A 57,381-nucleotide genomic window follows, 5' to 3' on the forward strand; every position below is an offset into this window, starting at 1 on the left:
GAATCGACCAATCCAGCCCATTTTGATGTGTCAGCTATGTCTCCGAACACCCGTCAGTGATCTGTCCGGGCTAAACAGAAGGCGGGCGATCCAGTACTCCGAGCGGCTGTGACTGAATCGAGAAGCCGCGGCCTACTAGATGCCCCGCCTCCGCGGGGCATGACACCGTCATCGAGGCGAGCGCACCGAAACCGACACGCAGCCGGGAGTGAAGCGACTAACCCCCGCCCGGATAGTTCGGGCTCTCGCGCGTGATCGTGACGTCGTGGACGTGGCTTTCGCGCAGGCCCGCACCGGTGATGCGGACGAACTGGGCCTTCTCGTGCAGCTCCTTCATATCGCGCGCGCCGACGTAACCCATCGCGGCGCGCAGGCCGCCGGCGAGCTGGTGCATGACGTTGCCGACCGGGCCCTTGTAGGGCACCTGGCCTTCGATGCCTTCCGGCACCAGCTTGAGCGTGTCCTTGATGTCCTGCTGGAAGTAGCGGTCGGCAGATCCCCGCGCCATCGCGCCGACCGAGCCCATGCCGCGATAGGCCTTGTAGGAACGGCCCTGCCACAGGAAGACTTCGCCGGGCGTCTCGTCGGTGCCGGCGAGCAGCGAGCCCACCATGGCGATGTCGGCACCGGCCGCGAGCGCCTTGGCAAGGTCGCCGGAAAACTTGATGCCGCCGTCGGCGATGACGGGGATGTCGGCCTTCTTCGCCGCCTCCACCGCGTCCATGATCGCGGTGAGCTGGGGAACGCCGACGCCGGCGACGATGCGCGTGGTGCAGATCGAGCCCGGGCCGATGCCGACCTTGATGCAATCCGCGCCCGCATCGATCAGCGCCTGGGTGCCCTCGGTGGTGGCGACGTTGCCGGCGACGACCTGCACCGAGTTGGACAGACGCTTGATGCGGTTCACCGCCTGCAGCACGTGACGGGAATGGCCGTGCGCGGTGTCGACGACGATGAGGTCGACACCGGCATCGATCAGCCGCTCGGTACGCTCGAAGCCGGTGTCGCCGACGGTGGTGGCGGCGGCAACGCGCAGGCGACCCTGCGCATCCTTGCAGGCGAGCGGATGGGCAACCGCCTTCTCCATGTCCTTCACGGTGATCAGGCCGACGCAGCGATATTGCTCGTCGACCACGAGCAGCTTCTCGATGCGATGCTGATGCAGCATCCGCCGCGCTTCCTCCTGGCTGACATTCTCGCGCACCGTGACGAGACCTTCATGCGTCATCAGCTCGGAGACTTTTTGCCGGCGGTCGGTGGCAAAGCGGACGTCGCGGTTGGTGAGGATGCCGACCAGCTTGCCGGGCGTGTTCTTGGCGGCGCCGGTGACCACGGGAATGCCGGAGATGCCGTGGTCGCTCATCAGCTTGAGCGCGTCGTCGAGCGAGGCCTCGGGGCTGATGGTGAGCGGGTTCACCACCATGCCCGACTCGTAGCGCTTGACCTGCCGCACCTGGACGGCCTGCCCCTCGGGATCGAAATTGCGGTGGATGACGCCGAGGCCGCCGGCCTGCGCCATCGCGATCGCCATTCGCGCCTCGGTGACGGTATCCATGGCCGAGGCCATGATCGGGATGTTGAGCGGAATGGCGCGGGTGACGCGGGAGCGGATGTCGACCTCGCCCGGCATGACGTCCGACAGGCCCGGCTTCAGCAGCACGTCGTCGAACGTAAAGGCTTCGCGGATGCCCTGAAGTTGCACCGTGGCCATTTGCCAACTCCTTCCTGCGGCCTTGCCGCAAATGCTAATGGATGAGCGCCGCCCTCGGCGTACCTTGCGGCATCGCCTTGAGAATCGGAGCCCATCGGTGGGGTTGACGCGGGTCGATAGCACGGCCGGGCGACGAATCAAAGCAATTCGGACCGCCGGCCAGCCATGCACAGGCTTTTTAAGCAATTTTCAGCGGGGATAGGCTCGGTACGCCCTCCCCCCGCCGTCATTCCGGGGCGCGACAAAGTCGCGAACCCGGAATGACGGTGATAGTCACACCGAGGTCACGCAGGAGTTAGGTGCCATGCGTCGATCCGCAATGGTCGCAGGGGGGCGGCGGTGATAAGCCGCGAGCAGCCCTTCCTCCCTATTTCATTACCAATCCGTCATGGTCGACAAGCAACGCGTCATTCCGCTGATCGTCGCCACTGCTCTCTTCATGGAGAACATGGATTCGACGGTCATCGCCACCTCGCTGCCGGCGATCGCGGCCGACCTCGGCACCAGTCCGCTGACGCTCAAGCTCGCGATCACCTCCTATCTGCTGTCGCTCGCGGTGTTCATTCCGGCGAGCGGCTGGACCGCCGACCGGTTCGGTGCGCGGATGGTGTTCGCGATCGCCGTCGGGGTGTTCATGGTCGGCTCGGTCGGCTGCGCGCTCTCGACCTCCGTCACCGATTTCGTGTTCGCGCGCATCCTGCAAGGCATGGGCGGCGCGATGATGACGCCGGTCGGGCGCCTCGTGCTGCTGCGCTCGGTCGACAAGAGCGCATTGGTCAACGCCATGGCCTGGGTGACGGTCCCTGCCCTCATCGGTCCCGTGATCGGCCCGCCGCTCGGCGGTTTCATCACGACCTACGCGTCCTGGCACTGGATCTTCCTGATCAACATCCCGATCGGGCTGCTCGGCATCTTCATGGCGCTGCGCTTCATCGATCCCATCAAGAGCGAGACCCGGGAGCCGTTCGATCTCTATGGCATGGTGCTCGCGGGAATCGGGCTTGCCGGCATCGCGTTCGGGCTCTCGGTGGCCGGGCTCAACCTCCTGCCCTGGAGCACGGTGGCCGCGCTGGTCGTGGGCGGTACGATCTCGATGACGCTGTATGTCCTGCACGCCCGGCGCACGGGGTCGCCGGTGCTGGACTTCTCGCTGCTGAGGCTGCCGACCCTGCGCGCGGCCGTGTTCGGCGGCTTCCTGTTCCGGCTCGGCATCGGCGCGCTGCCGTTCCTGCTGCCGCTCCTGATGCAGATCGGCTTCGGGCTGACGCCGTTCCATTCCGGCCTCGTCACCTTCGCCTCCTCGCTCGGGGCCATGGGCATGAAGACGCTGGCCGCGCGCATCATCCGCACCTTCGGCTTCCGCAATCTGATGACGGTGAACGCCATCGTCAGCGCCTTCTTCCTCGGCGTCTGCGCGCTGTTCACGGTGTCGACGCCGCTGCTCATCATCATGGTCATCCTGGTGGTCGGCGGCTTCTTCCGCTCGCTGGAGTTCACCGCGATCAACACGGTCGCCTATGCCGACGTCGAGACCGCGCAGATGAGCCGCGCCACTACGCTGGTCAGCGTCAACCAGCAGCTGGCGATCTCGGCCGGCGTCGCCGTCGGCGCGGCTTGCGTCGAGACCACGATGTGGTTCAGCCATGTCAGCGAGATTAACGCCACCGTCTTTGCGCCGGCCTTCGTCGTGGTCGCGCTCACCTCGGCGGCGTCGAGCTGGTTCTTCTGGCAGATGCCGGCGGATGCCGGCCACGAGATCTCCGGCCGCAAGGCCGTGGAGATCGCGAGCCGCAAGGGCGCCGGCAAGGGCGCGGAGAAGGCGGCCGTCAAGGCGGCGAGCGAAGACACGCAGGACGTGCGGGATCAGCGGCTGGGGTAGTTTCTCGCTCGTCATTGCGAGCGCAGCGAAGCAATCCAGAATGCCTCCGCGGCAACAGCCTGGATTGCTTCGTCGCTACGCTCCTCGCAATGACGGATGATGTGGCTACTGCTGTGTCCCGCCGCGAAACCCCGTGGCCAGTACGTAGCGCTCCGAGGAATCCTGCCGGCTCGCGGCCGGCTTGACGTGGCGCACGGTGGCAAAGTCGCGCTTGAGCTGGGCGAGCAGGTCGGCGTCGGCCCCGCTCTGGAACGTTTTGGCCAGGAACGTGCCGCCAGGCTTGAGCACGTCGCAGGCAAACGCCGCCGCGGTCTCGACCAGGCCGACGATGCGGAGCTGGTCGGTCTTGCGGTGGCCGGTGGTGTTGGCGGCCATGTCGGACATCACGACATCGGCGCCGCCGCCCAGCATCGCGGTGAGCTTTTCGGGCGCGTCGTTGTCCATGAAGTCCAGCTGCGCGAAATCGACACCGGGAATCTCGGGCATCTCAAGCAGGTCGATCGCGACGACCTTGCCCTTGCCTTCCGTGGAGCCGACGCGCTTGGCTGCGATCTGGCTCCAGCCGCCGGGTGCCGCGCCGAGATCGACCACGGCCAGGCCGGGCTTCAAGAACCGGAACTTGTCGTCCATCTCCAGGAGCTTGAACGCGGCGCGCGAACGATAGCCCGCTGCCTTGGCCTTGGCGACATAGGGATCGTTGAGCTGCCGCTCCAGCCACAGCTTCGACGACAATTTGCGCTTGCCGCCGGTCTTGACCTGGACGTGCAAGCGGCCGGTGGTGTCCTTGGCCATCTCACCAGCTCCTGAGCGCGCCGTCCTCGCGCATCATCTCGACCAGCATGCCCTCGCGCAGGCCCCGGTCGGCGACGCGCAGGCGCGGCAGCGGGAAGGCGCGCCTGATCGCATCGAGGATGGCGCAGCCGGCGAGCACGAGATCGGCGCGCTCGACGCTGATGCAGCTGTTGGACGCGCGCTCCTCGTAGCTCATGCCGAGCAGCTTGTTGATGGTCGCGGTGATGTCGGAATCGTTCATCCAGATGCTGTCGATGCGGCGGCGGTCGTAGCGGGCGAGGTTGAGATGGATACCGGCGAGCGTCGTCACCGTGCCCGACGTGCCGAGCAGGTGCATGTCGGCGAGATCGCCGCCGTGCTCCTCCGCGAACGGCGCGACATGGTTCGCGACCTCCTCCTCCATCGCAGCGTAGATTTCCGGCGTCACGTCGCGTCCGCCGAACTGCTCGGCGAGCGTGACCACACCATAGGGAATCGACATCCAGGCCTTGATGCGCGGCTCCGGATTTTCCGCGTCGCGCTCGATCCGCACCAGTTCGGTCGAGCCGCCGCCGATGTCGAACAGGATCGCGCCGCGCCCCCTCGGGTCGACCAGCGGCGAGCAACCGAGCACCGCGAGCGCGGCCTCGGTCTCGCGGTCGATCACCTCCAGCTCGATGCCGGTCTCGGCCGCCACGCGGCTGCGGAACCCCTCGGCATTCGAGGCCGCGCGGCAGGCCTCGGTTGCGATCAGTCGCAGCCGGCGCGCTTTCCGCAAGTTGATCTTGTCACGGCAGATGCTGAGCGCGGCGATGGCGCGCTCGATCGCGGCCTCGCTGATGCAACCGGTCGCCGAGACCCCCTCCCCGAGCCGGATGATGCGCGAGAAGGAATCGACGACACGAAAGCCGTCCTGGGTCGGACAGGCGATCAGCAGCCTGCAATTGTTGGTGCCGAGGTCCAGCGCCGCATAGACGCCGGTTCCCGACGTGCCAACGGCCGGTTCGGTGGCCAACGCCACCGTCGCCATCGACCGCTCCAGCTCACCGTGCGGCGCATGGCCGTCGCGGAGCCGCGTGTGGTCATTCATACAAACTGTCTTTCCGCGGCCGGTCGGGCCGGTCTGGAATTGCTTTTTCGCCTGAAACATTAGCAGCGCGGCGGGTATGCGCAACAACGCATCACATGGGACCATGCCCATTCGTGCGTTGTCGTGAACAGGGGCGTGGGTTATCTCAGAGGAGTCCGGTGCCCCGCTGCCGCGAAAATGCGCAAATGCCGGCTTTTCAGGTCAATTCCATGCAAGAACACACCAAATCGTCCACGCTCGAAAACGCTATTGCACTGCAAAAATATGGCGTCGGGCAGCCGGTCCGCCGCAAGGAGGACGACACGCTGGTGCGCGGCAAGGGCCGCTACACCGACGATTTCAACCTGCCCGGGCAGGCCTATGCCGTGGTCGTCCGTTCCACCCACGCTCATGGCATCATCCGAGGCATCGGTATCGATGCCGCCAAGGTAATGCCGGGCGTGCTGGGCGTGTGGACCGGCAAGGATCTCGACGCCGCCGGTTACGGCCCGTTCACCTGCGGCCTGCCGCTGAAGAGCCGCGACGGTTCGCCCCTGCTGCAGACCAACCGCCAGCCGCTCGCGACCGACAAGGTCCGCTTCGTCGGCGATCCCGTCGCCTTCGTGGTGGCGGAGACGCTGGCGCAGGCCCGCGATGCGGCCGAGGCGGTCGAGCTCGACGTCGAGCCGCTGCCGGCGGTGACCGACCCCGAGGAAGCCGCCAAGCAGGGCGCGCCGCAGCTCTATGAGCACATCCCGAACAACGTGGCGCTCGACTATCATTATGGCGACATGGACAAGGTGAACGCGGCGTTCGCCAGCGCCGCCCATGTCACCAGGATCGATATCGAGAACACCCGTGTCGCCGTGGTCTCGATGGAGCCGCGCGTCGGTCTTGCCTCCTACGACAAGCAGACCGAGCGCTACACGCTGCAGGTACCGACGCAAGGCGTCGCCGGCAACCGCGCCAACCTCGCCAAGAACCTGAAAGTGCCGAACGAGAAGGTGCGCATCCTCACCGCCAATGTCGGCGGCTCCTTCGGCATGAAGAACATCAACTATCCCGAATACATGTGCATCCTGTATGCGGCGAAGGCGCTGGGCCGCCCGGTGAAATGGCTCGACGAGCGCTCGACCGCCTTCCTCTCCGACAGCCACGGCCGCGCGCAGAAGATCCACGCCGAGCTCGCGCTCGACGCCGAGGGGCATTTCCTCGCGGCCAAGCTCGAAGGCTACGGCAATGTCGGCGCCTACATCACCGGCGTCGCGCCCGGGCCGCTCTCGCTCAATACCGGCAAGAATTTCTCCAGCGTCTACCGCACGCCGCTGATGGCGGTCGACATCAAGGTGGTGCTGACCAACACCACCTTGATGGGCGCCTATCGCGGCGCCGGCCGGCCCGAGGCCAATTACTACATGGAGCGGCTGATCGACCGCGCCGCCGACGAGATGGGCATCAACCGGCTGACCTTGCGCAAGCGCAACTTCATCAAGCCGAACCAGATCCCGTTCGCGGCCTCCTCCGGCGTCACCTACGACAGCGGCGACTTCCAGGCCGTGTTCAACAAGGCGCTCGAAATCTCCGACCACGAGAATTTCGCCAAGCGCAAGAAGGAGAGCAAAAAGGCCGGCAAGCTGCGCGGCATTGCGGTCGGCTCCTATCTCGAGGTCACCGCGCCGCCGAGCCCCGAGCTCGGCAAGATCGTGTTCGATGCCGACGGTACGGTGCAGCTCATCACCGGCACGCTCGATTACGGCCAGGGCCATGCCACCCCGTTCGCGCAGGTGCTGACCGCGCAGCTTGGGGTTCCCTTCGAGAGCATCAAGCTGGTGCAGGGCGACAGCGACATCGTCCACACCGGCAACGGCACCGGCGGCTCGCGCTCGATCACCGCGAGCGGCCAGGCCATCGTGGGCGCTGCCAAGCTCGTCATCGAGAAAGGCAAGCGCGCGGCGGCGTATATGCTCGAAGCGTCGGAGGCCGACATCGAATTCGAAGGCGGCAGGTTTACGATCGCCGGCACCGATCGCAGCATCGACATCATGGAGCTCGCCAAGCGCTTGCATGACGGCAAGGTGCCGGAGGGCGTGCCTGACAGCCTCGACGTCGACCACACCAGCGAACCGATCGCCTCGGCGTTCCCGAACGGCTGTCACGTCGCCGAGGTCGAGATCGACCCGGAGACCGGCGTGGTGCAGATCGTGCGCTACAGCGCTGTCAACGATTTCGGCACGGTGATCAACCCGATGCTGGTCGCAGGCCAGCTCCATGGCGGCGTCGTGCAGGGCATCGGCCAGGCGCTGATGGAGCAGATCCGCTACGACGAGAGCGGCCAGCCGATCACGGGCTCGCTGATGGACTACGCCCTGCCCCGCGCCGAGGACGTTCCCAACATGACGATCGGCGATCATCCGGTGCCCGCCACCACCAACCCGCTCGGCAGCAAGGGCTGCGGCGAAGCCGGCTGCGCCGGCAGCCTGTCGACGGTGGTGAACGCCGTGCTCGATGCGCTCTCGGATTACGGCATCAAGCACATCGACATGCCGCTGACCCCGGAGCGGGTGTGGCGCGCGATCCAGGAGGCGAAGGCCAAGGCGGCGTAGGGCGTAGGACCTCTCTCCGCCGTCATGGCCGGGCTTGACCCGGCCATCCACGCCTTGACGCACAAAGAACGTGGATGCCCGGGACAAGCCCGGGCATGACGATGTGGTGACGGCGTGCCCCTTCCCTCCTACGCCGCCGCCTGCTCGCGCGGCTGGTAGATCGCGGTGTGCTGGCAATGCGCCAGCGGCGTGGTGCCGTTGGCGACGACCAGCGCGTCGAGCTCGACGAAGCGGTGGCCCTTCTTCTCGTAGTTCGCGGTGACCTTGGCCCGCGCGGTGATCTCGTCGCCGGCGCGCGCGGCGGAGAGCAATTGCATCCGGCTACCGACGTGGATCCAGGGGCCCAGAATGGTGTTGTCGACCAGCACGCGGTTCATGACCCGCTGGATCAGGCCGGGATGGCCAAGCCGCTCGCGCGCGAAGATCGGATCCTTTTCCCTGACATCGGCGAGATAGTCCGCTGCGTCCTGCCCGGCCCAGCGGCGCGGCGCCGTGCCGAGCCATTTGCCCGTCTCGAACGTCGCCGGGCTGACCGGCTTGCGCTCGGCCACCACGGGCACCGCGACATAGTCGTCCAGCGACACCGCCGGCGCGGACACCGGGAGCGAGGCCGTCCCGGTCGCGCAGAGCTCGGTGCGGCTGAACACCTCGATCGTCAGTAATTCGTTGTGCTCGGTGGCGTCGACATCGGCGGTCTCGCCGTCATAGACCGGCTTGATGAAGCGCGCCTCGACCAGCCCGCGCGCCAGGAAATCGCGCCCCCAGCGGGCGATCGGCACGTGCATCATGTAGGCGAAGACGTCGACGCCCGGCACCAGCCCGCCGGAAAAGCCGAAGCGCCGCGCCACCTTGTCGTCGTGCATCTTGTTTTCGGATTGTCTGGCGGTGTTGTAGGCCTCGACGCGGTAGGTTTCGAGCCGGTTCAGCATGGCTGGCGTTCCCCATATTCTTATTGCTTCGGGGCCGATCGTAGGCCCCGGGGAACAGTGGTCAATCCCCTCGCCTTTGCGGCCCGAATGGGGTACCACGCCGCGAATGACTGACACTCCCACCCGCATCTATGTCGATGCCGACGCCTGCCCGGTGAAGGACGAGATCTACCGCGTGGCGCTCAGGCACGGCGTGCCCGTCAGCGTGGTCGCCGGCAATTTCATCCGCGTGCCGCAGGACCCGCTGATCGGGCGCATTGCCGCAGGGAGCGGCATGGACGCGGCCGACGACTGGATCGCGGAGCGCGTCAAGCCGGGCGACGTCGTGGTGACCTCGGACATCCCGCTGGCCAGCCGCTGCGTCAAGGCCGGTGCCGACGTGATCGCGCCGAACGGCAAGCCGTTCACGGAGGAATCGATCGGCATGACGCTGGCGGTGCGCAATCTGATGACGGATCTGCGCTCGGCGGGCGAAGTGACCGGCGGCCCGCGCTCGTTCGCGGCTCGCGACCGCTCCGCCTTCCTCTCGGCGCTTGACCAGACGCTGCGCCGGATCCAGCGCCGCCGTGCGGGCCAAGCCGCAACATCTCAAGGCTGACGATGGCGCCGCCGCTGATCCAACTCAAAGACATCAGGCTGACCTTCGGCGGCACGCCGCTGCTGTCAGGCGTCGAGCTCAACGTCGCGCCATCCGAGCGCGTCTGCCTGATCGGCCGCAACGGCTCGGGCAAATCGACGCTGCTGAAGATCGCGGCCGGCCTCGTCGAGCCCGACGGCGGCACGCGCTTCGTGCAGCCCGGCGCCACCGTGCGCTATCTGCCGCAGGAGCCTGATTTCGGCGCGCACAAGACCACGCTTGCTTACGTCGAGTCCGGGCTCGCCCCCGGCGACGACCAGCACCAGGCGCGCTATCTCCTGGAGCAGCTCGGCCTCACCGGCGAGGAGAACCCGCACGACCTCTCCGGCGGCGAGGCCCGTCGCGCGGCGCTGGCCTATGTGCTGGCGCCCTCGCCGGACATCCTGCTGCTGGACGAGCCGACCAACCATCTCGATCTCGCCACCATCGAATGGCTGGAACAGGAGCTCGACAGCCGCCGCAGCGCGCTGGTGATCATCAGCCACGACCGCCGCTTCCTCACCAACCTGTCGCGCTCGACCGCGTGGCTCGACCGCGGCAGGATCAAGCAGATCGACCGCGGCTTTGCCTCGTTCGAGAGCTGGCGCGACGAGGTGCTGGCGGAAGAAGAGCGCGACCAGCACAAGCTCGACCGCAAGATCGTCGACGAGGAGCACTGGCTGCGTCACGGCGTTTCCGGCCGGCGCAAGCGCAACGTCAAGCGCCTCGCCAATCTGCATGCGCTGCGCGACCAGCGGCGCAATTATCGCGGCACGGCCGGCACCGCCAGTCTCGCAGCGAGCGAAGCCGAGCAATCCGGCAAGCTGGTGATCGAGGCCAAGGGCATCACCAAGGCCTATGGCGAGCGCAAGATCGTCGAGAATTTCTCGACCCGCATCCAGCGCGGCGACCGGCTCGGCATCATCGGGCCGAACGGCGCCGGCAAAACCACGCTGGTCAATCTGCTCACCGGCGGCATGCAGCCGGATTCCGGCACCGTGCGGCTGGGCGCCAATCTGGAGATGGCGACGCTCGACCAGCATCGCGAAAGCCTCGATCCCAAGTCGACACTGGCGGAAGCGCTGACCGGCGGCCGCGGCGACCAGATCATGGTCGGCGGCAAGCCGAAGCACGTCGTCGGCTACATGAAGGACTTCCTGTTCGCGCAGGAGCAGCGCGGCACGCCGCTCGAAGTGCTTTCCGGCGGCGAGCGCGGCCGCTTGATGCTGGCGCGCGCGCTGGCAAAGCCCTCGAACCTCCTGGTGCTGGACGAGCCGACCAACGATCTCGATCTGGAAACGCTCGACGTGCTCGAGGAGATGCTCGGCGATTATGAGGGCACCGTGATCCTGATCAGCCACGACCGCGATTTCCTCGACCGCGTGGTCACCTCGGTGATCGCGCCCGAGGGCAACGGCAAGTGGATCGAATATGCCGGCGGCTACAGCGACATGCTGAGCCAGCGCGGCGCCGACCTCAAGCGCGAGACGGCGAAAGCGCAACCGGTTGCGGAAAAGAAGGAGGAGCGCTCCCCTGCCCCCGCCTCCGCGTCCAAGCGGAAGCTCAGCTTCAACGAGAAGCACGCGCTGGAGACGCTGCCGAAGAAGATGGAGACGCTGCAGGCCGATATCGCCAGGCTGCAGCGCGTGCTCGACGATCCCAATCTCTACGCCAGGGATCGCAAGACATTCGACGATACCTCAGCCGCCATCGCCAAGGCGCATGACGAACTGTCTGCCGCCGAAGAGCGCTGGCTCGAACTGGAAATGCTCCGCGAAGAAATTGAACAGGCTTGAACCGTAGGATGGGTAGAGCGCAGCGAAACCCATCGAAACCTGCCCGGTTGCGGCAAATGATGGGTTTCGCTGCGCTCTACCCATCCTACAGGACCGAACATAGAGACATCCCATGACCACATCCCTCGCCGCCAAGATCGCCCGCGAATACGGCACGCCCTGCGCCGTCATCGACATGGACCGGGTCGAGCGCAACATCGCGCGGATCCAGAAGGCCTGCGACGACGCCGGCATCGCCAATCGCCCGCACATCAAGACGCACAAGAACCCGACCATTGCGAAGATGCAGATCGCGGCCGGCGCCAAGGGCATCACCTGCCAGAAGCTGGGCGAGGCCGAGATCATGGCCAATGCCGGCATCGACGACATCCTGATCAGCTACAACCTGATCGGCGACGAGAAGATGGCGCGCCTCGGGGCGCTGCAGACCAAGGCCAACATGACGGTGGCCGCCGACAACTCGACCGTCGTCGCCGGCCTGCCGAAGGCGGCTGCGGCGTCGGGCCGTCCGCTCTCGGTCGTGGTCGAATGCGACACCGGCCGCAAGCGCGCAGGCGTCGAGACCCCGGCTGAAGCGATTGCGCTGGCGCGCGAGATCGCGGCGTCCAAGGGGCTCGAATTCGCCGGCTTCATGCTGTACCCGACCGAGACCGGCTGGGCGGACGCGCAAAAGTTCTACGACGAGGCGCTGGCCGGCGTGCGCGCGCACGGGCTGGACGCGAAGATCGTCTCGACCGGCGGCACGCCGAACCTCGTCAACATCGGCAAGCTCAAGGGCGGCACCGAGCACCGCTTCGGCACCTATATCTACAACGACCGCATGCAGGTCGCGGCCGGCGTCGCCGGCTGGGACGACTGCGCGTTGCACATCTATTCCACGGTGGTGAGCCGCGCCGCGCCCGAGCGCGGCATCCTTGATGCCGGCTCGAAGACGCTGACGTCAGATACCGGCGGCCTCGACGGCCACGGCCTGATCCTGGAGCACCCCGAGGCCAAGATCGCCAAGTTCGCCGAAGAGCACGGCTTCCTCGACCTCTCCCGCAGCAACACGCGGCCGAATGTCGGCGATGTCGTCCGGATCGTGCCGAACCACGTCTGCGTCGTCGTCAACATGATGGACGAGGTGGTGATGGTCCGCGGCGAGGAGATCATCGGCACGCTGCCGGTGGCGGCGCGGGGGAAGCTGCGGTAGGGCCTGCGTCGCTGGCATCGGAACGCCCGCGCATCCTTCGAGGCTCCCGGCGCGCTGCTTTGCATCGCGCCACTCGCACCTCAGGATGACGCTCTCTCTAAGCCAGCGCAAGCTAATGCTCTTTCGTAGCCGTCACCCTGAGGTGGCCGCTTCTTCAGCGGCCCTCGAAGGGCGGCGGCGTTCTACGAACGCTTCAGCCATTCCAGCACGCCCCTGCCCGCCGCAGCCCCGGTCGCGAACGAGGCCTGCAGCAGGTAGCCGCCGGTCGGCGCTTCCCAGTCCAGCATCTCGCCGGCGGCGAACACGCCGGGCAGCTTGCGCAGCATGAAGCGGTCGTCGAACTCGTCGAAGGTGATCCCGCCCGCGGTCGAGATCGCGCGCTCGATCGGGGCGACGCCTGTGAGCCGCACCGGAATGGCATTGATCAGCTGCGCAAGCTCCGCCGGCGCGAACGAGGCCAGCGATCGGCCGGACGCAATGGCGGCCTCCTGCATCAGGCCGATGCCGACGGGCGACAATTGTGCGGCCTTGCGCAAGAAATTCGCCAGGGATTGCTTGCCGCGCGTGCCCGATAGCCGCGTCGTCAACGCGCCGGTATCGAGGTCGGGCCGCAACGCGATCATCAACGTCGCCTGGCCAAGACCCAGCACCGCCTCCCGCAACTCCGCCGACAGCGCGTAGACCGCGCCGCCTTCGATACCGCTGCGGGTGATCATGGCCTCGCCACGCACCGTGTGTGCACCGACCGTCAGCGCCACGCCCTTGAGCGGCTGTCCCTCGAAGCGATCGCGGAACACGTTTGACCAGGCGACCGTGAAGCCGGAATTGGCGGGCCTCAGTCTGGAAATGGCAACGCCCTTGGCAGCGAGGAGCCCGACCCAGCCGCCATCCGAGCCGAGCCGCGGCCAGCTCGCGCCGCCGAGCGCGAGGACCGTGGCGTCGGCAACGACCGCCGCCTCGCCATCGGGCGTTCGAAGCCGCAGCCGCCCCTCGGCGTCCCAGCCGGTCCAGCGATGCCGGAAGGCAAACCGCACGCCGCTGGCATCGAGGCGCCGCAGCCAGGCGCGCAGCAGGGGCGAGGCCTTGAACGCCTTCGGAAACACCCGGCCGCTGCTGCCGACGAAGGTCGGCTCGCCCAATGCTTCGCTCCACGCCCGCAACGCCTCGGGAGAAAACGCCGCGATCGCCGCTTGCAGCCTCGGCGCCGCCTCGCGATAGCGTGCCATGAACTGCGGCAGCGGCTCGCTGTGGGTGAGATTGAGCCCACCCCGGCCCGCCATCAGGAATTTTCGACCGGCGGACGGCATCGCGTCATACACGGTGACGCGGCCGCCGCCCTGCGCCAGCACTTCCGCCGCCATCAGCCCGGCGGGACCGGCGCCGATGACGGCGATGTCGTTATGGGTTGAGGTCATGGCGGGAGTTTAAAGCAAGCTGAACGCCAAAGAACAGGTCGTCATGCCCGGGCTTGTCCCGGGCATCCACGCGAGCCACGCGGGCGGTGCCAAGAACGTGGATGGCCGGGACAAGCCCGGCCATGACGAACAGAGTGGTTCCGAATTCAAGCCGCGTGCGCCCCGGAATGACGGTGGGGTTAGAGCTTGATCCCCGCCCGCGCCGCGGCCTGCGCCACGTATTTCTGCGTCTGCTCGAACGCGCCGGTCAGCGCCTTGGCATTCGACATGTCGCTGATCTCGGCGAAATGCGCGGCGATGGCGTCGGGCGTCCATTCGGACTCCGGCAGGTTGATGCCTTCGCTCTCCAGGATCTTGATCACGGCGAAGGAGCCGGCGCCGGCCCCCATGATGGTGCGGGTCGGGGCGTCCTCGCTCAGCATGTACTCGACCGCCGGCGTGATCGCATTCGGCTTCATCAGTTGCAGCGCCTGCGGCGGCAGCAGCTCTTCCGTCATACGGGTCGCCGCCGTCGGCGAGATGATGTTGACGCGGATGTCGTTCTTGCGGCCCTCTTCCGCGAGCACGTTCATCAGGCCGACCATGCCCGACTTCGCCGCGCCGTAATTGGCCTGGCCGAAATTGCCGTAGAGGCCGGAGGACGAGGTCGTCAGCACGATGCGGCCATAGTTGCGGTCGCGCATGCCGGCCCAAGCCGCCTTGCAGCAATAGAAGGTGCCGACGAGGTGCACGTCCAGCACCTTCTGGAAATCGGCGGGCTCCATCTTGCCGAACGACTTGTCGCGCAAGATGCCGGCATTGGCGCACAAGAGGTCGACGCTGCCCCATTCCTTGGTGGCGCGCTCGACCATGGCGGTGACCTGCTCGAAGTTCGAGACGTCAGCGCCGTCGGCCATCGCCGTGCCGCCAGCCTTGCGAATTTCCTCGACCACGGCTTCGGCCGGCGACAGCGAACCACCGGTGCCGTCGCGCGCGCCGCCGAAATCGTTGACCACGACTTTCGCGCCACGGCTGGCCAGCCCCAGCGCATGCGCCTTACCAAGACCATTGCCCGCGCCGGTGACGATGGCGACGCGTCCGTCGAACCTGATTGCCATGAGTGCAGTTCCTGCTTCCTTGTGCTTCTCCCCTTGTGGGAGAAGGTGGGATAGGCGGCCTCCGGCCGCCGTTCTTGAGAACGCCGACGCGTAGCGTCGGCTACGGCGCCGGATGAGGGGTTTGCTTCTACAAGCGAGTCCGCGGAGAGAGACCCCTCACCCGGCTTCGCATTCGCGAAGCCACCCTCTCCCACAAGGGGAGAGGGTGACACCGTGCTTTGGGTCGCTTTTTGAGCAGCGATAAATGTCCGGGTCAAGCCCGACCATGACGGGCGCAGTTACTCGAAATAGATCAGACCCAGCCACTCCGCGACCAGCGCGGGCTTGTCCTCGCCTTCGATCTCGACCGTGACGTTGGTGCGGGACTGCAACTCGTTCGGCTTGCGCAGCTTGGCCTCCGCCAGCACGAAGCGGCCGCGGACGCGCTTGCCCGAGCGGACCGGTGAGATGAAGCGCAGTCGGTCGAAGCCGTAATTCACCCCCATCGTGGTACCTGCGATGACGGGCATCACCTCGTAGGACATGATCGACAGCAGCGACATCGTCAGGAAACCGTGCGCGATGGTGCTGCCGAAAGCGGTTTCCTTCTTGGCTCTTTCAGGGTCAACGTGGATGAACTGGTGATCCTCGATCACGTCGGCATAGGTGTCGATGCGCGGCTGGTCGATCAGGTGCCAGGACGACACGCCGATCTCCTTGCCGACCAGGGCCTGATAGGCCTCGAGCGCGATCGGCGGCTTCTTCCAGATTTGGTTCATTGATGACTCCAACCACCGTCATTCCGGGGCGCGCGAAGCGCGAACCCGGAATCCATTTGACAGCAAACTCTGCCGCAAAATGGATTCCGGGTTCGATGCTGCGCATCGCCCCGGAATGACAAGCTCCACTAAGTTTCGCCCCTTGCCTTCGACAAGTCCGGAAAATCCTCCTCGCGGAATTCCCGGCCGCGCAGGGGATCGTCGCGATCGTCGTCGCGTTCGAGCCGTCGTAGCTGCACGCGACGGATTTTGCCAGAGATGGTCTTCGGCAGCTCGGTGACGATTTCGAGGCGGCGGACGCGCTTGAACGGGGCCAGCCGCGTATGCAGATGCCTGAAGATGGAGAGCGCCGTTTCCGGCGTCCGCTCCGTGCCCGAGGTCAGCAGCACGAAGGCTTTGGGAACGGCAAGGCGGATCGGGTCCGGGCTCGGCACCACCGCAGCTTCCGCGACGAGCTCGTGCTCGAGCAGCACGCTCTCGAGCTCGAACGGGCTGATGCGGTAATCGGATGACTTGAACACGTCGTCGGAGCGGCCGACGAAGGTGAGATAGCCCTCGTCGTCCTCGAACACGACGTCGCCGCTGCGATAGAGCTCACCCTCGGCGCCGGACAACTGGCCGTCGGCGCCCTGGTAACCCTGCATCAGGCCGGCGGGCCGCTCGGTGCCCAGCACCAGCGTGACCTCGCCTTCCTTGGCCGGGTTCCCGTCGGCGTCGCTGATCTGCACGCGATAGCCCGGCAACGGCCGGCCCATCGAGCCGATCTTGATCTTCTGGCCTGGCGAGTTGCCGGCCAGCGCGGTGGTCTCGGTCTGGCCGTAGCCGTCGCGGATGGTGAGGCCCCAGGCCGCCCGCACCTGGTCGATCACTTCAGGATTGAGCGGCTCGCCGGCGCCGCAGACCTCGCGCAAGCTCACCTTGAACGCAGCCAGGTTCTCCTGGATGAACAGCCGCCACACCGTCGGCGGCGCACAGAGCGTGGTGACGCCGCAGCGGCCGATGGTGGCGAGCAGGCCTTTTGCATCGAAGCGCGGCTGGTTGACCACGAACACGGTCGCGCCCGCATTCCACGGCGCGAAGAAGCAGCTCCAGGCGTGCTTGGCCCAGCCGGGCGAGGAAATGTTGAGATGGACGTCGCCGGGCTTCAGCCCGATCCAGTACATGGTCGAGAGATGGCCGACAGGATAGCTGCGCTGGCTGTGCCGGACGAGTTTTGGTTTTGCCGTCGTGCCCGAGGTGAAATAGAGCAGCATCGGATCGTCGGCGTTGGTCGGACCATCAGCTGCAAAACTCTCGGAAGCCCTTGCCGCATCATCATATGACAACCATCCGTCGGAGGCGGCGCCGACCACGATGCGAACGATGTTTTCCGCACCAAGGCTCGCAAACTTCGCGACCTGATCCTGGGCGGCAATTACTGCCTTGGCCTTGCCGCGATCGAGCCGGTCGCGCAGCTCATCCGCGGTGAGCAGCGTGGTCGCGGGAATCACGACGACGCCGAGCTTCATCGCCGCGAGCATGGTCTCCCACAGCGGAACCACATTGCCGAGCAGCAACAGCAGATGGTCGCCGCGCTGCAGGCCTTGCGCGCGGAGAAAATTCGCGACCTGGTTGGAGCGCTGCGAGAGCGCCGCAAAGGACAGCTTTGTCTGGCGATCCTGTGCGGCATCGACGATCCAGAGCGCGGGACGATCCCTGCTCTCCGCATGGGTTGCCAGCTCGGCGTCGAACCAGTCGAGCGCCCAGTTGAAGGCGCCCGGATCCGGCCAACGGAAGCCTTTGACCGCCGTCTCGTAATCCGTGCGATGTTGCAGAAGGAACGCGCGCGCTTCCTGGAATGTCGTCATCAAGCTTTCCCGGCTAGACTCCTAACGTGCTTGATAATTCCGGAAAAATCCACCCCACCCTGGCCGGCTGCGTCGAAAGACTGATAGATCTCCTGCGCATGCTTGCCGAGCGGCGTGGCCGCGCCGGCAGCCTTGGCGGCATCCTGCGCCAGCGTCAAATCCTTCACCATCAGCGCCGAAGCAAAGCCCGGCTTGTAGTCGTTGTTCGCGGGCGAGGTCGGCACCGGACCCGGAACCGGGCAATAGGTCGTCAGCGACCAGCACTGGCCCGAGGAGGTCGAGGCGACGTCGAACAGCGCCTGATGCGAAAGGCCGAGCTTCTCGCCGAGCGCAAAGGCCTCGCTGACCGCGATCATGGAGATGCCGAGGATCATGTTGTTGCAAATCTTTGCCGCCTGGCCGGCGCCGGCACCGCCGCAGTGGACGATCTTCTTGCCCATGTTCTCCAGCACCGGCTTGGCCGCGGCGAACGCCTTCTCCTCGCCGCCGCACATGAAGGTGAGCGTCGCGCCCTTGGCGCCGCCGGTGCCGCCGGAGACCGGCGCATCGACCGAGAGCACGCCGTTCTTGGCGGCCAGTGCATGCACGGCCCTCGCGCTCTCGACGTCGATGGTGGAGCTGTCGATGATCAGCGCGCCCTTGGTCATGGCGGGCACGACCTCGTTCCAGACGCCGAGCACGTGCTTGCCCGCGGGGAGCATGGTGACGACGACATCGGCGCCCCTCACCGCGGCGGACGCGCTGTCGGCAATGCCGGCGCCATCGGCCTTCGCCTGATTTCGCGAGGCTTCGACGAGGTCGAATGCCACCACCTTATGGCCGGCCTTGACGAGGTTAGCCGCCATCGGGCCGCCCATGTTGCCGAGACCGATGAATGCGATCGTGGCCATTGTCGTTTCCTCCGCTGTCGCGTTGTTAGTTGAACTTCAGCTCATCAGTGCCGATCTCGGCGAGATACGGCGCCAGCATTTCCGGCGTCACATCCTCGATTCTTCGCGGCGACCAGGTCGGGTTGCGGTCCTTGTCGATCACGGCGGCGCGCACGCCCTCGCGAAAATCGTCGCTGCGGTAAACTTCCAGCGCGGCGCGGTATTCGCGCACCAGACACTCCTCCAGGCTCGATGAAGCGCGCGCGAGCCGCAACAGCTTCAGCGTCACCACCATGCCGCGCGGCGATTTTTCGTTGAGCGTCTTCAGCGTGGCCAGCGCAAATTCGGAGCCGTCGCGCTCGAGCGCCGCAACGATGTCCTCCATGCGGTCGAAGCCGAACAGCGCGTCGATGATGGGCCCTTTTGCGGCCACCGGCCCCGCGGCCTCGCCGGTCGCAAAGCCGCCGATCAGCTTGCTGACGTCGGCGGCGGTCGCGCCGGAACGCAGCTTGGTCAGGGCCTCGCGCAGCTCCGGCAACTTCGCCGCCGGCACGACCCAGTCGGCGAACTTGGCATGGATCGCATCCGGCCCGTTCATGGTCTGGCCGGTCAGCCCGAAATAGGTTCCGATCTCGCCCGGCGAATGCGACAACAGATAGGTGCCGCCGACATCGGGGAAGAAGCCGAGGCCGACTTCGGGCATCGCCAGCTTGGTGCGATCCGTAACGACGCGATGGCTGGCATGGGCAGACAGGCCGACGCCCCCGCCCATCACGATGCCGTCCATGAAGGCGACATACGGCTTCGGGAATTTCTTGATCCGGGCGTTGAGGATGTATTCCTCGCGCCACAGGATCTTGCCGAGGTCGCCGTTCACCTTCGAGCTCTCCCAGAGTGCGCGGATGTCGCCGCCGGCGCAGAGGCCGCGCTCGCCGGCACCTTCCAGCACGATCACGGCGACGGCCGGATCGGTCTCGAAGCGATCGAGTGCCTTCTCGATGTCGCGAAACATCTCCAGCGTCACGGCATTGATCGCCTTGGGACGGTTGAGCCTGATGATGCCGGCCGCACCCTCGACGCGGGCGATGAGATCGCCCTCTTCCACTCCGCTCATCGCGCGCCCTCGATCAGTTTGCGCGCCACGATGAGCCGCATGATTTCGTTGGTGCCTTCGAGGATCTGGTGCACGCGTAGGTCGCGCACGATCTTCTCGATGCCGTACTCGCTGAGGTAGCCGTAGCCACCGTGAAGCTGCAGCGCGTGGTTGGCAACCTCGAAGCCGACATCGGTGCCGAAGCGCTTGGCCATCGCGCACAGCATGGTGGCATCGGGATCCTTGCGATCGAGCGCCGCCGCAGCCCGCCACAAAAAGGTGCGCGCCGCCTCGAGCTCGATCGCCATGTCGGCAAGTCGGAATTGCAGCGCCTGGAATTCGTCGAGGCGCTTGCCGAACGCCTTACGCTCCTTCATGTAGGCGCGCGCCTTGTCGAGCGCGGTCTGGGCGCCGCCGAGCGAGCACGCCGTGATATTGAGGCGGCCGCCGTCGAGGCCCGCCATCGCGATCTTGAAGCCGACGCCCTCCTCGCTCAGGCGATTGGCAACAGGCACGCGGGCGTTCTCGAACATCACCGCACGGGTCGGCTGTGCGTTCCAACCCATCTTGCGCTCGTTGGCGCCGAAGGAGACGCCCGGCGTCTTGCCGTCGATGACGAGGGTCGAGATGCCGCCCGGACCGTCACCGCCGGTCCGCACCATCGCCACCAGCAGATCGGTGCCGCCGGCGCCGGAGATGAACTGCTTCTGGCCGTTGAGGACGTAATGGTCGCCGTCGCGCACCGCGCGGGTGCGCAACGCTGCCGCGTCCGAGCCCGCGCCCGGCTCGGTCAGGCAGTAGCTTGCGATCAGCTCCATGGTGCAGAGTCTTGGCAGCCATTGGTGGCGCTGGGTGTCGCTGCCGTAGGCGTCGATCATCCAGGACGCCATGTTGTGGATGGAGATGAAGGCCGAGGTGGTCGGGCAGCCCGTCGCCAGCGCCTCGAAGATCAGCGCCGCGTCGAACCGCGTCATCGCGGATCCCCCGACATCGTCGCGGATATAAATGCCGCCCACGCCGAGCGTCGCGGCCTCGCGCATGACGTCGACGGGGAAATGCTTCTCCTCGTCCCAGCGCAGCGCATGCGGCGCGATCTTCTCCGCCGCAAACGCCAGCGCCATGTCGCGAACCGCGATCTGATCCTCGTTCAGAGCGAACTGCATGCTGCCGCTTACCCTTTCACTCCACCGTCATTGCGGCGCAGCGAAGCAATCCAGGCTGCCTCCGCGGAAAGACGCTGGATTGCTTCGTCGCTACGCTCCTCGCAATGACGGGCTGGGCTACAGCCTTACTTCATCAGCGGGATCGAGAATTCCGCGCCTTCCTTGACGCCGGACGGCCAGCGCGAGGTCACGGTCTTGGTCTTGGTGTAGAAACGGACCGAGTCCGGACCGTGCTGGTTAAGATCGCCGAAGCCCGACTTCTTCCAGCCGCCGAAGGTGTAATAGGCGATCGGCACCGGGATCGGCACGTTGATGCCGACCATGCCGACATTGACCCTGGCCGCGAAGTCGCGCGCGGCATCGCCGTCGCGGGTGAAGATGGCAACGCCGTTGCCGTAGTCGTGCTCCGACGGCAGCGCGAGCGCTTCCTTGTAATCATGTGCGCGCACGACCGAGAGCACCGGGCCGAAGATCTCTTCCTTGTAGATCCGCATGTCCTTGGTGACGTTGTCGAACAGCGAGCCACCGAGATAAAAGCCCTTCTCGTAACCCTGCATCTTGAAGCCGCGGCCGTCGACCGCGAGGGTTGCGCCTTCCTTGATGCCGATGTCGATATAGCTCTTGACCTTCTCGACCGCCTCGCGCGTGACCAGCGGGCCGTAATCGGCGGACGGATCGATCGAGGTGCCGATCTTGAGGCTCTCGACGCGCGGGATCAGCTTTTCCATCAGCCGGTCGGCCGTGGACTTGCCGACGGGGACCGCGACCGAGACGGCCATGCAGCGTTCGCCGGCGGAGCCGTAGCCGGCACCGATCAGCGCGTCGACGGCCTGGTCCATGTCGGCGTCGGGCATGATGATGGCGTGGTTCTTGGCGCCACCGAAACACTGGCAGCGCTTGCCGGTTTGCGCGGCGCGCTCATAGATGTACTGCGCGATCGGGGTGGAGCCGACGAAGCCGATGGCCTTGATGTCGGGGTCGTCGAGGATGGCGTCAACCGCTTCCTTGTCGCCGTTGACGACGTTGAGGATGCCGGCCGGCAGGCCTGCTTCCATCATGAGTTCAGCGAGCAGCATCGGCACGCCGGGATCGCGCTCCGACGGCTTGAGGATGAAGGCGTTGCCGCAGGCGATCGCGGGCGCGAACTTCCACATCGGGATCATCGCCGGGAAGTTGAACGGCGTGATGCCGGCGACGACGCCGAGCGGCTGGCGCATCGAATAGATATCGATCCCGGGACCTGCGCCCTCGGTGTATTCGCCCTTCATCAGATGCGGGATGCCGCAGGCGAACTCGGCGACCTCGAGGCCGCGCTGGATGTCGCCTTTGGCGTCCGGCACGGTCTTGCCGTGCTCGCGGGCGAGCAGCTCGGCGAGCTTGTCGTAGTCGCGCTGCACCAGCTCGACGAACTTCATCATGACGCGGGCGCGGCGCTGCGGGTTGGTGGCGGCCCATTCGGGCTGTGCGGCGCGCGCGTTCTCGACGGCGGCGCGGACCTCGGCCTTGGACGCCAGGGCCACCTTGGCCTGGACGTCACCGGTCATCGGCTCGAAAACGTCGGCGGTGCGGCCAGAGGTGCCCTTGACCTCCTTGCCACCGATGAAATGTCCGATTGAACGCATGGAATGATCTCCTGAGGTCCGAGCTTGAACGCTTTGACAAATCCTATCGACCTGCATTTTATAGGATTCAAGTCTGAGATATTGCACCATAGATGTGCGAAAATGCTGGATCAAGGCGCTATCGATTGGGACGACTTTCGCTTCGTGCTGGCCATCGTGCGGGGCGGCTCGGTCTCGGCTGCGGCAAAACAGCTGGGCGTCGACCATGCCACGGTGATCCGTCGGGTCGACCGGCTGGAAAGGCACCTCTCGGCGAAACTGTTTGACCGGCGCAAGACCGGCTACCTCCTCACCGAAGCCGGCCAGCGCGTCGCCGACAGCGCCGAAGCCATGGAATCGACCATCGTCGCCAACCAGGAGCAGGTCGGAGGCTCGGTGGCGCGGCTGACCGGCACGGTCCGGATCGGGGCGCCTGATGGCTTCGGTACCGCCTTCCTGGCGCCGCGGCTGGCGCCCTTCGCCGACCGGTATCCCGATCTCGATCTGCAACTGGTGGCGACCGCGCGGCTGTTCAGTCTCTCCAAGCGCGAGGCCGACATCGCCATCAGCCTGACCATGCCGAAGGAAGGCCGCATCGTCGGCCGCAAGCTGCTCGACTACCGCCTCGGTCTCTATGCCGCGCCCGCCTATCTCGACCGCTTCCCGAAAATCACCTCGCGCGAGGTGCTGCCGCAGCACCGCTTCGTCGGTTACATCGAGGAGCTCTTGTTCACGCCGGAGCTCGATTATCTGCCGCAGGTGTCGCCGCGGATCTCCGCGCGCTTTCGCAGCGCCAATCTGATCGCCCAGCTCAACGCCACGCTCTCCGGTTTCGGCATCGCGGTGCTGCCCCACTTCATGGCGAACGACTATCCGCAACTCGTTCCGGTGCTGCCCGACGAGATCTCGATCACGCGCACGTTCTGGATGCTGATGCACGCCGACAGCAAGGATCTGGCGCGCATACGCGCGGTGGCGGACTACATCGGCGAGATCGTGGAGCGCGAGCGGGCGCTGTTCGCGGGGAGGTGAGCGACGATCTCCTAGTCTCGTAGGGTGGGCAAAGCGAAGCGTGCCCACGTCACCCCTGACACACGTCAACCCTGGCAATGGAGGGATCGTGGGCACGGCGCTGACGCGCCTTTGCCCACCCTACGGCATCGCCGGAGACCTCGGCTAGCTCTTCGCCCTCTTCGCCACCGCAGCCTTCGGCTCGCGCCTTGCGCCCTCCAGGGCAATGTCCCTGCCCGCCTTCAACACCTCGTCGGACATCTCGCTCGACCCCGCGATGCGCGCGAGCAGCATGGTGCCGGCCATCGTCGCCAGCGTCGCGATCGCCTGCTTGCGTGCGGCCTTGCGCGGCTGGTTCGGGATGTAGTCCGCCAGCTGCTCGATCATCTCGTCGAGCTTGCCGGCAAAGGCCTTGCGCGCCTTCGGGCTCTCGCGGGCGATCTCAGCGCCGAGGGCAGGAATCGAGCAGCCATGGCCGGGATTGTCGCGATGCAGCGCCGAGAGATAGGCCTCCGCGACCAACGCCAGCCGCTTTTCCGGCGAAACCTCGTCGGTGATCTTGTGCCAGTGCTCCATCGAGCGGTCCATCGCATAACCGAACGCCTCGATCACCAGCGCCTCGCGGGAATCGAAATGAGCGTAGAAGCCGCCATGGGTCAGGCCGGCCTCCTTCATGAGATCGGCGACGCCGATGCCGTGGGCGCCTTTCTCGCGCAGCCGCACGGAAGCCTTCTTGACGATGCGGTCGTGGGTTTCCTGCTTGTGTTCCCGGGAATAGCGCATGCTGGTCTCATTGGATGTCGGAAATCATCTCATAACACGCGGAGGCCGAAATGGGTGCATTAATTCATGTTAAGTTGCTCCCGATCATCGAAAAGGTTGCGGTTGCATGCACCGCGAGAGCGCCCTTACCGTCCCGGACGAAGCCTTCGGTGTAGCTGGTCTGCCGCCCCAGCTTGATCACCCTACCTTCGGCCGAGATCAGCCCGGAACGGACCGAGAGCGGACGCAGGAACGCCAGCTTCAGCTCCAGAGTCACCGAGCCCTGGCCGGCCTCGAGCCGGGTCGAAATGGCGCAGCCCATGGCGGTATCGAGCAGCGCTGCGGCGGTCGCGCCGTGAATGAGGCCAATGGTGTTTTCGAGATCCTCACGCGGCTCCAGTTCCATGACGATCCGACCCGGCTCGACCACGGCCACGATGAAGCCGATCAGTTTCGCGAAAGGCGGCGGCGGCAGCCGGCCGTCGCGAATGCCCAGCATGGCGTCCATGCCGGACAGCCCCATGGCCGCTCTCGCCACCGGCGCGGGCGCCTGCCAGTCCACCACGCGCTGACGCCGCTGCGCCGGCGAAAACAGGTCGAGTTGATCGATGTCAGTCATAGCCGCCTCTTTGTATTATGCATGTCATACTATGTCGCGGGACTTCGCCCTGGCAACTGCCGGCTTGACAAGCCGGGGATTTCGGCCCGGAAGTGACATCGCCCCCTGCGCCTCGTGCGCACCCACCAAGCCGATCGAGATCTCACGATGGAAATGCTCAACACCCATTGCGGCGTGACGCGCGATGCGCGCGGCGTCGTCCATGTCGCGATCTGCAACGCCGGCCCGCTCAACATTCTCGGCTCGAAGGTCACCGACGCCGTGCGCGAGGGCTTGCAGCAGCTCAGTTCCGACCGCAGCATCCGCGTCGCGGTGCTGCGCGGCCAGAGCGAGAGGAGCATGATCGGCGGCGCCGACATCAAGGAGATGGCCAAGCTCGACCAGGCATCGGCCGAGGCCTTCATCAGCCGCCTGCGCGATCTCTGCGAGGCCGTGCGCGCCTTTCCCGCCCCGGTCATCGCTCGGATGCCCGGCTGGTGCCTCGGCGGCGGGCTGGAAGTAGCGGCGGCTTGCGACTTCCGGATCGCGGCGCATGACGCACATTTCGGTATGCCGGAGGTGCGGGTCGGTATCCCCTCGGTGATCCACGCCGCGCTGCTGCCGCGCCTGATCGGGTGGGCTCGCGCGCGCTGGCTGGTGATGACGGCGGAGAATATCGACGCAGCCACCGCGCTGGCCTGGGGACTGGTCGACAAGGTCGCGCCGGAGGGCGGGCTCGATGCCGAGGTCGAGCAACTCGTGAAGGCGTTGCTCGCATGCGGCCCCGAAGCGCTGCGCTCGCAGAAGGCGCTGCTGCGGCAATGGGAGGAGCTGCCGCTGACGGAATCGGTGAATCTGAGCGTGAAGGTGTTCGGAGAGTCGTTCCTGACCGACGAGCCGACGCGGCTGATGGGCGCCTTCGTGAACCGGAAGCGGTAGGAGCGCCAAAGACGGTGTCATGCCCCGCGAAGGCGGGGCATCCAGTACGCTGCGGCGCAGGTTGCAAGGGCGAGTTCGCCTAACGCAGGCCTCTGGGATACTGGATCGCCCGCCTTCGCGGGCGATGACAGCGAGGGGCTGAACGACCAAATCTCATCCTCATCACGACATTTTCTCATCCCGGCCGCGGTTGCATTTCCTGCGTTGCATCATATGATGCTTATCATCTTTCCAATTATCGCCAGGGAGTTCCGTCATGGCCGAAGCTGCCGATCCCGTCGTCATTGTCTCCGCCGCCCGCACCCCGCTCGGCCGCTTCATGGGCGAATTGTCGCCGCTTGCCGCGCACAAGCTCGGCTCGCACGTGATCGGGGCCGCACTCGAGCGCGCCAGGCTCGCGCCGGAGAAGGTCGACGAGGTCTTCATGGGCTGCGTGCTGCCGGCCGGACAAGGCCAGGCGCCGGCACGGCAGGCGGCACGCAGCGCCGGTTTGCCCGACGCCACCGGCGCCACCACCGTCAACAAGGTCTGCGGCTCCGGCATGAAGGCGACCATGCTGGCGCACGACATCATCCGCGCCGGTTCGGCCGAGATCGTCGTCTCCGGCGGCATGGAGAGCATGAGCAACGCGCCGTATCTGCTGGCCAAGGCGCGCGGCGGCTATCGCGTCGGCCATGACCGCATCATCGACCACATGATGATGGACGGGCTGGAGGATGCCTATGAGAGCGGCCGCTCGATGGGCGATTTCGGCGAGGCGACGGCAGAGGCCTACCAGTTCACCCGCAAGGACCAGGACGCCTATGCGATGGAGACGCTCACCCGCGCCCGCAAGGCGGTCGAGGGCGGCGCGTTCAAGGCCGAGATCGCGCCGATCACGCTGACCGAGAAGGCGGGTCCCCGCGTGATCGCCAATGACGAGCATCCGTTGAAGGTCGACCCCGCCAAGATCCCGGGCCTCAAGCCGGCATTCCGTGCCAACGGCACCATCACGCCGGCGGCCTCCTCCGCCAATGCCGATGGCGCGGCGGCGCTGGTGCTGACGAAGCGCTCGCTCGCCGATCGGAACGGCCTGCCGGTTCTCGCCGAGATCAAGGGCCATGCCACCCACAGCCAGGAGCCGCAATGGTTCACCACGGCGCCGATCCCGGCGATCCGCAAGCTGCTGGACAAGGTCGGCTGGGCTGCCTCCGATGTCGACCTGTTCGAGATCAACGAGGCCTTCGCCGTGGTGGCGATGGCGGCGCAGCGCGATCTCGGCATTCCCCGCGACAAGCTGAACGTCAACGGCGGCGCCTGCGCGCTCGGCCACCCCATCGGCGCCACCGGCGCGCGGTTGATCGTGACGCTGCTGCATGCGCTCGAGGCGCAGAACCTCAAGCGCGGTGTCGCCGCGCTGTGCATCGGCGGCGGTGAAGCCACGGCAATCGCCGTCGAGCGGCTGGCCCACTGACGTCTCAATGTCCGAAATTGAGGGAAGTATGACATTTTAGACTTCCCTCGTCTGTGCCATAGATTACAACGAGATGCGGGTCCTTCTGGGGCTCGACAACCATGATTGAGGCCTGATGATCTCGAACTGGCTCGCGGCGGCACTGTCCCGCCGCGACATCCATTACGGTTGGGTGATGGTCGGCGTGACCTTCCTTGCCGCGCTGATCAGCGCCGGCACGGTCGGCGCGCCCGGCGTGTTCATCGTGCCGCTGCAGAAGGAATTCGGCTGGAGCACGGCGGAAATCTCCTCGGCGCTGTCGATCCGCTTCATCCTGTTCGGACTGATGGCGCCGTTCGCGGCCGCCCTGCTCAACCGCTATGGCCTGCGCAACGTCACGCTGGCCGCGCAGCTGATCGTGGTCTCGGCGCTCGTAGCCTCGCTCGGCATGACCGAGGTCTGGCAGCTCATCGCGCTGTGGGGCGTCGTGATCGGCATCGGCACCGGCATGACCGCCCTGGTGCTGGGCGCGACGATCGCGACGCGCTGGTTCGCGGCAAGGCGCGGCCTCGTGGTCGGCATCATGACCGCGAGCGTCGCCACCGGCCAGCTCGTGTTCCTGCCGCTGCTTGCAAGCCTCACCGAACGTTACGGCTGGCGGCTCGCGCTCGGCTTCGTCTGCATCATGCTCGGCGTCTCCGCACTGGCCGTCTTGCTCGCAATGCGCGACCGGCCGAGCGATGTCGGCCTGCGCCCGTTCGGCGACGAAGGCACCGACCCCCTGCCCGCGCCGCCCGTCAGCCACGGCTCGATCACGGCGGTGGCGCTCGGCACGCTGGCCGACGCCTCGAAGTCGACCGCGTTCTGGATCCTGTTTGGGACCTTCTTCGTCTGCGGTGCCTCGACCAACGGTCTCGTCCAGGTGCACCTGATTCCGATGTGCCTCGATTTCGGCATCCCGCAGGTGCAGGCGGCGAGCCTGCTCGCCGCGATGGGCATCTTCGACTTCTTCGGCACCATCATGTCGGGCTGGCTGTCGGACCGCTACGACAACCGCTATCTGCTGTTCTGGTATTACGGCCTGCGCGGGCTCTCGCTGATCTTCCTGCCCTTCAGCGATTTCTCGTTCTATGGCCTCTCCGTCTTCGCGATGTTCTACGGGCTCGACTGGATCGCGACCGTGCCGCCCACGGTGCGGCTCACCGCGCAGAAATTCGGGCCCGAGCGCGCCAATCTGGTGTTCGGCTGGATCTTCGCCGGCCATCAGCTCGGCGCCGGCGCCGCGGCGTTCGGGGCAGGTTTCTCGCGAACGGTCTATCAGAGCTACCTGCCCGCCTTCTTCATCGCCGGCGCGCTCTGCGTGTTCGCCGCGCTGATCGTGCTGGCGCTGTCGCGGCAACCGAAGCCGCAGGCGGCGATGGCGTAAGGCGCACAAGGATGCCTCCCCGGTGCGACGTGCACCGGCAGGACAGAGGGCTCGCAACTCTCTCCTCCTGACCATTGCGAGCGCAGCGAAGCAATCCAGGACTGGTACCGCGGAGAGATTCTGGATTGCTTCGCTGCGCTCGCAATGACGGAGCAAGTTGCATTGTCTCAGAACCTGATGAGCACTGCTCTTGCAGACGCGGCTCTTGCAGGCACGCTTTCGCGTTCTCGCGGCTCATTTCGCCCGAGCTTCAGGCGGGCTCCTCAGGATGAGGATCGCCTGCGCGACTACAGTTTCAACGAGCGCCGATGCCGATTAGCCTCGTCCTGAGGAGGCGCGGAAGCGCCGTCTCGAAGGACGGGGCGTGCGCGCAGGCTGCCGCAGCGGGCCATGAGCTCTTCCCTACGCCGGACCCGGCATGTTGCCTGCGAACTGCGGATAGCACTCGCGCAGCTCCTCGCGGATCCGGCCCCGGATCAAGGCCAGTGTCGCCTCGTCCGGCGACGGCGTCGTGACCTCACATTGCTCGTTGTCGTACGCAAAGCCCGTCGTGCCGCGAATGTCGCGCCAATCATACCCTGGATGCGTGCTCTCGAGGCGAAAGCGTCCCGCCTCGCGCTTGAAGGAAAACAACGCCGCATTGGTCAGCAGCGCATGCGGGCCGCCGCGCCGATAGACCGTCTCGTCGGTGACGCCAGGCGCAGACACGAAGTCGACGCGCTCGACCAGGGAGCGCAGGCTGTGCTCTTCCCGGAACAGGATGACTCGCGGAACGAGGAAATAAAGGTAGGCGGAGCCGAAAGAGCCGGGCCATCTGACCGGATTGTTCGGATAGTCGCCGGTGCCGACCAGATTGACGTTGCCCTGGCCGTCGATCTGGCCGCCGCCGAGAAAGAAGGCGTCCAAACGTCCCTGCGCCGCGCAATCGAACAGCTCCTCGGCACCGCCGGTGAACGAATTATGCTTGACCGACCCGAGGATCGAGACCTGCACGCGCTCCAGTCCGTCACGCTCGTTGAGCGCGCGCAACAGCATCGCTCCCGCCGCCGGCATCGGCGAGGATTGACCGACCGCAACATGCCGCACGCCCTTCAGCAGCCGCGAGATCGTGTAGATCATCAACTCACGGCTGGTGCACGGCTCGCTCATGCCGCGCTCCTCGAACCCCGGATGTAGGCCTGGAAGCCTTCCGGCGAGCGCGCCGCGCGCGCGTATTTCTCGACCTCCTGCCCGTCCCTGGGATATTCGGCGTAGAGCCCGGTGGGCCACCCGCCGTTCTTCAGCTGCGCCACCGCGCTCACGTAGATCGCGGGCAGGACGCCGGCGGCCATGCTCTCGTCTTCGAGCAGCGAGACCTCGGAAATGCGCTCGACGGTCACGAAGGCCTGCTTCGACGCGTGCGCCAGCAACATCACCTCGCGCCGGCGCCCCAGCCCAACGTTGCCGAACCGGTCCGCTTCAGGCGCATGAAACAAGGCGATGTCGGGCTGGATCGCCGAGACCACCACGATCTTCTCACCGTCGTCGAACGGATTGGACATCACCTTCCAGTCGTCCCGTTTCTTCAGGACGTCACTGCCGATGATGCCGCGGATCGGCATGAACGGAACGCCCTTCTCGGCGGCCGTGAGCCCAGCGAACACCGCCGGACAGGTCGCGTCGCGAAGGCGAATGGATCCGTCGCGGACAGCCCGGCTGAAACACGGCGCGCCGCCCGCCTCGCCGAGACTGACGGCGCTGGTCTCCAGCGTCGCCACGGCACCGGCGCCGATGAGCATATCGACCTGCATGCCGCCAATCGGCGCACAGACCACGTGCAGATCGCGAATGCCGCGATCGATCAGCAACCGAACCAGTCCCGGGGCCGCAGCATAGTCGTCCGGTGCGAGACCAAGCTTGCACCCCGACGGTATCATCTCCGCCATCTTCTGCGGCGTTACAAAGTCCGTCATCTCTTCACACCTCCCATCGATTTCCAATCATGCCGACGACCGAACGGGGTCGATTTCGCGATCGGTCCGCAGCATCGGATCCTGTGCCCCCCGATCGCGACCATACGGCCCCAGTCAGCCGCGCCCCATGCTGTAAAATTCCGCGTTCGGACGCATGCTGGTGACGTTGGCAAGCCGGTTGGAGAGGCCGAAGAAGGCCGTGATCGCGGCAATGTCCCAGACGTCCTCTTCCGTAAACCCGTGCGATTTCAGCGTGGCGAAATCGGATTCGGAAACCTTGTAGGCCTCCGTCGAGACGCGGACGGCGAAGTCGAGCATCGCCTTCTGCCGATCCGTGATATCGGCCTTGCGGTAATTGACCGCGACCTGATCGGCGATCAACGGATCCTTGGCGCGGATGCGCAGGATCGCGCCGTGCGCGATGACGCAATATTGGCATTGATTGAGATTGCTGGTCGCAACCACGATCATTTCCCGCTCGGCCTTGGTGAGGTTGCCCGGCTTGTCCATGAGCGCATCGTGGTAGGCGAAGAACGCGCGAAACTCGTCCGGCCGGTGCGCGAGCACGAGGAAGACGTTCGGAATGAAGCCGGACTTCTCCTGGACGGCCAGGATACGGGCGCGAATGTCGTCTGGCAGGTCGGCGAGATCAGGGACAGGAAAGCGACTGATGGCAGGTGCCTGGGTCATGGCCTGAATATCCTTGGGGCTTCCTTGGGGCTATTCTACGGGACTCCCCCTCGCCTTCTTCATGTCCTTGGGCCCGGGTCATTGCAAGAAATCCACGGGGTGAATGCGTCGAGCGCGTCGGGGCGTCGTTCCCCGCAATCAATGCCCGCTTCGATGCCGTAAGGCAATGCGGGTTGCTGTAGACCAGCCCCGCGCGCAGGTGACGGTCCGCTCAGGATGAGGCGACGCAGCATCCGGGTTCGTCGAGACCTGTGCCGCGCACCCGGTTCTCATCCTCAGGGCCCGCCGGCGGCCGGCGTCTCGAAGGATGGGCGCAGGCAAGACCCGCTCCAATATGCAATAGCCCTGTCCGCTCGCGCGAGACTAACAGGTCTTCTGCTGCAAATGCTGGACGCAGGTGCAGGTGGTCACCCCCGCTCCATATTTCACGTCGTAATAGGGAAAGCTAGAGGAGCCGCCCGGGCCGTTGGTCGAGCAGCGCGGGAACAGGTAATAGCTGTCGGACAGCTTGACGGTGCCCGCGATGGTGAAGCCGAGATTGGGCGTGTAGTCGTAGGACACCTCGCTCAGGATGAGGGAGATGTTGGCATTGGTGGTGCCGCCTGGCGCGGTGAAGGACGACAAGGTCATGGAGGAGCCCTTCGTTCTCGCGGCCGACGCGTTGGTCGACCTGCTCCATTGCACCGTCGCATTGCCGCTGCTGTCGGTCGAGACTTCCGAGACGGTGATCGTCATCAAGGACGTGCCGCCGTTCGTGATGGGATATGGCGCCATGATGGCACTCGCAGCCGCGAGAATGCCGTCCATTTGGGTCGTGCTGACGGCCGTGTTCTGCGTGATCATGTCGGCAACACTGTGCGCGGTCGCGCTGACCTTGACGTTCATGGAGAGCGCGTTGCCGAGCTCGACGCCGCCGACATAGAGCAACAGCATGAACGGCGTCACGATGGCGAACTCGGTCGCTGCAACGGCGCGGACATCGGTCAACAGGTGACGGGCGCGAGACGACAGGGCGGAGATCATCAGGTGGCTCATGGCTCGTTCTGGAACGCGGCGGACGACATGATCAGCCGGTTGCCGTTGCTGAGGTTCGAGAGGTTGAAACCGAGCGGACCGAGGACGACCGGCCACTCGTACATGATGCGGAGCACGACGATATCGCCGGGCTGGCCGGGGTTGTATTGCCAGACATTGGAGACCTTGCCCGAGCCGTCATAGGTCAGGGTCGGCATCCCCGTGTTCGCGGACGTCCACGAGGTCGCCACCTGCAGGTCGACCATCAGGCCGCTGCAGTTGAACAGGATCAAGATCTGGTCGCAGACCTTCTGCTTGAAGACGGCCTGGGTCATATTCGCTGACTGGACCTGTCCGGTCATGACGAGGCGCGCCGACTGGCGCACGATGGATTCGAGCGTCTGCTGGGCGAAGAAGACCAGAAAGGTCTGGATCAGCGCAATGACGAGGGCGAGGAACGGCGCAGCGACGAGCGCGAACTCGACCGCCGTGGCGCCCCTGCTATCCCGCGCGAAAGCGGCGCAGCGATCGCGGCGTCTCCTCATTGTGGCGGCGGATCCGGACATGGCCTCTTCCTACTGCACGAGGCTTGCCGTGCTGGACGCAACCTTGATGAACAGGTCCGTCAGCGCCTGGTTGATGTCGCCGCCATTCTGAACGTTCGCGTACAGGCCTGGAGACGCACAGGACTTCAGCCGTTGTGCGATCGTGCCCGTCGACGAGGTCGGGTTGTTGAACTGCGCGATCCGGCTGTTGTACCAGCCGTCGCTCGGCAGTTGCAGATACTCGGTGTAGAGGATCGCGATACGGATGTTCCGCTTCTTGATGGTATCGCATATTGCCGTGTTGAGCGGCTGCTGGCATCGCAAAGTCGTCGAGTTGGCCTGCGGAAGCGGGTAGGTCGCATTGGGATCGCAGCTGCCCCCCGTCTTCGGAATCAGCTTGTCCTCGACGCCGTCGGTGACAAGGAAGACCACTTCCTGGGGCGTCCCGGCCGCGGTACCGTCGCCGGGATTGGGCATAATCGCATTGAGGTCCGTCAGCCCCTTCGAGATGTCGGTGCCGTAGTCGGTCGTGTAGATGCAGGCGCCCTTGCTGTCGACAACGGGGCAGTTCTGATGGTCGACCTTCAGGAGCTGAATGTTGCCGATCTTCGTGCCAGCGGTGGTCGGGGTGGTCAGCGTCTGGATCGTGTTCAGGGCGTAGTCGAAAGTGTAGATGGCAGCCTGATAGGTCGTGTTGTTGATCGCCGACATGCACTGCATGACGCCGCCCGAGGTGCCCGATTGCGGGCAGGACCACGGCCCGACCATCAATTGCTTGACGGCATTGGTCACGAGATCGATCCGCAGCGTGATGTTGTTCGCACGCGCGACCGTGAGATTGTCCTTGTTCGTCGCGCTGGGGCTTGCGTTGTTGGGGCGCGCCTCGTGGCAGGCGAATGCGCAATTCCTCGCGTAAGAGGGCTGGCTCTTCGTGGCGAGAACCATGTTGTCGATGTCTTTCTGGGTGGCCGCCAGCGCCATCGACGGGGAATCATCCAGCAACAGGTAGAAATTCATGTTCGGGGCGCTGGACGCCTTCGCCGTCGCCGAACCCGCCACCTTCCAGGTCTGCTTGCCGAGAACGCCGGGGAAATTGTTGACGGACTCCGCAGCGTAGGACACCGTGATGGTCCGCGACAAACCGACATCCGTGACCGTGACCGTCGGCGTCGGCACGGCGGCGAGCCCAGGAAGATTGGCCTTCGCAGCAAAGACGGCAGCCGCCGTGTTCTCGATGGTGGTCTTGTTGGTCTGCGTCAGCATCGCGGGCCGCACGGCTGCGATCGCGGCCGCATCGGCGGCTGCGTTCAATTGCTCGCGCTTGCGCAAGGCCAGCGTGTAGTCGAGCGTCATGCCCAGGAGAAAGATGATAGGAACCATCGTCAGCGCGAAGATGATGGCGACGTTGGCCTTCCGGTCTGTCGCGAAACAGAGCATTGCGCGGCGGAGCATGTCGTTCATCCTGGCCGCCGTCGTTGCGGCAGCGGTCCTTTCCCTGAGATCGACGGAAGAGGCCGCCGGGTTTGGATCCCGGCGCTCGCCCATCACGGGCGGAATATGGCGATGGCTCTCTTAATCAACGCTTACGGGGAATCCGCAAACAGCGGCCGAAGCGGTTCGAGATGTCTCAGATCGAGATGGCATCATTAACGTCGCTTGAATCCGATCGCAGAGATTGGCGGTAATCCCAAAGCATCCCAGTAAAAATACCGGAGGAGACGTGACATGCGCGGGCCGACGGAGCGCGTCGGTCGCTGGAAATCCGAAGGCCAATCCCATGCCCCCGGCCGGCGCAAGCCTGCCCGCCTGGACATCCGGGTGAGAGGCATATTTTGCCGTTAGACTCCACGGCGCAAACGTGGACAATGCTCCGAAGCACGCCACGTGCGCAGTGCACATCAAGATGCGCCAGGGGAAACAAATGCCGGTTGCCGGTCCGTCGTCCGAACCCATCATTCCAACCGTTCCGCTCACCGCCCAGATGCGCGATTCGCTGCGCGCGATCGTGGGCGAGAAGGGCCTTATCGAGGACGAGCACGGCAAGCAGCCCTTCGTGACGGATTGGCGCGGATTGCTGGTTGGAGGTGCCGGCGCCGTGGTTCGTCCCGGCAGCACCGAGGAAGTGGCGCAGGTGGTCAGGCTCTGCCATCAGCACGGGATCGCGATCGTGCCGCAGGGCGGAAACACCGGCCTGATGGGCGGCGCCACGCCCTGGCCCGCGCACACGGGAATCGTGCTGTCGCTTGGCCGCATGAACCGCGTGCTGGACATCGATGCCACGGGATACACGATGACGGTCGAGGCCGGCTGCGTGCTGCAGACCCTGCAGGAGACGGCGGCAAGGCACGACAGGTTCCTGCCCCTCAGCCTCGGCGCCCAGGGCTCGTGCATGATCGGCGGCAATCTGTCGACCAACGCCGGCGGCGTGCAGGTGCTCCGCTACGGCAATGCCCGCAATCTCGTGCTCGGACTCGAGGTCGTGCTGGCGAGCGGCGAGGTCTGGGACGGCTTGCGCGCGCTCAAGAAGGACAATACGGGCTACGACCTCAAGCACCTCTTCATGGGCGCCGAAGGAACGCTCGGCATCATCACCAAGGCCGTGCTCAAGCTGTGGCCAGCGCCCAAGGACGTCTGCACGGCGTGGCTGGCGATCCGGGATCCGCGCGCGGCGCTGGAGATCCTGTCGGAAGCCCACAGCGCGTCCGAGGACAATGTCGGCTCCTGCGAGCTGATGAGCCGCGCCGCGGTCGACATGGTGCTCCGCCACATTCCCGGCACGCAGGATCCGCTCAGAGCGGACACGCCATGGTACCTGCTGCTGGAATGGTCGTCGGCGCGGGCACGGCAGGACGGGACCGCGGGCATCGCCGAGAAGATGGAGCAGTTTCTCGCCGATCAACTCGAGGCCGGACGCGTGCTCGACGCGGTCATCGCCCAGACCGGGCATCAATCGCACAACATGTGGCGCATTCGGGAGAGCGTCGCAGAGGCCTCGCGCGCCGAGGGGCCGGGGCTCAGCTACGACGTCTCGGTGGCGATCTCGAGGATTCCGGAGTTCATCGATCTCGGGCTCGAGGCCGTGCTCGACATTCTCCCGACCATCCGGCCCTATCCTTTGGGTCACATCGGCGACGGCAATCTGCACTTCTCGTTCATGGCGCCGCTGGGCATGGACCAGCAGACGCTGACGCAATACAAGGCCGCCATCACGCGGGCCGTGAACGACCTCGTCACCTCCATGGACGGCTCGATCTCGGCCGAGCACGGCATCGGCATCGACAAGCTGGACGAGCTCAGCCACTACCGCTCGAAGACCGAGCTCGACATCATGCGCACCATCAAGCGCGCGCTCGATCCGCAGAACATCATGAATCCCGGCAAGGTGCTGCGGCTTTGACCCGAGAGGGCGTAGGATGGGTAGAGCGCTTGCGAAGCCCATCACAGCTTTTCGGCCGGAGAGATCGCGATGGGTTTCGCTGCGCTCTACCCATCCTACAGCCTCTGCCGGTGAGAGGCGCTACTGCAGGATCGCAGCCGCGATCTTCTCCGCCGACATCAACACCGGAAAATTGGTGTTGGCGCACGGTACCACCGGGAAGATCGAGGCGTCGACGACGCGCAGGCCCTGGATGCCCTTGACGCGGCCCTGGTTGTCGACCACCGCCATCGGATCATCAGTGCGGCCCATGCGGCATGAACAGGAGGCGTGCCACACGCCGATGGTGGCCTTGCGCACGAAGGCCTCCAGCGCCTCGTCGTCGTTCATGACCTGATCGAAGGTGAAGCCTTCGACCACGAAATTGTCGATCATGTAATGGCGCAGCGCTGCCGGTCCGTCCATCAGGGCCGCGGCGATCCTGGTCAGAATCCTGTTCCTGGTATTGACCACGCCGATCTTGCGCACCTTGTCGGTGTAGGCGGCCGGAAACGGCTTGTCCGTCACCTTCCTGACGATGTCGCTCATCTGAATGGCCGCCATCTTCCGGAAGCCGCTCATCAGGCGATCGAGATCGCGCCGGTCGGACAGCAGATTGAACTCGACGATCGGCTCCGCGGAGGGATCGCGCGAGGCAAGCCTGACCTGTCCGGTCTCCGAATAGGTCTTGTTGACGAAGGTCAGGAGCGAGCCGATCTGCTCGCCGACCGCGTGCCAGGCCGACTTCGAGAGCAGGACGACGAACATGTCGCCCTTCGGCACGCCTGCAAGGCCCGAGGAATAGCGCAGGCCCAGCTGCATGTGGCGCCTTGTATGCTCGTTCATGCGCGCGCCGCGGCGAACGAAGGACGACAGCGAGATCGAGGGATGATCCATTAGGCGCTGGCCGACGCCCGGCAGTCCCATCAGCACGGGAATGCCGATATCCTTGAGGTGGCCGACCGGCCCGATGCCGGCGCGCAGGAGATGCGCCGGCGAATGGATGGCGCCGCTGGAGAGGATGATCTCGCGTCCCCGGAATTCCTGCTCGCGTCCGTCGACGACGGCCTTCACGCCAACGCATTGCGTGCCTTCGAACAGCAGCTCGCGCACCTGAGTATTGGTGGAGATGGTGAGATTGGCGCGCTTGCGGGTGTCGCGATCGAGATAACCCATGGCGGCCGAGACGCGCTGCTCGCCCTGGTTGGAATGCGTCACCGGGAAAAAGCCGTCGACGAACTCGCCGTTCTGGTCCGCCAGGAACTGATGGCCGGCCTGCTGGAAGGCTTCGGCAAACGCCTGGGAATGCTTGGTCCAGTGCTCCCTGGGGATGCGGCGAACCGGGATCTTGCCGTCCTTGCCGTGGTAGGGACCGTCGAAATCGAGGTCGCGCTCGACCTTCTTGAAGAAGGGCAGCACCTCGTTCCACGTCCACCCTTCGGCGCCGCGCGCGTCCCATTCGTCGTAATCGGTCGGTGCGCCGCGATTGGCCATCTGGCCGTTGATCGAGGAACCGCCGCCGAGCACGCGCGCCTGCTCGTATTTGCGCAAGGGAGGCCGCGCCTCGTTCGGATTGTTGTGGCTGACGACCTGGGTCGTGACCTTGAGCTCGGTCCAGTGGAAGCGCGGATCGAAATAGGCGGTGCCCGGATAGCTGTCGCGAATTTCAGCCGGCTCGTTGCCGGGCGGTGTGTCCTGTCCGGCCTCGCACAGCAGGACCCTGTTGGCGCTTCTGGCCGAGAGCCGGTGCGCCAGCACGGACCCCGCCGAGCCGCCGCCGACGATAATGAAGTCGTACACGATTGGCGTTTCCTGCTGTTTTTGTTGGAGGAGCTTAGCGCGGGACTACGACGCGATGGAAGCTTGATTGCATCGCCATCAACCCGTCATCCTGAGGCGCTCGCGCAGCGAGCCTCGAAGGATGCACGGCCCCGATGCAGCCGGGCCGTCGTCCTTCGAGGCTCGTCCTGCGTTGCAGGACGAGCGCCTCAGGATGACGGTGATGGAGTTGTGCTTCAGCCGCGTCTAAGGCCTGATCGAAAAGTTCTCCGGCGGCCCCGGCTTGCGCAGCGGCTCCGCGAGGCGCGCGAACTCGCACAGCAGCGAGCGCGTCTTGCGGGGATCGATGATCTCCTCGACCCAGAATTTCTCGGCCGAGCGGAACGGCGAGCGCAGCTTGTTGAGACGCTGCTGGATCTCCTCCAGCTTCGCCGCCTTGTCCTCAGCCGCATCGATGTCGGCGCGATAAGCGGCCTCGATGCCCCCTTCTAGCGGCAACGAGCCCCAATAGGCCGACGGCCAGGCGTAGCGGATCGAGAAGCGGTCGGCCGGCTGATGCACGACCCCCGCAACGCCGAACGCGTTGCGCAGGATCACGGTGCACCAGGGCACGGTGGTCTGGTTCACCGCGGCCATGGCGCGGACGCCGTGGCGGATGGTCGCCGCCTTCTCGGCATCGAGCCCGATCATGAAGCCGGGGCAGTCCATGAGGTAGACGATCGGCAGGTGGAAGGTCTCGGCGAAGTCGACCCAGCGCACCACCTTCTGGCAGGCGTCCGCCGTCCAGGAGCCGCCATAGTGGAAGCTGTCGCTGGCCAGCACCATGACCGCCCTGCCCTCGAGCCGGGCCAGGCCGACGATGATGGGCTTGCCGAAATTCCTGGCAACCTCGAAGAACGAGCCCTTGTCCACGACGGACTCGATGATCGGCCGTATCTTGTAGACCTGCTTGCGGTTGCGCGGCACCGCGTTCATCAGCGCTTCGTCGCCGCGCTCCGGATTGTCGGTGCAGGGCAAGGTCGGCGGCAGCTCGTAGACCGATGACGGCAGGTAGGACAGGAAACGCCGCGCGCAGGCGAACGCCTCTTCCTCGGTATCGACGGCATGGTCGATTGCGCCGGCGCGGGTCTGGATGTCGGCGCCGCCGAGCTCCTCCTTCGAGAGGTCCTGCCCCAGCGCCTTCACCACCGGCGGCCCCGCGACGAACATCGCGGACTTCCTGGTCATGATGGAATAGTGGCTGGCGGCAAGGCGCGCGGCTCCCAGGCCAGCCACCGAGCCGAGGCCGAGCGCGACCACCGGCACGTACGACAGGTTCTCCGTCGTGAAGCGGTACCAGCGCGTGCCGCCGATGCCGCCCGGCAGGTTGGCCGCGCCTTTGGTCTCGATGGTCTTGACCGAGCCGCCGCCGCCCGAGCCCTCGATGATGCGGACGATCGGCAGGCGCAAGTCGTGCGCCATCTCCTCGGCCATCAACGGCTTTGCTGAAATGGACGCATCAGCCGAACCGCCGCGGACCGTGAAATCGTCGCCGACCACGACCAATGTACGCCCGTCGACGCGGGCGCGGCCGAACACGCAGTTCGCCGGCGTCAATTTCTGCAATTCGCCGCTGGCATCGTACTCGCCGATGCCGGAGACGGCGCCGATCTCGTGAAAGCTGCCCTTGTCGGTCAGCTTGTCGATGCGCTCCCGAACAGTCAGCCGGCCCTGGTCATGCTGTCGCTTGACCTTGTCAACGCCGCCCATCTCCCGCGCGAAGGCTTCGCGCCGGGCGAGCTCGTCGAGTTCCGGCTTCCAGTTCATTCACTCCCTCCGAACGGATCGGCTTGTTATTGTTGTGCACGGCCATCGCGACCGGTTTACGCGCGATGCGGTTGTTGAAGACGTCACCCTCCGCTCCCTCGAGCAGGCCGCCGAGCGAACGCCCGAGCTCGAGCATCAATGGCGCGACTTCGGCATGCAGCCGCTCCTCGTCATACATCGCCGAGAGCAGGCCGATCGTGATGACCACGAAGGTCTGGTATTGCGGCGACCATATCGGCAGCGCGAGACCATTGATGTGCGGGCTCCACAGGCCGCAGGCCACGACATAGCCGCGCTCGCGCAGCATCTGCCGGTTGGCTTCGATGCGCGGCTTCAGGATCTTCGCCGCCTCGGGAGCTTCCCGCTCCATCTCCGCAATGAAGGCATCGCCGACCTCCGGCGCCAGCGCCGCGGTGTAGGCCGCGCCCGCGGCGGTGGAGGCCATCGCGATGCGGCTGCCGGTGCCCTCGTGCAGGCCGAGTGCGGTCGCCGAGCGCGCGAACAGGAGATAGACGAGATGGAATCGATCCGGAACGACGAAGCCGACCGTTCCCGGCAATTGCTCGGCGACGTCCTGCAGCCGCTGGCGAATCATAGTGCGCAGCTGCGCGCCCTTCATCATCGTGGCGCTCATCGCGACCGCGCTCGGGCCGATGCGATATTTCTGATCGCGCGGCAGATAGACCAGTTGTCCCATCCGCGTCAGCGTGTGCGTGAGCCGCGACACCGTCGAGCGCGGCAGGCCGCAGCGATTTGAAATCTCGAGATTGCCGAGCCTGGCCTCGTGGCCCTCGAAGCATCGCAACACGTCGAACGCGCGCGAGACCACCTGGATGACATCTCCCTCACCGGCATCGCCAGCGTGCACACCTTGCCTACTCAACCGCTCCGATCGTCGTCCCATGTTCCCTACCGTATGTTCCGCTGTGCGGAATTAAATTCCGCTTGCAGACGACGCTACCTCAGGCATTTTGCGGCGACAACAAAAAGGCGATGGCATGCCAGAAATTAAGATCGTCACCGAAATCGCGGGACGCATCTGCGCAACTCCCGTGCAAGTTGGAGGAACCGTCGCGGATGGCGATGACGTTGTGGTGGTCGAAGCCATGAAGATGGAGATACCGGTGTCCTCGCCCGCAAGCGGCACGATCACGTCTCTGCTGGTGAAACTCGACGACGTCGTCGCGGAGGGTCAGGCGATCGCGATCGTCGCGTGCTGAGTGTTCTGTCCGGAGTTTGCGCGACAATCTGTCAGCCTCATTCCCGCATGCGCGGTACGGCGTTGCCATCGCTCGATCGCGGTGACATGATCTGTTGCAACAAAACGTTGTTTCAAACAAAGAACGAAAATCTTCGCGGCAAAGCGAGGATCATGGGAGGGAAACATGCTTCGTGGGCTGCTCGTGCTCGCGCCTGCCTTGGTGGCAGGCATTTCTTTTGCGTCTACACGCTACTCGTTCGCCGAAGACATCAAGCTGCCGGCGACGCTGGCCTTCACCGCCTATGACACCGGCACCGCCGGCTTCAACATCGCGGTCGGCGTCGGCAAGATGATGAAGGACAAGTACGGCACCGACGTGCGCGTGCTCCCCGCCGGCAACGACGTCGCCCGCCTTGCGCCGCTGCGCGCCAAGCGCGCGGTGTCCTCGGCGATGGGGTCTGGCACCTATTTCGCGCAGGAAGGCGTGTTCGAGTTCGGCGCCAAGGAATGGGGCCCGCAACCGCTTCAGACCCTGCTCTCGACCGTCGACTGCAATTGCGCCTCGCTTGCGGTGGCCGCCGACACCGGCGTGAAGGAGCTGAAGGACCTCAAGGGCAAGCGCGTCGGCTTCGTTGTCGGCTCGCCCGCGCTGAACCAGAACTCGCTGGCGGTGCTCGCCTTCGCCGGGCTGACCAAGAACGACGTCAAGGCCGTCGAATTCGCCAGCTACGGGGCGATGTGGAAGGGCCTGATCAACAACGACGTCGATGCCGCCTTCGGCACCACCATCACCGGCCCCGCCAAGGAAGCCGAGACCTCGCCGCGCGGCCTGATCTGGCCGCCGCTGCCCGCCAAGGACAAGGAAGGCTGGGCGCGGATGCAGAAGGTCGGCTCGTTCTTCTTCCCGCAGGTCGCAACTTGCGGCGCCGGCATCTCGCCGGAGAAACCGGTCGAGCTCGGCAATTACCCCTACCCGATCTTCGTCGCCTACGCCTCGCAGCCGGCCGATCAGGTCTATGCGATGACCAAGGCCATGATCGTGAATTACGACGCCTACAAGGATTCCGCGCCCGGCGCCGGCGGCCTCGCCGCCGATCGCCAGACCAAGAACTGGGTGGTGCCGGTACATCCCGGCGCGGTGAAGGCGCTGAAGGAGGCCGGGCAATGGAGCGATGTGCAGGAGGCGCACAACAACAAGCTGATCAAGCGGCAAGAGGTGCTCGGCGCGGCGTGGACGGATTACGGCAAGTCCAATCCGCCGGCGGACGACAAGGCGTTTCTCGAGGGCTGGATGAAGGCCCGCGCGGCGGCGCTTGCGAAAGCCGGCATGCCGAACGGGTTCGAGGAATAGAGCGAATGGACCCACGCTTGGCGCCAAGAGGGAAGTGCGCTCCCTCCCCCGCTTGCGGGGGAGGGTTGGGGAGAGGGTGTTTCCATGGTGGGACTCCCCAAGAGGCGAAAGCCCTCACCCGGCGCTGCGCGCCGACCTCTCCCGCAAGCGGGAGAGGTTGAGCCCGTGGCGCGGGCGATTCAAACAACTGTCATTCGATTAATCTGCTTTCAGTAGCCCACGCGCAGGGTCCACCTCATGTCCTCCTCCACCACCACCGCCCCGCAAGACGAGGCCAAGCGGGTCGTGTTCGACGATCCGCATGGCGCCGCCGCCAACATGCAGGAAGCGGAGGTCACGCGTGTGCGTACGCTGCGCGGCGCCTGGCGCTGGCTGCTGGTGGCCGCGACCGCGGCGACCATCCTGCTGTGCATCAACCAGCAATTCTCGCTGCGATTCTTCGTCGGCTATACCCAGCTCAACACGGAATATTTCTACCTCCTGATCGCGTTGATGCTGCCGTTCACCTTCCTGATCTTCCCGGGCACCGAGCGCGCGCCGCTCGACCGGATTCCCTGGTATGACCTTGTCCTGTTCGTCGCGACCTTCGCCGCCGCGCTGCTGCTGATGTCGAACGTCCGCAAGGCGGCGGAGGCCGGCTGGGAATTCGGCGGCGCGCCGAACAACGTGATCGCCGCGGGCCTCGTGATGTGGGTGATGCTGATGGAGGCGCTGCGCCGCACCGGGGGCTGGAGCCTGCTGCTGAGCGTGCTGCCCTTCACCGTCTATCCGCTGTTCGCCGAGGCCGGCTGGCTCGGACCGTTCCGCGGCACGCAATCGACGATCGAACAGGCGACCGCCTATCACGTGCTGTCGGGCGAGAGCCTGCTTGGCATCCCGATCCAGGCCTTTGCCGACACCGTGATCGGCTTTTTGGTGTTCGGCACCGCGCTGATGATGACCGGTGCCGGAAAGTTCTTCATCAACCTCTCTTTCGCGCTGTGCGGCACCTTCCGCGGCGGTGCGGCCAAGGTCTGCATCTTCGCCAGCGGCCTGCTCGGCATGATGTCGGGCTCGATCATCTCCAACGTGCTCACCGCCGGCACCATGACCATCCCGGTGATGAAGAAGAGCGGCTTCCGCGCCTCCTATGCGGCAGCTATCGAGGCCTGTGCCTCGACCGGCGCGGTGCTGGCACCGCCGGTGATGGGCGCCACCGCGTTCGTGATCGCGCAGTTCCTCAACGTCAGCTACGCCGATGTCGCCCTCGCCGCGATCATTCCGGCCGTGCTCTATTACGCCGGCCTGTTCATGCAGGTCGACGCCTACGCCGCGCGCCACAAGCTGAAGGGCATTCCGCGCGCCGAGCTGCCGCGCGTCATGGATACGATCAAGGACGGCTGGTACTACGTCTTCGTCATCGCGCTCTTGATCGTGATGCTGCTCTACTTCAAGCGCGAGAGCCATGCGCCGTTCTACGCCACCGCGCTGCTGCTCGTGCTCAACCAGTTCTTCTCCAAGGACACGCGCTGGACGCTTGCGACCATCGGCAAATTCCTCGAGGTCAACGGCCGCACCTTCGTCGAGCTCGTCGGCATCCTCGCCGGCTGCGGCCTGCTGATCGGCGCCTTCTCGATGACCGGCGTGGTGTCGAGCCTCGCCAACGACCTCTTGCATATCGCCGGCGACAATCCCTTCCTGCTGCTGGCGATGTGCGCCCTCACCAGCCTTATCCTCGGCCTCGGGCTGACGACGACGGCCTGCTACATCTTCCTCGCCATCCTGGTCGCGCCCGCGCTGGAGAAGCTCGGGCTCAACCGCATGGCGGTGCACATGTTCATCTTCTATTGGGGCATGCTGTCGTCGATCACCCCGCCGGTCGCGATCGCGTCCTTCGCCGCCGCCGGCATTGCCGGCTCGCCGGCGATGAAGACCGGCTGGGAATCGATGTGGGTCGGCAGCATCATCTATTTCCTGCCGTTCTTCTTCGTGCTCAATCCGGCGCTGGTGCTGCAGGGGCCGAGCCCGTATCTCGCCGGCTTCGGCCTGATGGGGCTCGCGGCGTTCGGTACGCTGTTCATCTGCGGCGGCATTCAGGGCTACCAGCCTTTCGTCGGGGACTTGCGCGGCGCCGGCGTGCTGGAATGGCCGCTCCGCGTGCTGCTGGTGATCGGCGGCTTCGTGGTGGCCACGCCCGGCGGCGGCATCATGCCGCTGTCGCAGCTGCAGGTGACGCTGCTCGGCCTTGGGATCCTCCTGCCGACGATCTTGATCGCGCTTCTGCTGAGCCGACGCCCGCCCGCGATGCCGGACGGGTTGCGCGTCCCCTGATTGCGTTGCACAAGTGAGGCGATGACACCGCTCACGCCTCTCGCAGCCGCCTGGACCCGCTCGAAACCGCCTTTGCTGCGGTTTCTGGACAGTTGCCTCAACGAATTCTCTGCCGAAACTTCAGGCAGCGTTGCCGACTACATTCCCGAGCTGAGCAAGGCCGACCCTGCCTGTTTCGGCATCAGCCTCGCCACCCTGGATGGCCACGTCTACGAGGTCGGCGACTCCAGGGTGCCCTTCACCATCCAGTCGATGTCGAAACCGTTCGTGTTCGCGCTGGCGCTGGACCTGCTCGGCGCCGGCAGGGTCGAGCGCGCGATCGGCGTCGAGCCCTCGGGCGATCCCTTCAACTCGATCCGCCTCAACTCCGAGAACCACCCGTTCAACCCGATGGTCAATGCCGGCGCCATCGCCTGCACCGGGCTGATCCACGACAGCAAGGGCGCAGAAGCCTTCGAGCAGATCCGTCTCGCACTCGGTCGCTTTGCGGGCCGCGAGCTCGCCGTGGACGAGGCCGTCTATGCTTCCGAAAGCCAGACCGGCGACCGCAACCGCGCCATCGCCTATCTCCTGAAGACCAACGCGGTGATCTCGGACGACGTCGCCGCCGTGCTCGACGTCTATTTCCGGCAATGCGCGGTGCTGGTCACCGCGCGCGACATCGCGGTGATGGCGGCAACGCTGGCCAATCGCGGCGTCAATCCGGTCACAGGCGAGCAGGTGCTGACGCCTTACGCGATCTCTCGCACCCTCTCCGTGATGACCTCGTCGGGCATGTACGACTATGCCGGCGAATGGATCTACCGCATCGGCATTCCCGCCAAGAGCGGCGTCGGCGGCGGCATTCTGGCGGCGCTCCCTGCCCGCCTCGGGCTCGGCAGCTATTCACCGCGCCTCGACAAGCACGGCAACAGCGTGCGCGGCATCAAGGTTTGCGAGGCGCTGTCCTCGCATTACGACCTGCACATGCTCAACCGCAGCGACGATGCCCGCAACGCCGTCATCGCCGATTACGATATCGGCAAGAGCCCGTCGCGCCGCGTGCGCCGGCCACAGGAGCGCGAGATCCTGGCCGCGCACGAGCAGGAGGTACGGGTCATCGAGCTGGTCGGCACGCTGTCGCTGTCGGCCGTCGACTACGTCTCGCGCCGGCTGGCCGGACGACCGCGGCCGCAAATCGTCGTGTTCGACCTGCACCGTGTCACGTCCACCACCCGCGCAGGCGCGCGGCTGATTGCCGAAGCCTTCGAGGAGCTCGCGGCCCTGAACGTCACTGTGGTGCTGTCCGGCGTCAGGCGCGCCTCCAGGGAATGGGAGTCTTTGCGGGAATGGACCGCCGAGCTGAAGAACGTCCGCGACTTCTACCTGCTCGACACCGCGGTCGAATGGGCCGAAGACCAGATCGTCTACCGCTATGGCGGCTCGATCGACTTTCACGAGACCACCGAGCTTGCCGAGCAGCCGCTGCTATCAGGCATGAGCGAGGAAGAGCTGACGGATCTCGCCTCGATCTGCACGATCCGAACGTTTCAGGCCGGCGCGAAGATCATCACCACGGGAGATCCCGCAGAGTCCCTGTTCTTCCTGCGCAGCGGCGCGGTGCATGTCACGCTGCCCGACGGCGTGCGGCTGGCGACGCTGACCGCCGGCATGGCGTTCGGCGAGATGGCGCTGCTGGAGCCGACGCGTTCGGCCGACGTGTTCGCCGACATGGCGGCGACCGCGTTCGAAGTGCCGCTGAAGGAGTTCGAACGCTTCCGCAAGCAGCACCCGCGCGCCAGCGAGCGCGTCATGCGCAACCTCGCGCAGCTGCTCGCCGACCGCCTGATCGTCGCGAATGCGAAGGTGGATATTCTGACGTCGACGTGAGTGATCCAAGGCATGATGAAATGAGCCGCGCCTGCCGCCCCAATGGAGGTGCGTTCCCTCCCCCCTTGTGGGGGAGGGTTAGGGAGAGGGGTGGCCCAGCAAAAGGTGCGGCTCGTGACGATAAGTATAGGAGCACGAACGAGAGAGTCCCTTCGTGGCACCCCCTCCCTGCCCCTCCCCCACAAGGGGGGAGGGAACGGAGAGAGCTTTGCTGTGGCCGAGCCTCAACCTCAGTCGGTGGCGCTCTAACGGCTCGCCGCCTCGCTCAGCCGTCGCTTGATCTTCTTTGCGCTCGCTTCGAGCAACTCTGACGGCTGCTGGCCGGTCGCGGCGCAAAGGCAGGCCCAGTAGTAGATGACATCGCCGAGCTCATCGACCAGACCCGCCTTGTCGAGCCAGTCGTCGCGCAGCAGCTTCTTGATGTGATCGGCGACCTCGCCGGCTTCACCGGCAAGACCGAGGCCGAGATAGGACAGCCGCTCGTTGGACGGATGCTCACCGACCTTGGCAATGGTCGCGGCCCAGGCCGCATATTCGTCGATCGTCATCGGCATCTCTCGCCGCGTTCTTGGGTCAGCCTACCACTTCGGTGACGGGTTGGAGATCGATTTCGAAGGTCTCCAGAAATTTCGAGGTCATGATGTAGAAACCGACCGAGAGCTGCAGCTCGACCAGCGCGGCCGGCGTCAGCTTCGACGCGATCGCCTTGAAGGTCGCATCGGTCGGCTTCCTCAGCTTGACGATCTCGTCGGTGAAGGCGAGCGCGGCGCGCTGCACCTCGTTGAAGCAGGTCGCCGCCTGCCAGTTCTCGAGCGCCTCGTTCTGCGCGTCGGTGACGCCGACATTCTTGCCGATCCGCTTGTGCGCAACGATCTCGTACGGCGCCTCACACAGGATCCCGGTGCGGGTGATCGCGAGCTCGCGCACGATCGGATCGAGCTCGCCCTTGTGGCGGATCGCGCCCCCGAGCCGGCAGTACTGCTCGAAATAGCTCGGCGAGTGCGCCATCATGCGGAAGATGTTGGCGTTGCGGTTCTTGTCGAGGATCTCGCGGGTGCGGTCGGATGCCTTGGACGGGTCGCTGTACTGAATGCGGGCCATGATTTTCCTGAAGTTTTCCCGGAGCTCTTGATTCTTTTTGTAATCGCCGGCGAGAGTTCCTCGAAACTCTAGTCTTGCACCGACGCGGGAGCAACATCATCGAGTCAAAATGCCGCCGCATTGCTGATCGACCTTGAGAGAGTCGATATTCGTCGCGTGGGGACACATTGCGGCGAGTACTCGAGAAGTGGGGTGTTCCGAGTAAAACAATTGGCCGTCGGGTGCGCTAGCCGCACAACGATGAGTCACGCCCAAGTCTAGGGAGAAAACGGCATGAAGGAAGCCACCAAGGGGGCGGCCTCGGGAGCGCTCGCGCATATGCTGGCGGTGACGGCGATGCTCGTCATCGCCAGCATCTTGTTCTACGGGCGTTAGAGTCCTTGTTTGCGCATGATCCTTCCGGAAAACCGCTTCACGCTTTTCCGGATCATGCGCGAAGCGTTTTCGTCATTCCGGGGTGGCTCTCGCACAGGCCAGGCCCAGAATACCCGTTCCAGGCTCGGTCCTCCGGACCGCCCCCGAATGACGAATCCCGCTCCGTACCCCACTATTTCTTCCTGGCAAAGAACGGCACAAGCTTGCCGGCAAAGGGCCTGAAGCTCGCGATGACCGAATCGCCGATCGCAAGGTCATTCTCACCGTGCGCCATCATGCGAAAACCTTCGGCGCAATCGACCAGCAGGATGTTGTAGGGCACGTGCGCCCGCGTCTCGGGCGTGGCGGCACGGCAGATCAGGGAGGCCGCATAGACCCTGCCCTTGCCGCTGGCGCGCAGCACGCGGGAATCCGATTCTCCGCACGCCGCGCAGAAGGCCCGGTGAAAATACTGCACGTGCCCGCATGAGGTGCAGGCCTGGTAAGTGATGGCCTCTTCGCCTTTGGTCCAGTCCGCCGGAGGCTCACTCATCGCACCCGCTCCAGGAACATGCTCACGTGCGACGACAGGACGCCGCCGTCGCCATGCAGCAGCGCGATCGAGGCATCGCGCACCTGGCGGGCAGCCGCCCGCCCCGTCATCTGCAAATGCGCCTCGACCAGATGCGCCATGGCGCCGCCGACGCCGCAATGGCCGAAGCTGAGCAGGCCGCCATGGGTGTTCAGCGGCATCGCGCCGTCGCGGCCGAAATGACCTGAGCGCACGCGGGCCGCGGCTTCGCCGCGACCGGCAAGGCCAAGGTCTTCCAGCAGCATGGCGAGCGTGATCGTGAAACTGTCGTAGATCGCGGCGTAGCGCACGTCGGAGATCGCAAGGCCGCAAGCCTCCCTGGCGCGCGCGATGGAGATCTCGGCGCCGAGTTCGTGAAGCGCGGGCGCGGCCGTGACATGCTGATGGGTATGCGCCTGGGCGCAGCCGCGGATGCGCACGCCCGCTTCTCCGATCCGCTCGCGGCTGATGACGAAGGCCGCGCCGCCGTCGGACACCGGGCAGCAGTCGAGCAGCTTGAGCGGCATCGCCACCGGCTTCGAGGCCATGACGTCGGCGACCGTGATGGGATCGCGGAATTGCGCGCCGGGATGGGTGCAGGCGTGGCTGCGCATCAGCACCGCGAACTCGGCGAGATCCTGTTCGGTCACGCCGTATTCGTGCATGTATCTGCTGGCGACGAGGCCGTAATAGGCGGGAATGGTCGGTCCTAACGGCACCTCGTAGTCGGGATGGCCGACCTGTGCCAGCGCCTGGATCGAGGCATCGCGGCTCTGCCCGGTGAGGCGGTTCTCGCCGGCGACGACGAGCACGTGGCGCGCCACGCCTGACGTGACGAGGTGATGCGCCAGCATCGTCATCGCGAGCCCCGTGGCGCCGCCGACCTGCACGGCGTGAGCGTAGGCAGGGCGGATGCCGAAATGCTCGGCGAACACGGTCGCAAGCATGATGTGGGGCGAGACGGTGGAATAGCCGCAAAGAATGCCGTCGATGTCCAAACGCTTCAGCCCGGCATCGTCGAGCGCGGCTTGCGCCGCTTTGCTCATCAGGTCCAGCGAGGTCGAGCCCTCGTGCTTGCCGAACGACGTGAGGCCAACGCCGGTGACGAAGCTCATGCTCTCTCTCCGCTGTCATTCCGGGGCGGCCCGAAGGACCGAGCCCGGAATCTCGAGATTCCGGGTTCGATGCTGACGCATCGCCCCGGAATGACGGATGAGGGAGTCGCTGTCATATCGTCATTCCCTACTCCGGCGCCGACCGCGTCACACCATCGCGGACCATGGCGGCGATCTCGTCAGCGGAATAGCCGAGCTCGCGCAAAATCTCCGCGCCGTGCTCGTTCAGCCGCGGCGCCAGCCGCACCGGCTCGGCGTCGGTCTCCGACCAAGTCGCCGTCACCTTCATGCTGCGGATCGGACCTTCCGTCGGATGGGTTACGACCGGAAAGAAATTCGTCGCCTCCAGATGCGGATCGTGCAGGATCGAGGCAAGATCATGCATCGGCATCACGGGCACGTCGGCCTTCGTCAGCAGCTCGATCCATTCGGCCGTGCTGCGCGTCTCGAAGATGCGCGCGAGCTCGGCATAGACGACGTCGATGTTGGCGGCACGTCCCGCGAAGGTCGCGAATTTGGGATCGGCGCGCAGGTCGTCGCGCGCCGTCGCCTTGAAGAAGTTCTCCCACTGCTTGTCGTTGTAGACGATGACGCTGAGATAGCCGTCCGAGGTCTTGTAGGGCCTGCGGTCGCGCGAGAGGTGGCGGGCATAGCCGCCCTTGTCGAGCGGCGGCTCGTAAGTGAGGCCGCCCATATGGTCGCCCATGACGAAGCCGGCCATGGTCTCGAACATCGGGACGTCGACGCGCTGGCCGCGGCCGGTGCGGTCGCGGTGCACCAGGCTGGCGCAGATCGCACCGACGGCGGTGAGACCGACGATGCGGTCGACCAGCGCGTTCGGCACGTAGCGCGGCACGCCGTCGCCGGTCTGCGCCATCAGCGCCGGCAGGGCCGTGGCGCCCTGGATCAGGTCGTCATAGGCGGGCTTTGCGGCATAGGGTCCGTCCTGGCCGAAGCCGAACACGCCGGCATAGACGAGGCGCGGATTGATGGCGGACACGACATCGTAGCCGAGCTGAAGCCGCGCCATTGCCTGCGGACGGACGTTGTAGACGAGGACGTCGGCGTCCTTGAGCAGCCGCAGCACTGCCTCGCGGCCGGCAGGCTTCTTCAGATCGAGGCAGATCGAGCGCTTGCTGCGGTTGGTGTTGAGGAATACCGGGCCCATGCCGGCGTGGCGCATCGGGCCGATCAGGCGGGTGACGTCGCCGTCGAGCGATTCCACCTTGATGACGTCAGCCCCGTAGTCCCCGAGCATCTGGGTCGCATAGGGCCCCATCAGCACGGTCGTCATGTCGATGACCTTGATGCCCTTCAGCGGCCCCATCGTTCGCTCCCGATTGCGCAGGGCTCAAGGCGCGGCCCCGCGATTTCGGTCCAGCTAAAGGCAGCGAGGCCGCACGTGCAAGGGCGGCCGGCGTATGGCCGCATGCGCCGCGCGGCGATACCGGCCGCTATTTCTTCTGGCGGGATTCGCGGATCTTGAGCAGCCGGTCGAGTTCGTCGTTCTGCTGGTTGATCCGGTCGGCGATGCGCGACTCGCTCTGCTCGCCCGAGGCGGCCGCGGCCTGCTCGATCAGCTGGCGGATATTGTCCTCGAGGATCGCGATGCGATCGTTGAGTGCGTCCATCGACAGCGAGTCTTCGTACTCAGTGCTCATGATGCGTTCCCTGCTAGTCAATCAGGAGCTTTAAGGGCCCCCTTTGGGCCCACCATGATCTAGCGCAAGAAAGAAGTCGTAGGGTGGATTAGCCGCAGGCGTAATCCACCAACTCTGTCTCCGCGGAGACAAAAGAGGTGGGTTACGCCAGCACCTGCGCTTCGCGCAGCCGCAGGCTAACCCACCCTACAAGCCTACTTCAGCGGCTCCAGGATGGAGACGTAGTTGGCGACCGCGGCCCCGCCCATGTTGAAGATGCCGCCGAGCTTGGCATTGTTGAGCTGCATGCCCTCGGGCGCCTGGCCTGCGAGCTGCATCGCGGTCATCACGTGCATGGAGACGCCGGTGGCGCCGATCGGATGGCCCTTGGCCTTCAGACCGCCGGACGGGTTGACCGGCAGCTTGCCGTCCTTGAGCGTCCAGCCTTCCTTGATGGCGCGGGCGCCCTGCCCCTTCGGTGTCAGGCCCATCGCTTCGTACTCGATCAGCTCGGCGACGGTGAAGCAGTCGTGGGTTTCGACGAAGGAGAGATCGGACAGCGTCACCCCCGCCTTCTCCAGAGCGCGCTGCCAGGCGACGGTGCAGCCCTCGAACTGGAGGATGTCGCGCTTGCTCATCGGCAGGAAGTCCTGGGCGTGCGCGGTGGCGCGGAAGCCGATCGACTTGGCCATGCCCTTGGCGGTCTCGGCATCGGCCAAGACCAGCGCCGCGGCGCCGTCGGACACCAGCGAGCAGTCGGTGCGCTTCAGGGGGCCGGCGACGTAGGGGTTCTTGTCGCTCTCGGCGCGGCAGAAGTCGAAGCCGAAATCCTTGCGCATCTGGGCGAAGGGATTGGCGACGCCGTTCTTGTGGTTCTTGGCCGCGATCAGCGCCAGCGCATCGGACTGGTCGCCGTATTTCTGGAAGTAGGAGCTGGCGATCTTGCCGAACACGCCGGCAAAGCCGCCGACAGTGTCACCGTCCTCGGGCAGATAGGAGGCCTTGAGCAGGTTCTTGCCGATCTCCGCGCTGGGGGTGCGGGTCATCTGCTCGACGCCGACGACGAGCACGATCTTGGCGGCGCCTGCGGCAATCGCGCGCAGGCCCTGATGCACCGCGGCAGATCCCGTGGCACAGGCGTTCTCGACGCGGGTCGCCGGCTTGAAGCGCAGCTTCGGATCGGCCTGGAGCACCAGCGAGGCGGTAAAATCCTGCGGCGAGAAGCCGGCGTTGAAATGGCCGAGCACGATCTCGTCGACATCGCCGGCCGAAATGCCGGCATCCGCCATCGCCTCATTGGCAACGCGGGTGACGAGGCTTTCGACGGTTTCGGTGTCGAACTTGCCGAACGGCGTATGCGCCCATCCGACGATGCTGGCGGTCATGATGTTCTCTCCCTGGGGATCTTGTCCTGAGCTAAGTCTTAGCCCAGGGATGGCAAGACTTCACGCGGCTTTCAGGGCTTTCAGGGTGCGCTGGCAGATGGCTGTTATGCCGGCCCAGTTCCCGGCCCTGATCTCCGCCGTTGGGCAAAGCCAGGAACCGCCAACCGCGACCACGTTGGGCTCGGCGAGCCAGCTCGCCGCATTGGCCTCGCCGATGCCACCGGTCGGGCAGAACCGGACGTTCGGGAACGGCCCGCCGAGCGAGCGCAGGCCCTTGATGCCGCCGGCCTGCTCGGCCGGGAAGAATTTTGCCACGTCGAAGCCGTGCGCCAGCGCCATCATCAGCTCGGACGCCGTGGCGATGCCCGGCGCGAACGGCAGGGAGCTATGGGTGGCGGCCTTGAGAAGGTCGGGGGTCAGGCCCGGGCTGATGCCGAACGCGACGCCGAGCTTCTCGACACGGGTGAAGTCGGCCGGATTGAGGATCGTGCCGATGCCGACGACCGCCTCGGGCACTTCGGCCATCATCGCCCGCGCCGCCTCGATCGCGACTGGCGTGCGCAGGGTCACCTCCAGCGTGCGGACGCCGCCGGCGACCAGCGCGCGCGCCAGCGGCACGGCGTCCTGGATACGCTCGATGGTGAGGACGGGAATGACGGTCGCGTCCCTGAACAGCGCGACGAGGTGGTTCTGTTGGGCAGTGGTAGGCATGGGATCTCGATTCACTTGGTCGCTTGACGCGGGGCCGTCGGCCGGTGCCGCTTCTTCGGCGGCATGGCATAGCCCGGAATGATGGCGCCGGGATAGCAGATCACGAGGCTGGCGAGGCGATGCCCGGCCTGGGCAGCCTCGACCGGATCGGAACCCGCGAGCCGGGCGGCAATGTAGGCGGCAGCAAAGCTGTCGCCGGCCGCCGTGGTGTCGACAACCGGCTTGGACATCGGTTCGGCGCGGACCTCGCTCGTGCCGCCGGGGAAGCGCAGCAGGCTGACCGGCTCGGCGAGGCGGAATACCAGCTCGGAGGCCGGGATGCGCGCCATCAGCTGGTCGTTGCTCTCGCCGGGATAGAGCGCGAGCAGGTCCTCGGTCGAGGTCAGCACGATGTCGGCGGTCGCGAAGGCTGCGGCAAAGACCTCCCGCGCGACGTCGCGGTCCGGCCATCCCCGCGCGCGGAAATTGGTGTCGAACACGAAGCGGGTGCCGAGCAGGCGGGCGCGCTTGATCGCCGCGAACAGGCGCTCGCGCCCCGGCGCATCGTAGATCGAGAGCGTGATCGCGGAGAGATAGACGATGTCGTAGCTCATCAGCGAATTGAGCAGCTCGTCGGTCTCCGGCAGATTCATCAGCTGGCGCGCCGCCGCGCTGTCGCGCCAGTGAAAGAACTGGCGCTCGCCCTTCGCATCCGTCTGGATCATGTAGAGGCCGGGCAGCTTGCCCGCCAGCCGAACGACACGCCGCGTGCCGACGCCCTCCGTCGTCCAGGCCGCGATCATCTCGTCGCTGAGGGCATCGTCGCCGAGCGCGGTGAGATAGTCGACCTTGATTTCGAGCCGCGCCAGATAGACTGCGGTGTTGAGGGTGTCACCGCCGAAGCCGCGTGAATAAAGCCCGCCGCCCTGCCCGGCAGACGCCCCGCCCTGGGCCTGCCGGAGCTCGACCATGCATTCGCCGATGCAAGCAACGCTCGCCATCACCAGGACCCGCTCAGTCAGCGATCAGGCGACGAAATTGCCGCCGAGCTCGTCTTCGATGTGAATTCGGATGATGTCGTCGAAGGTCTTCTCGGCGGTGGTGAAGCCGAGCTCGAGCGCCCGCTTTGGGTTGAAATTGCGCGGCCAGCCGCCGACGATACCGACGATGAAGGGATCGGGCTCGCGCTTGATGCGGGCAGCGACCTTCTCACCGGCAACGCGCTTCAGGGCCGCGATCTGCTCGCCGACCGTGGCCGAAAGTCCCGGCATGGTCAGGTTGCGGCGCGGGCCGACCGCGGCGAGATCCATGGTGCCGGCATGGAGCAGGAAGCCGACGGCCGAGCGCGGCGTGGCGTGCCAGTGGCGGACGTCCTCGGAAACCGGGAGCACCGCTTCCTTGCCGGCCAGCGGCTCGCGCAGGATGTTGGAGAAGAAGCCGGAGGCCGCCTTGTTGGGCAGGCCGGGCCGGATGCAGATGGTCGGCAGGCGGATGCCGATGCCGTCGAGGAAGCCGCGGCGCGAATAATCGGCCAGCAGGAGTTCGCCGATCGCCTTCTGGGTGCCGTAGCTGAGCAGCGGGGTGTGGAAGAACTCGTCGCCGATCGCATCCGGAAACGGCGCGCCGAACACCGCGATCGAGGACGTGAAGACCACGCGTGGCTTGTAGCCGCCGCCAACCAGCCTGACGGCATCGAGCAGCATCCGCGTGCCGTCCAGATTGATGCGGTAGCCCTTGTCGAAATCGAGCTCGGCCTCGCCCGAAACGATCGCAGCCAGATGGAAGATCACGTCGGGACGGCCGGCGATCAGCTTTTCGGCCGCGCCCGGCACGGCGAAATCGCCCGACACGGTCTCGACGGGGAAACCGGCCTTCTCCGGCTTCTTCGGCTCGACCACGTCATGCATGGTCAGTTTGGTGATGTCGCTCTTGCCGAGCCGACCGTCGCCGAGCAGCCGTTCACAGAGTTTGCGGCCGACCATGCCGGCGGCGCCCAGAACCAGAATGTGCAAGAGCTCAACTCCTTGTCATTGGCCGGAGCGCGCCGCTCCTGGCGCGCTCTTAAGCAGCCCGGCGGTCATTCCTTCACAGCGCCGGTCATCGCGGACACATAATGCTCCACGAAGAAGGCGTAAAGGATGACGAGCGGCAGCGAGCCGGCCAGGGCTCCCGCCATCAGCGAGCCCCAGCGGTAGATGTCGCCGTCCACGAACTCGTTGACGATCGCGACCGGCACCGTCTTGTTGCTGGTCGATTGCAGGAACGTCAACGCGTAAATGAACTCGTTCCAGCACAGTGTGAAGCAGAAGATGAAGGCCGAGATCAGGCCGGGAATGGCGAGCGGCAGCACGATCTTGATCAGGATCTGCCAGCGGCTCGCCCCGTCGATCAGCGCACATTCCTCGAGCTCGAACGGGATGGTCTTGAAATAGCCCATCAAGAGCCAGGTCGAGAACGGGATCAGGATGGTCGGATAGGTCAGGATCAGCGCCAGCGGCGAGTCGAACAGGCCGTACTGAAACACGACGGTGGCGAGCGGGATGAACAGGATCGAGGGCGGCACCAGATAGGCGAGGAAGATCAGTCCGCCGACGAGATTGGCGCCCTTGTAACGCAACCGTACGATGGCGTAGGCCGCAAACACCGATGCGACGATCGAGAGAATGGTGGCGCAGATCGCCACGTACATCGTGTTCCAGAGCCAGTACGGATAATAGCTCTCGAACAGCAGCTTGTGGAAGTGCTTGAAGGTCGGATTCCAGGTCCAGAACGGGTTGTACCTGTCGAGGTCGAGCAGCTGCTCGTCCGGCTTCACCGAGGTCAGCGCCATCCAGTAGAACGGAAACAGGAGGACCACGACGATGATCGCGAGCGGCAGGTACAGCGTCACGAGCCGGCGCGGCACCGACTGCAGATAGCTCATGCCCTCGCTGTTATCGACGCGCGCGGACGCCGACAGCACCGACTTGAGATCGACCTTGGAGGCAGGAAGATCAGTCATTGTTCTCTCCCTGTTGCCACTTGCGGCGCTGCAGGCCGAACCAGGACACCATGATCGCAGCGAGCAGGAACGGAATCATGGCGCTGGAGATCGCCGCGCCCTCGCCGAGCTGCCCGGCGATGATCGCGCGCTGATAGGACAGCGTCGCCATCAGATGGGTGGCGTTGACCGGGCCGCCGCGAGTCATCGCCCAGATCAGCTGGAAGTCGGTGAAGGTGAACAGCACCGAGAAGGTCATCACGACGGCGATGATCGGGGTCAGCAGCGGATAGGTGATGTAGCGGAAATTCTGCCAGCGCGTGGCGCCGTCGAGCGTCGCGGCTTCGTAGAGCGACGGCGACACCGTCTGCAGGCCGGCGAGCAGCGTGATCGCCACGAACGGCACGCCGCGCCAGATATTGGCGAAGATCACGCAAATGCGTGCCCAGGTCGTGTCGCCGAGGAAGTTGATGTTCTGGTCGATCACACCGAGATGCTTCAGCGACCAGGAGATGATGGAGAATTGAGAGTCGAATATCCACCAGAACGCCAATGCGGAGAGCACCGTCGGCACGATGAAGGGGATCAGGACCATCGCGCGCAGCATCGCCTTGAACGGCATGTTCTCGTTCAGCAGCAGCGCGAGATAGAGCCCGATCGCGAATTTGAGGGCACTGGCGACGAAGGTGTAGAGCAGCGTGTTGAACACCGACAGCCAGAAGATGGAATCGTCCCACAGCCACTCATAGTTCTCGGTGCCGACGAATTGCCCGACCCTGCCGATGCGGGTGTCGGTGAAGGACAGCCAGATACCGAGCCCCAGCGGATAGGCCAGGAAGAAGATCAGGAACGCCATGGCCGGCACCATGAACCAGAAGCCGAGCCAGTTGCGGTTGTGTTTAAGCTGGGTCCAGGCGCCGCCCTCGCTCATCTGAGGCTTGGCCCGGGGAATTGCGACATCAGCCATGCCCGATATCCCTGATCGAAATGTTGACGAGCGGGCGGCGCGACTGCCGCCCGCTCCGTGATCCTCAGC

The 57,381-nt window shown here is 65.5% G+C and carries 49 protein-coding genes and 1 pseudogene (1 of these 50 only partly in view); 14 read left to right on the forward strand and 36 right to left on the reverse strand.

The genetic code is table 11. The features are described from left to right. Window positions 1-217: 217 nt before the first annotated feature. Window positions 218-1,711 carry an IMP dehydrogenase gene (gene guaB, locus D6B98_RS32495; RefSeq protein ID WP_126261105.1) on the reverse strand — a complete coding sequence of 498 codons (1,494 nt, stop codon included), beginning with the start codon at window positions 1,709-1,711 and terminating at the stop codon, window positions 218-220. A 388-nt stretch (window positions 1,712-2,099) separates the two neighbouring features. Here guaB and D6B98_RS32500 point away from each other — a divergent pair, with 388 nt between their 5' ends. Then, window positions 2,100-3,590 (forward strand): MFS transporter, encoded by a 1,491-nt coding sequence (locus D6B98_RS32500; RefSeq protein WP_126261106.1) that lies wholly within the window; start codon window positions 2,100-2,102, stop codon window positions 3,588-3,590. A gap of 105 nt (window positions 3,591-3,695) precedes the next feature. Here the strand turns inward: D6B98_RS32500 and D6B98_RS32505 are convergent, their stop codons facing one another. Together D6B98_RS32505 and D6B98_RS32510 are read right to left on the reverse strand one after the other, a co-directional pair. Then, entirely contained in the window at window positions 3,696-4,382 is a 687-nt protein-coding gene (locus D6B98_RS32505) for an RlmE family RNA methyltransferase (protein ID WP_126261107.1), read from the reverse strand. Between the two features lies 1 nt (window position 4,383). Further along, window positions 4,384-5,451, reverse strand: coding sequence for a Ppx/GppA phosphatase family protein (locus D6B98_RS32510; protein ID WP_126261108.1), 1,068 nt, complete (start codon window positions 5,449-5,451; stop codon window positions 4,384-4,386). A 209-nt stretch (window positions 5,452-5,660) separates the two neighbouring features. On the opposite strand from D6B98_RS32510, the gene D6B98_RS32515 reads away from it, so the two are divergent. Next, window positions 5,661-8,033 (forward strand): xanthine dehydrogenase family protein molybdopterin-binding subunit, encoded by a 2,373-nt coding sequence (locus D6B98_RS32515; protein WP_126261109.1) that lies wholly within the window; start codon window positions 5,661-5,663, stop codon window positions 8,031-8,033. 128 nt (window positions 8,034-8,161) lie between these two features. On the opposite strand, the gene D6B98_RS40215 is transcribed toward D6B98_RS32515, so the two are convergent. Further along, window positions 8,162-8,962 carry a hypothetical protein gene (locus D6B98_RS40215; RefSeq protein ID WP_164719022.1) on the reverse strand — a complete coding sequence of 267 codons (801 nt, stop codon included), beginning with the start codon at window positions 8,960-8,962 and terminating at the stop codon, window positions 8,162-8,164. A gap of 106 nt (window positions 8,963-9,068) precedes the next feature. Here D6B98_RS40215 and D6B98_RS32525 point away from each other — a divergent pair, with 106 nt between their 5' ends. The 3 genes from D6B98_RS32525 to D6B98_RS32535 all read left to right on the forward strand — a co-directional run bounded on the left by D6B98_RS32525 (window position 9,069) and on the right by D6B98_RS32535 (window position 12,566). Beyond that, a complete protein-coding gene (locus D6B98_RS32525; RefSeq protein ID WP_126261110.1) occupies window positions 9,069-9,560 on the forward strand; it encodes a YaiI/YqxD family protein in 492 nt (163 codons plus the stop codon). Window positions 9,561-9,562: 2 nt separating this feature from the next. Beyond that, window positions 9,563-11,374, forward strand: coding sequence for an ABC-F family ATP-binding cassette domain-containing protein (locus D6B98_RS32530; protein ID WP_126261111.1), 1,812 nt, complete (start codon window positions 9,563-9,565; stop codon window positions 11,372-11,374). Window positions 11,375-11,486: 112 nt separating this feature from the next. Then, entirely contained in the window at window positions 11,487-12,566 is a 1,080-nt protein-coding gene (locus D6B98_RS32535; RefSeq protein WP_126261112.1) for a D-TA family PLP-dependent enzyme, read from the forward strand. 182 nt (window positions 12,567-12,748) lie between these two features. On the opposite strand, the gene D6B98_RS32540 is transcribed toward D6B98_RS32535, so the two are convergent. From D6B98_RS32540 to D6B98_RS32575, 8 genes and pseudogenes are all read right to left on the reverse strand, one after another. Further along, window positions 12,749-13,981 (reverse strand): BaiN/RdsA family NAD(P)/FAD-dependent oxidoreductase, encoded by a 1,233-nt coding sequence (locus D6B98_RS32540; RefSeq protein ID WP_126261113.1) that lies wholly within the window; start codon window positions 13,979-13,981, stop codon window positions 12,749-12,751. A 179-nt stretch (window positions 13,982-14,160) separates the two neighbouring features. Then, complete coding sequence (locus tag D6B98_RS32545; protein WP_126261114.1) at window positions 14,161-15,078, reverse strand: SDR family NAD(P)-dependent oxidoreductase; 918 nt, start codon at window positions 15,076-15,078, stop codon at window positions 14,161-14,163. 278 nt (window positions 15,079-15,356) lie between these two features. Continuing rightward, window positions 15,357-15,836, reverse strand: a complete 480-nt coding sequence (locus tag D6B98_RS32550) for a MaoC family dehydratase (RefSeq protein WP_126261115.1) — start codon at window positions 15,834-15,836, stop codon at window positions 15,357-15,359. Between the two features lie 128 nt (window positions 15,837-15,964). Further along, a complete protein-coding gene (locus tag D6B98_RS32555; protein WP_126261116.1) occupies window positions 15,965-17,683 on the reverse strand; it encodes an AMP-binding protein in 1,719 nt (572 codons plus the stop codon). Continuing rightward, window positions 17,683-18,585 (reverse strand): annotated as a pseudogene (mmsB, locus tag D6B98_RS32560) (3-hydroxyisobutyrate dehydrogenase); the annotation flags it as partial. The gene D6B98_RS32555 and the pseudogene mmsB, both read right to left, overlap by 1 nt. A 13-nt stretch (window positions 18,586-18,598) precedes the next feature. Next, complete coding sequence (locus D6B98_RS32565; protein ID WP_126261118.1) at window positions 18,599-19,666, reverse strand: enoyl-CoA hydratase/isomerase family protein; 1,068 nt, start codon at window positions 19,664-19,666, stop codon at window positions 18,599-18,601. Continuing rightward, the gene (locus D6B98_RS32570; RefSeq protein ID WP_126261119.1) at window positions 19,663-20,808 is read right to left on the reverse strand and encodes an isobutyryl-CoA dehydrogenase; all 1,146 of its coding nucleotides are present in this window, start codon (window positions 20,806-20,808) and stop codon (window positions 19,663-19,665) included. Before D6B98_RS32570 ends, D6B98_RS32565 begins: the two co-directional genes overlap by 4 nt. Before the next feature lie 125 nt (window positions 20,809-20,933). Beyond that, complete coding sequence (locus D6B98_RS32575; RefSeq protein WP_126261120.1) at window positions 20,934-22,430, reverse strand: CoA-acylating methylmalonate-semialdehyde dehydrogenase; 1,497 nt, start codon at window positions 22,428-22,430, stop codon at window positions 20,934-20,936. A 102-nt stretch (window positions 22,431-22,532) separates the two neighbouring features. On the opposite strand from D6B98_RS32575, the gene D6B98_RS32580 reads away from it, so the two are divergent. Continuing rightward, window positions 22,533-23,441, forward strand: coding sequence for a LysR family transcriptional regulator (locus tag D6B98_RS32580; protein WP_126261121.1), 909 nt, complete (start codon window positions 22,533-22,535; stop codon window positions 23,439-23,441). 144 nt (window positions 23,442-23,585) lie between these two features. Here the strand turns inward: D6B98_RS32580 and D6B98_RS32585 are convergent, their stop codons facing one another. Next, window positions 23,586-24,203, reverse strand: a complete 618-nt coding sequence (locus D6B98_RS32585; protein WP_126261122.1) for a TetR/AcrR family transcriptional regulator — start codon at window positions 24,201-24,203, stop codon at window positions 23,586-23,588. Between the two features lie 64 nt (window positions 24,204-24,267). Further along, window positions 24,268-24,801 (reverse strand): PaaI family thioesterase, encoded by a 534-nt coding sequence (locus D6B98_RS32590; protein WP_126261123.1) that lies wholly within the window; start codon window positions 24,799-24,801, stop codon window positions 24,268-24,270. Between the two features lie 147 nt (window positions 24,802-24,948). Between D6B98_RS32590 and D6B98_RS32595 the strand changes: the two genes are divergently transcribed. From D6B98_RS32595 to D6B98_RS32605, 3 genes are all read left to right on the forward strand, one after another. Then, entirely contained in the window at window positions 24,949-25,719 is a 771-nt protein-coding gene (locus D6B98_RS32595; protein WP_126261124.1) for an enoyl-CoA hydratase, read from the forward strand. A gap of 256 nt (window positions 25,720-25,975) precedes the next feature. Continuing rightward, window positions 25,976-27,172, forward strand: a complete 1,197-nt coding sequence (locus tag D6B98_RS32600) for an acetyl-CoA C-acyltransferase (protein WP_126261125.1) — start codon at window positions 25,976-25,978, stop codon at window positions 27,170-27,172. A gap of 115 nt (window positions 27,173-27,287) precedes the next feature. After that, window positions 27,288-28,577 carry an MFS transporter gene (locus tag D6B98_RS32605; protein ID WP_126261126.1) on the forward strand — a complete coding sequence of 430 codons (1,290 nt, stop codon included), beginning with the start codon at window positions 27,288-27,290 and terminating at the stop codon, window positions 28,575-28,577. Window positions 28,578-28,979: 402 nt separating this feature from the next. Here D6B98_RS32605 and D6B98_RS32610 read toward each other — a convergent pair whose 3' ends face one another. From D6B98_RS32610 to D6B98_RS32635, 6 genes are all read right to left on the reverse strand, one after another. Next, on the reverse strand, window positions 28,980-29,726 hold the full coding sequence (locus D6B98_RS32610) for a CoA-transferase (RefSeq protein WP_126261127.1): 747 nt from the start codon (window positions 29,724-29,726) through the stop codon (window positions 28,980-28,982). Continuing rightward, a complete protein-coding gene (locus D6B98_RS32615) occupies window positions 29,723-30,529 on the reverse strand; it encodes a CoA transferase subunit A (RefSeq protein ID WP_164719023.1) in 807 nt (268 codons plus the stop codon). The genes D6B98_RS32610 and D6B98_RS32615 overlap by 4 nt, the downstream gene beginning before the upstream one ends. 114 nt (window positions 30,530-30,643) lie before the next feature. Continuing rightward, on the reverse strand, window positions 30,644-31,219 hold the full coding sequence (locus D6B98_RS32620; protein WP_126261128.1) for a peroxidase-related enzyme: 576 nt from the start codon (window positions 31,217-31,219) through the stop codon (window positions 30,644-30,646). Window positions 31,220-31,582: 363 nt separating this feature from the next. Next, entirely contained in the window at window positions 31,583-32,242 is a 660-nt protein-coding gene (locus tag D6B98_RS32625) for a TadE/TadG family type IV pilus assembly protein (protein ID WP_126261234.1), read from the reverse strand. 8 nt (window positions 32,243-32,250) lie between these two features. Beyond that, window positions 32,251-32,799, reverse strand: a complete 549-nt coding sequence (locus D6B98_RS32630; RefSeq protein ID WP_126261129.1) for a TadE/TadG family type IV pilus assembly protein — start codon at window positions 32,797-32,799, stop codon at window positions 32,251-32,253. 9 nt (window positions 32,800-32,808) lie between these two features. Continuing rightward, window positions 32,809-34,230, reverse strand: coding sequence for a TadE/TadG family type IV pilus assembly protein (locus D6B98_RS32635; protein ID WP_126261130.1), 1,422 nt, complete (start codon window positions 34,228-34,230; stop codon window positions 32,809-32,811). A 469-nt stretch (window positions 34,231-34,699) separates the two neighbouring features. On the opposite strand from D6B98_RS32635, the gene D6B98_RS32640 reads away from it, so the two are divergent. Continuing rightward, window positions 34,700-36,175, forward strand: a complete 1,476-nt coding sequence (locus D6B98_RS32640; RefSeq protein WP_126261131.1) for an FAD-binding oxidoreductase — start codon at window positions 34,700-34,702, stop codon at window positions 36,173-36,175. Between the two features lie 120 nt (window positions 36,176-36,295). Here D6B98_RS32640 and D6B98_RS32645 read toward each other — a convergent pair whose 3' ends face one another. The 3 genes from D6B98_RS32645 to D6B98_RS32655 form a co-directional block, all read right to left on the reverse strand. Then, a complete protein-coding gene (locus D6B98_RS32645; RefSeq protein WP_126261132.1) occupies window positions 36,296-37,993 on the reverse strand; it encodes a GMC family oxidoreductase in 1,698 nt (565 codons plus the stop codon). A gap of 225 nt (window positions 37,994-38,218) precedes the next feature. After that, window positions 38,219-39,778 carry an acyl-CoA carboxylase subunit beta gene (locus tag D6B98_RS32650; RefSeq protein WP_126261133.1) on the reverse strand — a complete coding sequence of 520 codons (1,560 nt, stop codon included), beginning with the start codon at window positions 39,776-39,778 and terminating at the stop codon, window positions 38,219-38,221. After that, window positions 39,708-40,682, reverse strand: a complete 975-nt coding sequence (locus D6B98_RS32655) for an IclR family transcriptional regulator (protein ID WP_126261134.1) — start codon at window positions 40,680-40,682, stop codon at window positions 39,708-39,710. The genes D6B98_RS32650 and D6B98_RS32655 overlap by 71 nt, the downstream gene beginning before the upstream one ends. 94 nt (window positions 40,683-40,776) lie before the next feature. On the opposite strand from D6B98_RS32655, the gene D6B98_RS32660 reads away from it, so the two are divergent. The 4 genes from D6B98_RS32660 to glsA all read left to right on the forward strand — a co-directional run bounded on the left by D6B98_RS32660 (window position 40,777) and on the right by glsA (window position 46,509). Beyond that, complete coding sequence (locus D6B98_RS32660; RefSeq protein WP_126261135.1) at window positions 40,777-40,998, forward strand: acyl-CoA carboxylase biotin carboxyl carrier protein subunit; 222 nt, start codon at window positions 40,777-40,779, stop codon at window positions 40,996-40,998. A gap of 165 nt (window positions 40,999-41,163) precedes the next feature. Continuing rightward, a complete protein-coding gene (locus D6B98_RS32665; protein ID WP_126261136.1) occupies window positions 41,164-42,330 on the forward strand; it encodes a TAXI family TRAP transporter solute-binding subunit in 1,167 nt (388 codons plus the stop codon). Between the two features lie 237 nt (window positions 42,331-42,567). After that, a complete protein-coding gene (locus D6B98_RS32675; protein ID WP_126261137.1) occupies window positions 42,568-44,640 on the forward strand; it encodes a TRAP transporter permease in 2,073 nt (690 codons plus the stop codon). Between the two features lie 21 nt (window positions 44,641-44,661). Continuing rightward, entirely contained in the window at window positions 44,662-46,509 is a 1,848-nt protein-coding gene (gene glsA, locus D6B98_RS32680) for a glutaminase A (RefSeq protein ID WP_126261138.1), read from the forward strand. A gap of 245 nt (window positions 46,510-46,754) precedes the next feature. Here glsA and D6B98_RS32685 read toward each other — a convergent pair whose 3' ends face one another. The 13 genes from D6B98_RS32685 to D6B98_RS32745 form a co-directional block, all read right to left on the reverse strand. Continuing rightward, window positions 46,755-47,057, reverse strand: coding sequence for a nucleoside triphosphate pyrophosphohydrolase family protein (locus D6B98_RS32685; RefSeq protein WP_164719024.1), 303 nt, complete (start codon window positions 47,055-47,057; stop codon window positions 46,755-46,757). A 25-nt stretch (window positions 47,058-47,082) separates the two neighbouring features. Further along, on the reverse strand, window positions 47,083-47,610 hold the full coding sequence (locus D6B98_RS32690) for a carboxymuconolactone decarboxylase family protein (RefSeq protein ID WP_126261140.1): 528 nt from the start codon (window positions 47,608-47,610) through the stop codon (window positions 47,083-47,085). 547 nt (window positions 47,611-48,157) lie between these two features. Further along, a complete protein-coding gene (locus tag D6B98_RS32695) occupies window positions 48,158-48,517 on the reverse strand; it encodes a Zn-ribbon domain-containing OB-fold protein (RefSeq protein ID WP_126261141.1) in 360 nt (119 codons plus the stop codon). Then, window positions 48,514-49,650, reverse strand: coding sequence for a thiolase family protein (locus D6B98_RS32700; protein WP_126261142.1), 1,137 nt, complete (start codon window positions 49,648-49,650; stop codon window positions 48,514-48,516). Before D6B98_RS32700 ends, D6B98_RS32695 begins: the two co-directional genes overlap by 4 nt. Window positions 49,651-49,777: 127 nt before the next feature. Further along, on the reverse strand, window positions 49,778-50,977 hold the full coding sequence (locus tag D6B98_RS32705; RefSeq protein ID WP_126261143.1) for a CaiB/BaiF CoA transferase family protein: 1,200 nt from the start codon (window positions 50,975-50,977) through the stop codon (window positions 49,778-49,780). Window positions 50,978-51,104: 127 nt separating this feature from the next. Further along, a complete protein-coding gene (locus D6B98_RS32710; RefSeq protein ID WP_126261144.1) occupies window positions 51,105-51,311 on the reverse strand; it encodes a hypothetical protein in 207 nt (68 codons plus the stop codon). 194 nt (window positions 51,312-51,505) lie between these two features. Beyond that, complete coding sequence (locus D6B98_RS32715; protein ID WP_126261145.1) at window positions 51,506-52,675, reverse strand: acetyl-CoA acetyltransferase; 1,170 nt, start codon at window positions 52,673-52,675, stop codon at window positions 51,506-51,508. A gap of 60 nt (window positions 52,676-52,735) precedes the next feature. After that, entirely contained in the window at window positions 52,736-53,386 is a 651-nt protein-coding gene (eda, locus tag D6B98_RS32720; RefSeq protein WP_126261146.1) for a bifunctional 4-hydroxy-2-oxoglutarate aldolase/2-dehydro-3-deoxy-phosphogluconate aldolase, read from the reverse strand. An 11-nt stretch (window positions 53,387-53,397) separates the two neighbouring features. After that, entirely contained in the window at window positions 53,398-54,366 is a 969-nt protein-coding gene (locus D6B98_RS32725) for a sugar kinase (RefSeq protein WP_126261147.1), read from the reverse strand. 24 nt (window positions 54,367-54,390) lie between these two features. After that, window positions 54,391-55,377, reverse strand: coding sequence for a D-erythronate dehydrogenase (gene denD / locus D6B98_RS32730; RefSeq protein ID WP_126261148.1), 987 nt, complete (start codon window positions 55,375-55,377; stop codon window positions 54,391-54,393). 65 nt (window positions 55,378-55,442) lie between these two features. Further along, complete coding sequence (locus D6B98_RS32735) at window positions 55,443-56,366, reverse strand: carbohydrate ABC transporter permease (RefSeq protein WP_126261149.1); 924 nt, start codon at window positions 56,364-56,366, stop codon at window positions 55,443-55,445. Further along, entirely contained in the window at window positions 56,359-57,276 is a 918-nt protein-coding gene (locus D6B98_RS32740) for a carbohydrate ABC transporter permease (RefSeq protein WP_164719031.1), read from the reverse strand. The genes D6B98_RS32735 and D6B98_RS32740 overlap by 8 nt, the downstream gene beginning before the upstream one ends. A 100-nt stretch (window positions 57,277-57,376) precedes the next feature. After that, window positions 57,377-57,381 carry the 3' portion of an ABC transporter substrate-binding protein gene (locus D6B98_RS32745; protein WP_126261151.1) on the reverse strand. Its footprint extends 1,315 nt past the window's final position, so only the last 5 of its 1,320 coding nucleotides appear in the window; its start codon lies beyond the right edge, outside the window — the gene reads right to left on this strand; its stop codon occupies window positions 57,377-57,379.

Origin of the sequence: Bradyrhizobium sp. LVM 105, assembly GCF_003957705.1 — a bacterium.
GTDB lineage: Bacteria > Pseudomonadota > Alphaproteobacteria > Rhizobiales > Xanthobacteraceae > Bradyrhizobium > Bradyrhizobium frederickii.

Bases quoted from the DNA above. Each gene is read 5' to 3' on its own strand.
- guaB (WP_126261105.1), bottom strand. From the start codon at position 1,711: ATGGCCACGGTGCAACTTCAGGGCATCCGCGAAGCCTTTACGTTCGAC.
- D6B98_RS32500 (WP_126261106.1), top strand. From the start codon at position 2,100: ATGGTCGACAAGCAACGCGTCATTCCGCTGATCGTCGCCACTGCTCTC.
- D6B98_RS32505 (WP_126261107.1), bottom strand. From the start codon at position 4,382: ATGGCCAAGGACACCACCGGCCGCTTGCACGTCCAGGTCAAGACCGGC.
- D6B98_RS32510 (WP_126261108.1), bottom strand. From the start codon at position 5,451: ATGAATGACCACACGCGGCTCCGCGACGGCCATGCGCCGCACGGTGAG.
- D6B98_RS32515 (WP_126261109.1), top strand. From the start codon at position 5,661: ATGCAAGAACACACCAAATCGTCCACGCTCGAAAACGCTATTGCACTG.
- D6B98_RS40215 (WP_164719022.1), bottom strand. From the start codon at position 8,962: ATGCTGAACCGGCTCGAAACCTACCGCGTCGAGGCCTACAACACCGCC.
- D6B98_RS32525 (WP_126261110.1), top strand. From the start codon at position 9,069: ATGACTGACACTCCCACCCGCATCTATGTCGATGCCGACGCCTGCCCG.
- D6B98_RS32530 (WP_126261111.1), top strand. From the start codon at position 9,563: ATGGCGCCGCCGCTGATCCAACTCAAAGACATCAGGCTGACCTTCGGC.
- D6B98_RS32535 (WP_126261112.1), top strand. From the start codon at position 11,487: ATGACCACATCCCTCGCCGCCAAGATCGCCCGCGAATACGGCACGCCC.
- D6B98_RS32540 (WP_126261113.1), bottom strand. From the start codon at position 13,981: ATGACCTCAACCCATAACGACATCGCCGTCATCGGCGCCGGTCCCGCC.
- D6B98_RS32545 (WP_126261114.1), bottom strand. From the start codon at position 15,078: ATGGCAATCAGGTTCGACGGACGCGTCGCCATCGTCACCGGCGCGGGC.
- D6B98_RS32550 (WP_126261115.1), bottom strand. From the start codon at position 15,836: ATGAACCAAATCTGGAAGAAGCCGCCGATCGCGCTCGAGGCCTATCAG.
- D6B98_RS32555 (WP_126261116.1), bottom strand. From the start codon at position 17,683: ATGACGACATTCCAGGAAGCGCGCGCGTTCCTTCTGCAACATCGCACG.
- D6B98_RS32565 (WP_126261118.1), bottom strand. From the start codon at position 19,666: ATGAGCGGAGTGGAAGAGGGCGATCTCATCGCCCGCGTCGAGGGTGCG.
- D6B98_RS32570 (WP_126261119.1), bottom strand. From the start codon at position 20,808: ATGCAGTTCGCTCTGAACGAGGATCAGATCGCGGTTCGCGACATGGCG.
- D6B98_RS32575 (WP_126261120.1), bottom strand. From the start codon at position 22,430: ATGCGTTCAATCGGACATTTCATCGGTGGCAAGGAGGTCAAGGGCACC.
- D6B98_RS32580 (WP_126261121.1), top strand. From the start codon at position 22,533: ATGCTGGATCAAGGCGCTATCGATTGGGACGACTTTCGCTTCGTGCTG.
- D6B98_RS32585 (WP_126261122.1), bottom strand. From the start codon at position 24,203: ATGCGCTATTCCCGGGAACACAAGCAGGAAACCCACGACCGCATCGTC.
- D6B98_RS32590 (WP_126261123.1), bottom strand. From the start codon at position 24,801: ATGACTGACATCGATCAACTCGACCTGTTTTCGCCGGCGCAGCGGCGT.
- D6B98_RS32595 (WP_126261124.1), top strand. From the start codon at position 24,949: ATGGAAATGCTCAACACCCATTGCGGCGTGACGCGCGATGCGCGCGGC.
- D6B98_RS32600 (WP_126261125.1), top strand. From the start codon at position 25,976: ATGGCCGAAGCTGCCGATCCCGTCGTCATTGTCTCCGCCGCCCGCACC.
- D6B98_RS32605 (WP_126261126.1), top strand. From the start codon at position 27,288: ATGATCTCGAACTGGCTCGCGGCGGCACTGTCCCGCCGCGACATCCAT.
- D6B98_RS32610 (WP_126261127.1), bottom strand. From the start codon at position 29,726: ATGAGCGAGCCGTGCACCAGCCGTGAGTTGATGATCTACACGATCTCG.
- D6B98_RS32615 (WP_164719023.1), bottom strand. From the start codon at position 30,529: ATGACGGACTTTGTAACGCCGCAGAAGATGGCGGAGATGATACCGTCG.
- D6B98_RS32620 (WP_126261128.1), bottom strand. From the start codon at position 31,219: ATGACCCAGGCACCTGCCATCAGTCGCTTTCCTGTCCCTGATCTCGCC.
- D6B98_RS32625 (WP_126261234.1), bottom strand. From the start codon at position 32,242: ATGATCTCCGCCCTGTCGTCTCGCGCCCGTCACCTGTTGACCGATGTC.
- D6B98_RS32630 (WP_126261129.1), bottom strand. From the start codon at position 32,799: ATGTCCGGATCCGCCGCCACAATGAGGAGACGCCGCGATCGCTGCGCC.
- D6B98_RS32635 (WP_126261130.1), bottom strand. From the start codon at position 34,230: ATGCTCCGCCGCGCAATGCTCTGTTTCGCGACAGACCGGAAGGCCAAC.
- D6B98_RS32640 (WP_126261131.1), top strand. From the start codon at position 34,700: ATGCCGGTTGCCGGTCCGTCGTCCGAACCCATCATTCCAACCGTTCCG.
- D6B98_RS32650 (WP_126261133.1), bottom strand. From the start codon at position 39,778: ATGAACTGGAAGCCGGAACTCGACGAGCTCGCCCGGCGCGAAGCCTTC.
- D6B98_RS32655 (WP_126261134.1), bottom strand. From the start codon at position 40,682: ATGGGACGACGATCGGAGCGGTTGAGTAGGCAAGGTGTGCACGCTGGC.
- D6B98_RS32660 (WP_126261135.1), top strand. From the start codon at position 40,777: ATGCCAGAAATTAAGATCGTCACCGAAATCGCGGGACGCATCTGCGCA.
- D6B98_RS32665 (WP_126261136.1), top strand. From the start codon at position 41,164: ATGCTTCGTGGGCTGCTCGTGCTCGCGCCTGCCTTGGTGGCAGGCATT.
- D6B98_RS32675 (WP_126261137.1), top strand. From the start codon at position 42,568: ATGTCCTCCTCCACCACCACCGCCCCGCAAGACGAGGCCAAGCGGGTC.
- glsA (WP_126261138.1), top strand. From the start codon at position 44,662: ATGACACCGCTCACGCCTCTCGCAGCCGCCTGGACCCGCTCGAAACCG.
- D6B98_RS32685 (WP_164719024.1), bottom strand. From the start codon at position 47,057: ATGACGATCGACGAATATGCGGCCTGGGCCGCGACCATTGCCAAGGTC.
- D6B98_RS32690 (WP_126261140.1), bottom strand. From the start codon at position 47,610: ATGGCCCGCATTCAGTACAGCGACCCGTCCAAGGCATCCGACCGCACC.
- D6B98_RS32695 (WP_126261141.1), bottom strand. From the start codon at position 48,517: ATGAGTGAGCCTCCGGCGGACTGGACCAAAGGCGAAGAGGCCATCACT.
- D6B98_RS32700 (WP_126261142.1), bottom strand. From the start codon at position 49,650: ATGAGCTTCGTCACCGGCGTTGGCCTCACGTCGTTCGGCAAGCACGAG.
- D6B98_RS32705 (WP_126261143.1), bottom strand. From the start codon at position 50,977: ATGGGGCCGCTGAAGGGCATCAAGGTCATCGACATGACGACCGTGCTG.
- D6B98_RS32710 (WP_126261144.1), bottom strand. From the start codon at position 51,311: ATGAGCACTGAGTACGAAGACTCGCTGTCGATGGACGCACTCAACGAT.
- D6B98_RS32715 (WP_126261145.1), bottom strand. From the start codon at position 52,675: ATGACCGCCAGCATCGTCGGATGGGCGCATACGCCGTTCGGCAAGTTC.
- eda (WP_126261146.1), bottom strand. From the start codon at position 53,386: ATGCCTACCACTGCCCAACAGAACCACCTCGTCGCGCTGTTCAGGGAC.
- D6B98_RS32725 (WP_126261147.1), bottom strand. From the start codon at position 54,366: ATGGCGAGCGTTGCTTGCATCGGCGAATGCATGGTCGAGCTCCGGCAG.
- D6B98_RS32735 (WP_126261149.1), bottom strand. From the start codon at position 56,366: ATGACTGATCTTCCTGCCTCCAAGGTCGATCTCAAGTCGGTGCTGTCG.
- D6B98_RS32740 (WP_164719031.1), bottom strand. From the start codon at position 57,276: ATGAGCGAGGGCGGCGCCTGGACCCAGCTTAAACACAACCGCAACTGG.